This is a genomic window from Olivibacter sp. EAT-5, from assembly GCF_044784325.1.
Classification (GTDB): domain Bacteria; phylum Bacteroidota; class Bacteroidia; order Sphingobacteriales; family Sphingobacteriaceae; genus Olivibacter; species Olivibacter oleidegradans.
In genome coordinates this window covers 2,190,835-2,248,505 of record NZ_CP173028.1, presented here as the reverse complement: position 1 = coordinate 2,248,505, position 57,671 = coordinate 2,190,835, and the positions used below count along the sequence as shown (strand labels likewise).

Genomic DNA, 57,671 nt, shown 5'->3' with positions numbered 1-57,671 from the left:
CCGATAAGGTACGATCTGGAATGGTTTGCACTAACCACTAAATCCCTGGTATCCCAACCATGATCATTGCGTGCATATTCGCCGTAAATCTCGAAATGCGCAGATGGCACCATCCATCTGGCAAAGACGGACAAATTTCGGTCCTGTGCGCCTGCATCGGAAGCATTGGCCGGATCATTCAAGTCGATAGAAGACGAGGAGGAGTTAGAACTAAAAAAAGGTATATAATCGCCCAACCTATTGCCCATATCCTTTTTATTTACGGTGAAAACATTAATGATACCTAACGAAAGCCCTGGAATCCATTTAGGTTGATAGGAGAAGATGATCCCTGAAAAATAGCGCCAATCAGTTGGATCAATAACATCAGGACGAATAAAGTCGGAATACGCTAACCGCCCACTTACCAACTGGCCTTCAAATGATCCGATGCCGGTTCTAACAGGTTTATTAGTACCAATGGTACCATGTAGAAAGCCAGGCGCTGTATTAGACATAAGGAGCGAATTACGCATGCCCGGCCCCCACCAAAGGTTTTCTGTTGAAATGCCCAACGATAAGCCGAACAGGTTCACTTTAACAAAACTTTGGCCGGGAAAAATTTTTGAATAGGAACGTCGCCCAAATCGTTCGGGGTAATCGATCCCCTGACTATAATAAAAAGAGTAAGGAATCCCCGTGTACCCTTCTCCCCAAGCACCATCAAAATCGCTGTTTTGGGCATACACAAACTCTGGACGAAGTTGAATGCTCAGAAACTTGTATTGGGCCTGGATGCCTGCACTTAAATAAGTCTGGTACCCTTTTGCAGGAATTATAGGGCCATCGTTCCATCCGGTAGGAAAGGATGAAACAAATTGATTTTTCCATTCTACCGGCATTACGTGTACAAAACCGTGTTGATTTTTCCACCCGATCTTAGCAGGTTGGTAAGCGTTTTCAATCAATGGATCATAAATATTCTCTTGTTGTAAGGCTTCATTAGTTAATGGACGTACTGAAAAGGATATCGTTGAATCGATTTTACCTAATAGTTGCAAGCGTCGATAATAATCTTCCAATACTGGTGTACCGACGGGCAGAACTTGCCCTAACGCGGGTAAGCTAGCGCAAAGAACCAATATTCCTACTATTATTTCTATCAACTTTTTTCTTTTCATACAAGCAAATACCAAATTAAAAGCGGTACATCACACCTAAATTGCCTTGAAAGTTAAACTTATCCTTTGGAATAAAATTCCAAAAATCGTTACGTGTTGCGTTGGGAACATCTTCCAAATCGTATTGGTAATTCAGTGCTTTTATAAACCATAGATTGCCAAAAAAAACGAACCGCTTGTAGTCCCACGCACCATCGAGTCTTAAAGACACATCCACCCAGTTTTTTCTGAAATCAGAATCATTATATACAGCATCGTAGAAGAAATCTAGCTGATGTTCTTGTCTTTCGAGCTGTATGCCAATTTTTTTTAATCGTTTTACCCACGCCACATTCAAACTCTGCAGGCTTCCTGCCGGACCAATGCCGGCGCCCAGCACTTGCCCTAAATGTGTATAACCGTGCCTAACCATATTGCTGGTATACCATGTAGGACTGCTGCGTACCGTAGAAGTGCGCGTGCCATCTAACTGGGTTAATTCAAGCCCTACATCAATATACTCCTCATCCATCTCGCTAATAGGCACTAACTTACGAAAGCCAAATATATATGCTCTTGTATGATCCATTTCGACAAAACGATCCCGGCTATCCCAACCTGGATCATTTCTACCATATTCTACATAAAACTCTAACTTACCTTGAGGCATTACCCATCGAGCAAAAACCGATTTATACTCATCCCGCTTCTTATACTGTTCACCGGTTCGATCATCTCCAGGTGCATTGACGTTCTTCTTGTTACGTGAACCAAAAAAAGGTAGAACATCCCCTAGACCATTACCCATATCGCTTTTATTGATTACAAAAGTGCGACTAGCACCAACTGAAAGCCCTGTAAGCCATCTGGGTTGATAGCTAATGATGAAACCGGAGAAATATCGCCAGTCATTTGATTTAGGGGCATAGTACTGACCATAACGATTGGGATCGGCAATATCTGTAGGAGGATATCCCGAACCAGACAACCGTCCTGCTACCACTTGGCCTTCAAATGAACCAATCGGACTTTGTAGAGGCGCCGTGGTGTTAAAGGTGAGGTGCGGAAAACCGGGAGCAGTATTACTCATCAACAAGGAATTGCGTCTACCAGGGCCCCACCAGATATTTTCGGTTGAGAGTCCAAAAGAGAGTTTGTTATAATTAAAGCGCACGCTACTCTGTCCAGGCAGTATTCTGGTGTAGTTTCCCGAGCCGAAACGCTCTGGCATATCAATCATATTAGCATAATAATACCAAAGCTCCCACGAAGCTTCAGTATCCCCATGAAACCCTGTATAACCTTTATTAGCCGCCGAAACGAACTCAGGTTGCAATTGCACGCTTATCCATTTATAGTGGGCAAATATACCGGCACTTAAATAACTTTGCGGTCCAACTGTAGGAATCATCGCTCCATCGTTCCAGCCTGACGGAAAGCTACTTGTATACTGCAATTTGGTTATCAGCGGCATCACTTGGACGGTTAACTGATTATCGAAGTGATTCGTAGAATTGATGGACGTCAAATGCTCGTCGGGAAAAAAAGGCGATCGATGCAAACTCTGTTGGGTGAGCGGACGTACCGTAAAGGATAATGATGAATCTATCTTGCCTATCAACTGCAGTCGCCTATAATAATCCTCCATTTCAGGTGTGCCCACCGGTAAAACTTGGGCTGAAAGCATACCCCGCCACCAAATCAACACAAATAAGAAAAATAGTTTAGCTTGGTTAATGCTCATCAAAGTTTTAATAAATTTCGTTACAAGAAAATAATTATATTGAATTATCGTGGTAACTCGAAATTGAATTGGTCTGTTTGCTGCTCTTAATTAATGGTTACGCTGATATACTGATGCACTATTTAAACATGTGTTTCTCCCGCATCACGTTCAAAGAATACTCATACTGGCTTTGATCCAGTAATCGTTGGTCCTTTACCCAATCAGTAAAATGCTGTAGGCCATCTGAAAAAGAAACGCATGGGCTAAACCCAAGTTGCTCTTTCAACTTTGTTATATCAGCAAAATTGTGTCGAATATCGCCCATCCTGTAATTACCTGATATGTTAAGCGGTACCTCAGTGCCATAATTTGCCATCAACATTTTGGCAACTGCAAGCACTGTTGTTCGCTGTCCTGTTCCAACATTATAAACTTGATTGTTGGCTTCCTCCCGCTCAAGCCCTAATATCGTTGCCTCTACAACATCATCTACATATACAAAATCCCTACTTTCCTGTCCGTCCTCAAAAATATTAATTGTTTGTTGATTTCTAATTAAATTAGAAAAAATTGACAAAATTCCAGTATAAGGGTTGTTTAAGGATTGCCCCGGTCCATATACATTCTGATAACGGAACGCAACAGGTTTGATTCCCAATGTTGGGCATATGGTCATAACCATCTGTTCTTGATACTGCTTTGTAATACCATAAACAGACGATGGATGTATAAGCGCAGACTCGTCTGTAGCAACAGGATATAATTGCTCTTGAGTCTCCTCGTTATACAGCTCAAAGTCACCCCTGCTAAGGCGGATATCTAACCGGTGCCCAGGATAGAAATAGTCTCCACCCCCATTTACATATTTTCCTTCGCCATAAATGGCCCGAGAAGAAGCAACAACAACTTTTTCAACTTCATGCCGATCGTTCGCAAGAATATCTAGTAAATTGGCGGTTCCCTGCATATTTACATGACTATATTGACTGATTTGGTACATCGACTGGCCTGTACCTGTTTCGGCCGCAAGATGAATAATTGCTTGCTGTCCCCTCACTGCCGTTTGAAATATAGCGTAATCAGCTACTGAACCTTTAATAAAGTTTACCTTATCTTTAATCGACAAGAATAAACTAGAACATGCCTTAGCATCTTTACCGTGTATTTGTTCGGATAGATTGTCTAGTACGGTAACTTCATAGCCCTTGTTTAACAAAGCAAGGCTCAGAGAACTTCCGACGAAGCCTGCTCCTCCGGTTATTAATATTCTGCTATATTTCATGTGCAATTGGCTCGCTCATAATTTCATTAAACAACTTCTTTGTCAGCAGGAATAATACCGTTAAAAAACCAAATAGGAAACCACCTATAACCATACCTTTCGCTTTCCCAACACGTTCCATCTCCAAAGGTAAAACAGGCCTATCCAGTGCTTGAATCAATGGTTTATCATTCCTAACATTTAGCCTGGCAACCTCCTGTTGGCGCACTAACTCAGTGAGAATCGCGGTATTAGCTTGAACATCTATTTGTTTTTTTTGTGATGGCACCTTAAGGCGTTGAAATGCCGGATTAGGATTCGGGTTTGCTTCACTTGCAATAGCAACTCCACCGATTGCTTCATCTAACTCTCTCCTAACCGAATCTACTTGCTTAGTGAGAATATTGAGATTTTCCGTTGATTTTTTTGTCAGCGTTTGCACATAAAACTCAGTTACATTGTCTATCAAAGTTTCGCAGAAAACTTTCGCAAAGAGTTCATCTTCGCTTTTAATATCCAATTGCATAATCGAAAGTTTCTTATCAGGTTTATCTATTTTGAGCTGGTTTTTGATGATATCTTTATAGTATAATGCGATCAATGAGTCTTGAACAATATAATCATTGGTGTCGGGAACAAAGTGGAATCCCTCTAGCTTTGGGTTTTTCGCCCAACTTTCGCGCAAGCCTTTTATATCAACGTACCGATCAATCAATAACTGCTCCTTCCCGTCAAAATTTACGTTAGTCAATAACGTTTTTTTTATCATCCGTTTTGACTTGATAAACTCCATAATATTCTCATTGGTAAAAAGCCCCGCACCTTCCATGCCGCCCAGATTGATTCCTACTAAAGAGGCCAAACTCGACATTGATCCCATTCCTCCTCCTCCCTTTTGCTCGTCGAGCACGAAGCTTAGAGAAGCTTTATACAGGGTTTTTTTCCAAAGACTGTATCCCAACCCCACAAGGCCGCCTATAATGCCGGCTATTATTATAATTAAGCCTTTAGAGAGCAGGTATCTCCGCCATTCACCTAGTTTTAAAAGTAAATCACGTAAACTAATAGCGTCTTCTTCGTTTTTCGAAACTTGACTTGTATGCTTTATATTATCTGCCATGAATCTGTGGATGACTAGTTTCTTAATAGTGATACAACGATCGCTGCTAATGAGGCTAACCCAGTACCTAAACCAATTAATTGGGTAGCCCCTAGACGCTCTCTAGGCAATCGCTGAGGTACGAATATCTCAGAACCAGGTTTAACTTTCGGATAGTTGTTAAAAAACAGGAATTTCTTCGTACTTCGGGCCGACCCATTAGCATAAACGATGAATGCGCGTCTTTTTAGTGCTTGTTGATTGAATCCTCCTGCACTAAAAATATATTCTTTAAAACTTTTGTTCGCATCATACAATGCCGTGACAGGCGAAAGTACTTCTCCGCTTATTTTAACTGTTTGCAGTTGTTTCGGAACGCGAATGACATCGCCGCCCTCCAACAAAAGATCGTTCGAACCACCAGGGTTTTTCATAATCTCTGGAAGGTTAATTCCAACGTAATTATTATTGATTTTACGTTGTACATCTTCTGATGTGACGTTCGGGTTCAAAGTCGCCATTTGTAAATTCTGTAAACGAGACATTCGTTCAGATTCCAACTGCTGCAAACTTTCCATTTCTTTTCTAGAGCGACGGCTGGTACTATCTACTCGTTCGGTATCAATAGGGATGCGTTTTAATGAAGCGCCTTCTACATAAGCAAACGTGGTAAAACCGCCAGCCCTTTTGATTAAGTCTGACACACGTTCATCCTTCCTACTTAAGGTATACTCTCCCGGGTATAACACCTCCCCCTCCAAGCGCACCGTCCGTTGTAATTCGTAGCCGGCAGCAGGACGTACATTTACCAAATCAAAGGGCTGTAAGACAAACTGCGTTCCGCCACTAGTTAATTCGCGATTCATATCGATTGTGAATATTTCAGCCGTACGACTCATACTGCTGATGTCCTCCCCCTCCGAACTGCGAATTCGTCTTGAAATTTCGATTTGACTTCCACTTGCTGCTTCTGTAAAGCCTCCCGCAGCAATGATAAGATCTTGCACTGTCATGCCTTCTGCGAAATCAAATCTGCCGGGATTTCGGACCTCTCCGTTGATCTGCACCGTATATTCACTTCGTAGATCAAAGATAGAAGGTATAATAACTATATCTTCACGACGTAGCGGTATATCCTCTGCGGTTCCCGCCATAATCTCAGCCACATTAAAACTCAGCTGTTCACGTTGAAAATTGTCTTTTAGTCGGATAATATAACCGTGCTTTAAAAAAGCGTCCTCCTTTAAACCCTCAGCTTTTTTTATGAGCATAGAAAGTGTTAAGCCCGGACTGAGCTCATAGGCGCCTGGGCGAAACACAGCCCCTTCTAACAATATTCTATTGGCAAATCGTTCGAGTGCTTTTTCGACCGTATAACGGTCACCACTTTTAGGTTCAAATTGGCTGAATTGACTCTCTAACAGATCTTCTATACGATATTCCTTGCCAGTCGTGCGAATGACGCTTATACGACCGGTGTAAGCATCTTCGGTAAATCCACCGGCATATTTTAGTAAATCGGAAAAGGTTTCACCTGTCTTCATTTCAAATAATAATGGTCTCTTTACCGCACCAATCATTTCTACCCGACTATTGTAAGGAGATACTTGAATAACGTCTTGATCTTTCAGGTTAATGTTTCCTGTCATACTGCCTGTCTGTAGAAACTCGTATAAATCCAGATCTGCTACTTTCTCTCCTCCACGAATCACCTTGATGCTTCTAAGCGATCCGTTGGAGGTTGGACCTCCTGAACTATATAAAGCATTAAAAACAGAAGCGACTGACGGTAAGGTGTATGTACCTGGCTTAACTACTTCTCCTGTTACGATTACCTTAATACTTCGGATGTTACCTAAACTGACATTGACCTTCGTTGCCCCCGAGCTTATAGCGGAATATATGGTGGCCATTTTGTCCTTAATTCTGGTTGTGGCCTGCTGTATGCTGAAACCAGCAACATTGACAATGCCTACATATGGAATATTAATATTGCCATCAGGTGTCACCTCAAGATCATGGCTTGCTTCTGAATTCCCATATATATCAATACGTAGCTCGTCACCTGCGCCTATGATGTAGTCTAACGGCGTGGCGATACTTAGATTAGGTTCGAAACGAGGGTTCACGTTTAAAAATAATTCCGCTCCGTAAATACGTGCCCTAAGAGAATCTTCACGAAGTTGCTTCGGACTCCGTTTTGACAACGCGATGGAATCTTCCGCCATTAGGGCACTATCTTCATTCAAATAAATTCGTTTGCTCGAGTTTAAAAGGCTATTTTCACGGCTTCCCCTGCCATCCATAGATGCAACACGCTGTTGAAGCTTTTGCATCTCCGTTTTGCTCATACCACGTTGTTGTGCCATTTGTATCAGTTGCGACTCGCTCAAGCCTGCAGATTGCGCTTGCGCCATAAAGCCACGGATTTGATCATCGGTTAATTGATCGATTTTCAACTTGCTCAAATCTTGCATGTTTAAGGCTTGTGCACTGACGGATGCACTAAACCACAAGAATCCGATCACCAACAACAAATAACTATTCTGAACTTTAAGACGCATATCTGTTTATTTTTTTGAAATAATCTGCAAATAAACGCTTTTTTTTATAAAGCGCATAATTATGACTCTATGTATAATTACTTCATAAGAAAACCTTTAAAAATAGCGATTCCAACTGTTTTCCAACCCTTTCGATCGTAATCGCGTCTAGCTACACGTAAGATATCAAATAGACTCAGGCCGAAAGCTCGAATAAAGGAGTAACCCTTATAATTCTTCCTTACAAAAAACAACCGATTCCGTGTCATATAAAAAATGCTAAAATACGAAGCCATACCACCCGTGGACGTACTCTCTTTATGGAAAACTTCGCAGGACGGCAAGTAATAGACTTTATATCCTTTCTTAACCGCTCTAAAAATAAAATCGGTATCATCATAATAAACAAAATATCGAGAATCCATTAAGCCAATTTCCTCAAATAACTTATTGTCTATCAACATAAAGCATGTTGGCGCGTAATCGAAATATTTAGTGATGTTGTATTCGGGGCCGTCAAGCTGCCATCCGCCAACATGATCGGTTGTGCCGCGTTCTACAAGCATCTTACCTCCAGCCATCCATATTTTCCTCGTTCCATGAAATAGAATTTTAGGAATAATTAATACTTCAAGACGTCTTCGTGCACATCTGTACATTTCTTCAAGTACAGTTTCTTGTAAAATTTCTATGTCATTGTTAAGTAGAAGTGTATGAGTGTGTCCAGCTTTAAGCGATTGTTCTATGCCTTGGTTATTCGCAGCCGCAACCCCTAAGTTTTGACTGTTTTTTATGATGGAGAACGATGTTATAGGATAACGACTAAGTAAACTGTGTAGATGATCGTAGTCTGTTTCGGCGGAACTGTTATCGATAATATAGAGATGAAAGTCTTTAAATGTTTGTATGGAAAGGCTTCTAATAAAGTCTTCTAATACGCCATTACTTTTATATAATACAGTGACTAAACCTATCATTGATGCCAAATGTATTTCGTATCTACTAATCTATTCTTCAACGTTGTTTACTTTCCAAACGCAACAACGTATCGCGATTTTTCTCCTTACGCTCTTTGTCAAAGACCCATCCCCATTTGTTAAAGTACTTTATAGCAGAAACAACATGAAACTTTAACATCTTCAGGTTCTTGTATGATGCCTTTTGGTAAGCATGGTAGACGCTGACGCTTGGAAAGAAAACTGTTCGTGCTTCGCGACCGATCCGCCTAACTAGATCTACATCCTCCAAATACATAAAATAACGTTCATCGAATCCTCCCACTTTCTTCAAAACCGCGGTTCGTATGAACATAAAACATCCTGACAAATTAGGTATATCTACTATTTGATTATAATCGAACATTTGTAATTCATATTTGCTGTTTATTAATTTTCTCCATGCTCCCGGGATGCCAAACCTCCTCGCAAAGAGATTCAGAGGATTTGGGAGTAACTTACAAAGTCGCTGCAACTCTCCGTCGGGATACAAAATCTTGGGCATTAAGCTTCCAATATTGGTATACTCTTCCATATAAGAGACCATAACGCTAATAATATGCGGTTCAAATGTTATGTCGGGATTCACGACAATGTGGTAATCGAAATTATTGATACTAGCAGTTATAGCTACATTGTGTGCTGCTCCAAATCCCAGGTTCCGGCCATTGTGAACGTAACAGATTCGCTCGTCAAAGGTATACTCCTGTTGTTTATTCTCTCTCGAATTATCGATTAAATATAATTTACCTATTTCAGTGGCTTGTAGGCAACAGTGTATTACGTGCTCTACCTCTCTTCGATCATTCTCATAAAGCACAATACTCGCGCTAACCTTTAAGTCTATTTTTCCCATCAAAGCTTCTCCCATTTTTTTGTGGTCTGATTGTACCTTTTATAAGCACTAGCTGGATTGCCAATAATTAAAGTGTACGGAGGGAATGGCTTTGTCACCACCGAACTTGCGCCGACAACACAGCCCTCCCCTAATGTGACGCCTGGCAGTATCACGACATTCTCGCCGATCCAACAATTGTCTCCTATACTTACCATCTTTGCGTGTAATCTCCGCGTTATTGGAGGAAGTAGCACCTCCTCGTCTGGTTCATCAAATTGGCCATGATTATGATCTGTAATAAAAACCTTACTGGCTATCAGCACGTTGTTACCGATACAAACGTATTCGATTGCACCGATATGTACGTAATCGTTAAGCTGCACATTATAGCCCAAACGGATACAGGTCTTCCTGGCTCCCCCCTGAGGTAAGGCTTCCAAACGACAGCCGACTCCGGTAGTTAAGCCTTTACCCAGATCGATGTACCGATGGTTACGTAGCTCGAACGGAAACCGGATCAGTCGCGCACTGGAATAAAATAACCGGGTACGCAGGAGATGAAATAGCATACGAATGGAACCACCTAAACCATATTTTCTGAACATATTATTTTCTTAGCTTCACAATGACAATACGGCGAATATACTTGATCAGTGAATAAATTACCAAAAAAAGATATTCGAATAGTCCAACCACTCCTAACTTATAACCTAAGCGCATATTCTTCAATTCACCTTTTTCCATCTCCTTTAGATTAGAGGATAAGCCGGAAAAACCAAAATCAGGTTTGCCATCGCCTGTAATAACCAAACTTTCGTTCAGTAATACGCAATGGTGATCATGACAAACCCGGATCCAGTAATTCCCTTCTTCGGCATAGCGTTGCGACTCATCAAAATAGCCCGTTTCTGTAAGAATGGATCGTTTAAAGATTACGGTAGGCGTTACGAAAAACGTCTTGTATAAGAGTAATCGGGCAGAGATGGGGGTTAAATGCTCGAATTTTTTAAACAACCAGCGCTGCCAATGCTCCCCATTACGGTTCGATCCCAGAAAATCGATATCGGGATGTCCTTGCAACACTTCCAATTGTCGAGCCAACTTTTCGGTCTGCCAACGGTCGTCAGCATCTAGTAATGCAATTAAATCCCCTTGCGCTCGCTTCATGCCTTCATTACGGGCTTTTGAAACACCTGCGTTGGGTTGTTGGTGCAGCACAAATCGGATCGGCCCTTTATAATTCGCAATATAACTTTGGACTAATTGGTATGATCCATCGGTACTCCCATCATCTACAATAACGATTTCCAATGGCTGTACTGTTTGCTTTATAACCGATTCTAAAGTCTTTAGAATGGTTTTTTCGGCATTATACATCGGAATTACTACACTTACTGAAAGGAAATCGCTCATCATACCTTTGTTTTATTGTTAAACTACCAATTCAGCGGATCGGCACCTGTTTCATCAGCTGCTCGGCTACATGCTCAATGCTGTAGTGCAGCTGCAAATCTACGAAAGCTACATCGAAGTGCCGGTGTATTGCCCCGTGATTCTTGATGATTTCGCAAATGCCTTGGTACATCAGCTCAACATCGGGATACAGTTTTCCGGGGAAAGCGGGGGTGATAGACTGTAGCGAATCGAAAACCGGACCAGTTAATGCAAGAATCGGCAATCGATAAGCAATCGCGTCCATTACGGCACCGCTACTGGTAAGGGCATAGTTGGATTCGTCATAGAAAAAAACGGCATAGTGAGCGCGTTCGCAATGCCGCTGATAGTCGACCTGACTCAAAAAGACCTCGTGATTGACATATTGTACCCAAGGGTTTAAATATGGTTTCAACTCGGGAAGCACAGGACCCACTACCTGGAAGACGATGTCACCTCTTGAGATTTCTGTAGCAAAGCGACTGGCTAAATCAAAGAATAGATGGGAGTTTTTTGCTAAACGGGCGATACCGAGATGTGCAAAGATAACAGGCTTATCGATACGAGGTGATATGCTTGCTTGAAATTGATAAGGATGGGCAATCTGAACAATTTCTGCCGGTTGCAGGTGCCGGTTTTTAACAAGATAATCAGCCACCCGTTCTTCCAACACAATATAACGTTTATTCTTGGCAGCGCACGCAAATGCTTTCTTCAGCAGCTTGGCATAGATGCGGTCGACCCGTTTTTGAGATCCTGCCGGATGTAGTATATCTAAACCATGTAAGGTAATGAGTATCTTCTGTCCTTTATAAGCCATGTAGCGTGCATACTTACTAACTAGCCACTGGCCAAGTGGTGAAAGGAAGGAAAAATAAATTAAGTGAATAGATTTTTTTCGGCCTCGGATTAAAACACGGATAATCTGGATAAGCTCATTGAAAAACTTAAGGAGCCATCGCCCAGGGTTACCACTTTTGTTGGAAATGATGTGAACGGGATGATAAAGCACCCCTGTTAAGTCACTTTCTTTTGCGATAAGCTCCTCATAATGGCTTTGTGCAGCAAAAAGCGATATCTTTTCTCTCGGGAAAGCCCTAGCTAATACCTGTAACATGGCCCCGTTAAATGCAGCATGCTGCCCGCCCGTCATAAACAATTCAGCAAAATAGATCATAGCCTTACTCCCTGATAATGTTGGTAGGTGCAAAAATGGTTTCAAATGGTATATATAAGTCCCAATACACGGCAATCAAATTATAAAGTCTAAAGGCTCCGAAAAGTGCCACCAATAAAAAGGCTAACATACGTAACCACTTATTTCGAACGGCAATAACCAAATAACCGAGTATGAAAATTTCAAAGAGTAGAAATCCAGTGGATAAGCGAGCGATAACCGGTAAACTGATCATAAATAAAAGATAAATGATATTACCGAAAATCAGTAAATTTAGATAACCTGTATACCGACTCTGATAAGCGGGAGCAATGAACCGCTGACACCCAATAAATAGGGGAAGAAAGAGTGCCCTTTTTGCGACACCGATAGCGAAAGCTATATAGGGATTACCCTGTACGGTTTCCATTCCATCTTCTCCATAAATTTTGAGTTTTTCGCCTACCCGCGAATCAATGCCGACAATACTCAAAGCGGTATCAACCGCAAAACCGCCTATATCCATAAAACCCAAGATAAGTGCTAATAGCAAAATGCTATATAAAAGTTTTGGAGAATATTCTATATGATAAATCCAATAGGAAAAAATAAAAAAAATAGCCGTAATGTGAATACTGGAAGCGACTAAAACAGTCACAAAAAATGGCATAAAGCGCTTATCGATAATAAACCGTATGCTGTATAAGGTCAAAGAGATGGCCAAGAACTGACGGACCCCAAAGATATCGCCTAGGTAATAACAGTAATATAAAAACAGACTAATCATCATAATCTGCTTATGCTCGAAAATTACTTTGGCCTTAATACCAATCATCAGAATGGCCATAAGACTCAATAATGCGGTGTATCCCAGATGCAAACTAGCAATAGCATAATTGATATAGGTAAAGCCCCGCTCCATCAAATTAGCCTCAGGATGCGCAACATAAACCTGTATATTGCTAAAAAACTCGTGATAAGAGTACCAGTCGGTCCCAACATTCCAACGAATCGAACTGATAAAAATCAACAGGAAAACGCTCGCCCAAAAAACTAAAGGCTTTACTTGATGGCCGTTTTTCAGCAAATCAAGCAAGGCAAAAAGAGCCAAAAGGATATAGAGCGCTATATAAATCACCTATTTGCTTACTGTTTATTAAAAGATCTATTGGTCAATTGATTCCGTTTTTCGCTCTCCATTGAATACGCTTATTTAAAAATCCGCCTTTTAGCCATAAATTGAAAATGAAAGTAAATATTTTTTAACCGCTCGCTATGGAAACCTTTGAAAAAATGCCTTGGCAACCGTCGGAAAATAACTCGAAGTTTCTCTGCCTTTGAAAGCTTAGAACGCGTGACGGAAACCCACAGTATGCGTAAGATACGTTCGCTGCACCACGTTCTTATGGATTGGGCGCATTTATTTTGGGGGTTGTATTTTTCGATAAAGCGATCAGCAAGTTCTTTTAGGTAATTGACTGCGGCGGATAGGTCGTCTAAGGAGTTTATTTTATCAGCCCCCTGTCGTAAGATGCTCAGCAGCCTAACGTCTGCCTGCAGCCTTAAGCTATCAAGAATGTATTGCGTAGCGACCGCTAATCCTCTTGAGAATTGTTCCCTGCTATTGCTTTGGCTTACACCACGATAACTGATACGGTAACGCATCAGTTTCTCCGGAATAATTTCTAAACGATGCCCCGCTTGTATGAGTTGAATCCATAACGCATAATCTTCTATATGGTGCGTTTCCGGATGATCCGGATAACCGATAGCACGCAATAAGTCAGCCTTTATCACAATGCTAGGATGCAAAAAAGGACAATCAAACATGCTGACAAATGCGGCACCCACGGCGTCATAACAACCATGGAAATTTAAGCGCCCCAATACAAAACCTGTTTCACTGATGTAGGATGCACAGGTAGCTACCATATCAACTTCTTCATGTTGTTTAAGGTAGGCTATTTGTGTACTGATTCTGCTTGGCTCACTGATATCATCCGCATCCATCCGCGCAATATATTGCCCCTGAGCTAATTGTATTCCTTTATTAAGTGTTTGGATAAGCTGTAGATTCCGCTCATTTCTTACCGCCCGTATCCGCGAATCTTGAGCTGCTAGGTTTTGAATGATTTCCCAGCTCTTATCACTTGAATAATCATCCAAGACGATAATCTCGAGGTTTTTGTAATCTTGCTGCATAATGGAGCGCAGCGCTTGCGCTATATGACGTTCAGTATTGTAGCAAGGTAGTATTACAGAAACCAATGGCAGCATAAGGTTTGCGCTTAAATCTTCAAAGTTACTCATTATAATAACTCCGGGAAGTTTTTATAAAAATTCTCGAGTGACATCTTTTCGGCTTGACGACGCGCACTGCTCTTCATGGATTGAACCAGAGTTGCATTTTGGGACAAAAATGATAGTGCCTCTGTGAAATCTTTGACACCTGCGCATAAAATACTGTTACTTTTGTCACAATAGTCCCTAATTGAGCCTACGTCTGACACTACTTGTACCAGACCCACAGCCATGGCGGATGTGATGGCGTTGCTGCCAACGGTATCTTCGAGCACAGCAAGATGAACATCACATGTTTGCATAAGTTCCAAAAGTGCATCCTCGGGTAGAAAACCGTATGATATCACCTTATTACGTTGATGACAAGGCTCTAGCAAAATTTTACCTCCTGAACAAATATGAAAAACGACGTCGCCTGTTGTTTCTGCAATAATTTCATTTAATTGTTGAAAATTCCGCTTTAAACTTCCTACAACAATCACATTTAGGCCTTTTTTTTCTTGCCGGATCGCTGCCGGTCGATAAAAATTTGTATCTGCATAATGATGGCAAACGGCAAGCTCTTTATTAAATCCGTGCGCACGCACAAAGGTTGCCAACGTAGATCCGAACACGACCACCTTATCAAGCCACGATAATTTACTGCTTATTATTTGCTCATCGCCGTAAAGATCAACCAAGTGTGAGCCTGCCAAATGGATTAAGCCAATTAATCTACACGATTTACCCGTTTTTTTAAGCCACCTTGCTATGCGATCCTGGAAAGCTACTCCGTAAGTGAGGTATTCCATAAAGAACACTTTGTCGCCCGGCTTTAAGAATAGATATAAATAACAAAATATCAAGATGGATTCGATCTTCAGCCAATACTTGGCGCCTTTTACTTCTTGTGGAGCATGTTTAATCAGCTTAACATCCGGAAATTGAACTTTAAGCTTTTGCGCTAAATAACTCATACCTGCATGGTTGCCGGAAGTACTTGGAAAGTTATAATAAAGTATATAAATCGCCATATTATTTTTTGCTTTCGTACGGAACAAAATACCGTTAACAATCTTATAGTCACAGTCGACAGCCTTTTACTCACCTAGATAGTCGATATTTAGTAAATCTTATCTCCCAACGAGACAAAACAGGCATCTCTTGCCAGCTCCAAACAACGGTTCCGGTGATTAACCATTTACTCAACACCTTCATTTCATTATTCCTATAGTAACGAATTCGCGAATCAGAAAAGGAACTTACAATTTCATCCATAGGCTCAGGTGAAGCGTCGTTAACATTTACGAACTCACAGGCGGTATACCGTTGTTGCAGCACGCTATGAATGCAGGCAGCAAGAAAAGATGCCTTGAAAGCGGGAATAGCACTTGGATATCTCGGATTACCGTTCATGCCCTTATTTTTTTCTCAATAAGCCTATTATTTCCGGAAATAAGTTACTTCGCCATATAAAATATTGAATCAGGATATACGCTGCTCCGCTGGCAATTATAATACTTATTAATTGAAATAAGAGCGGCCAATGCATATTTTCTACCCAATAGCTAATTAGAAAAAAGGGTAAACAAGCTATAACCGCCTTCAGCAGATTGATCCATTGTGGATTGAAGGGGACTTTCTGCAAGGCAACGTAAATAAGCAGCAGCATAACCGTTAATTCTACTGTTAAATTGGTAATCGCGGCACCTGTCTGTTGTATATGGGGAATTAATAGCATATTTAACAACAAACTGATAAGCATTCCAATCATGGTACATCGCAAAAAATAACGCTCATTGCCCGTGGTGTTTATGATTTGTTGGCCAAAAACATAGCTTAATCCAATAATAAGCACGGTAGGTGATAAAATCTTTAAGGAGGTGACGGACGGCAAAAAATTGTCGCCGGAGAATAGCAGAATTAAGGGTTTGGCGATGACGAAGATGCCCATGCTCAAGGGTACGCTGATAAATACTACATAATTAAATGACTTACTCAGAAGTGCTTTGGCATCCGTGTATCGTTGCTCTTTATAGGCCAGTGCCAGCGGCGGAACCAACACCGTGGTGAAGGCAACCAAAATCATGATCAGTATTTTACTAAGCTTAACAGCGGTTGTATAAAATCCAACCTGCTCTGTATTGGTAAGAAACCCTAAAATCACACTGTCCAGCAAAGTATACACACTGGAAACCAACCCGGTGCTAAAAATATAAAAAAGCGGTCTTAGATGTCGCTTGAGGTGAAGACCCTGAAAAGAAAACTTTATAAAACCTTTGGCGAACCAGCAGTTGACGAGGGCGTTAACAGCTACGGAAATACAGTTGATTGCGTAATATAGAAAGGTATCCTCTTTTGTCCGGATAAAAACAAAAATAGCAACGACGGTTAGGAGTCGGATAGCCAAGGTACGTATGGTAATGAAGGGAAATTGCTCCATCCCTTGGAAGAACCATTCCATCACAAATACATTCGAAAGGAGCAGCGTACTTCCCACCCAAAACATGGCTCTATATCCGCTCAATTGCGGCAAGAGGAAGAAGCTTGTTACATAAAGGCTAAAAACAACAAGGCTCACTAAAAAGTGAATACTTAATAGCTCCGAAAAAACCGCCGAGCGCTCTTCATAGTTTCCTTTGGCCTTAGCGATCTCGCGCATACCATAGATAGGAATACCCAAAGCCGCTACCAGCACAAAATATTGCGTATAGCTATCAACAAAAGTATAGGTACCTACGCCGGTCGGCAGCAGGATCCGTGAGATATAGGGGAAGGTTACAAGTGGTAGTAATACTTGGCTTACTGCTAATAAAATATTGTATACCGCATTTTTTTTGACGCTTCCCACTTTGCTTTTTATACTGACTTTTGGAATAATTTTGGCAAATATAGTTTTTTAGAAGCAACCGACAAGATGTTAAAATGCGAGAAATTTTGCTTTAAACAGATAAATTATTGTGCAAAACTAATCAGTAAAAGCTTACCTTTGCTGCGTGACATGCATAATGGATTAATTATCCGCTTATAATTTATAGTAAACATGAAGGTAAAGCTACCCGCTTTAATAGTCGCAATCCTACTTCTTTCGCATTTGAAGTACGCGAACGGACAGTCCTACTACCAACCTTATTCTTACCAATTTTATCAGAAGATGAATCGGGTGCTGTATAGCAAGGATACACGTTTGCATACCAGTATCAAACCAATGATCATTGACTCGGTTATACAACCACTTTATGATTCTTTAATGCAAGTAGGTGTAAAAGACAGACACTCTTGGCTAGGGAGAAAATTATTTAACGAACATTTAATCGATGTGCGGAAGGACGATTACACCTTTTATGCTGATTTTTTACCGGACTTTCAGATAGGAAGATCTTTTGAAGAAAAGAGAAACCCATGGATTAATACCCGAGGCTTTCAAGCCGGTTTAACCATCGGAAAAAATTTCTCGTTCCACACGAGCTTTTTTGAAAACCAAGCACTATTTCCGGATTATGTAACTGATTACATTGAAAAAAACAGGGTTATCCCGGGTCAATTCGGAAAGCTCTATGACCAACGCACGGGTAGAAAACAAGATTGGGCTTATGTAACAGCCAATGTATCGTATACCCCTATTAAATACCTCAACATTGTTTTGGGTTACGACAAAAATTTTATAGGTGATGGATACCGCTCCATGTTGCTCTCTGACGTTTCTTCACCCTACACTTTTCTTAAACTTACCGGAACGCTCGGAAACGTACGCTACATGAGTATGTGGGCTTACATGTTAGATCCCTACGCTTCAAGAGATAGTAGTTATGTAATGGATATCTATAATCGTCAAAATGTTGGAGATTTAGGAAAATGGGGAGCTTTTCAATACTTGGATTGGAACGTGACAAACCGATTAACGGTTGGGGCTTTTCAATCCATTTTATGGGCTCCGCGTAACGCGGGGGGTAGACGCGGCTTTGACGTTAATTACTTAAATCCTATTATATTTTTGCGACCAATTGAAACTGCCAACTCCTCATCTCCAGATAAAGTTCATATCGGCGTAACGGCTAAATACAAAATCTTGCATAACCTGACAACCTACGGGCAGCTATTAATGGGTGAGTTATATACAAAAGAGCTATTTGGTGGCCGAGGTTATATGAATAACAAAGTAGCGGCTCAAATTGGCTTTAAGGGATTTGATATCTTTAAAGTAAGAAACCTGAATTTTTTAACCGAACTAAATACCGCGCGTCCGTACACCTATCAGCACTTTGTGCCGATAACGGCCTATACTAATTACAATCAACCGTTAGCCCATATTTTGGGCGCCAATTTTATTGAATGGGTAAATATATTCAATTATGGCTACAAACGCTTTGATTTTTCTTTCCAAGCTAATTTCTCCCGCTACGGCTTAGATCCGAATGATGCGATTAATTATGGCGGAAATATTTTTAAATCCTACGAGAATTATGTCAAGGAATATGGTAACTTTGTCGGGCAAGGTATTACAACAGATTTGAAATATTTTGACGCAAAAGTATCTTACCTATTTAATCCAAAGTATAATTTACGACTGGAATTAGGAGGTATATTTAGACAAGAGAAAAATAATTTCATAGACAATAAAACGATTGTACTGAATTTAGGACTAAAGGCTTCTTTCAGAAACTGGTATCAGGACTTCTAGGGCAGCTTAACGTGTATGAGGTCTTCAAATGTTAAAATTCCTGATAAAAAAATGGTATTTTGGCAATATTGTTGTAGCATCACAATGGTATCTTGCGTTTAGATTGATAATCCTGCGTAGCATCAGGAATTAAAAGCTGTACAAGAAGATCTACGGCTTTTTAAATTAAAGACAATTATGGTAACAACTCTACTCCCATTTATATTCTCGCTTGTTATTTCGTTAATTACTATACCGGCAATTATAACCATCGCTTACCGTAAGCGCCTTGTAGATGATCCCCGTTCGGAAACGAGAAAAGTGCATCGCTACAGTGTCCCCAATTTAGGAGGCGTTGCCGTTTTCAGCACTTTTGCGCTGATCAGTTGTCTTTTTGTTAATGATCAAATGTTAAGAAATGCTAACTTTATCTTTGCTTCCGGCATTATCATCTTCACGATTGGCTTAAAAGACGATTTAATTGCCTTAGATCCGTATAAAAAATTCGCCGCACAGTTCTTGACAGCTTTTATTGTGGTTTACTTTGCCGATATACGGGTAACTAACTTATATGGTGTCATGGGGATTTACGAAATTGGCAATATACTCAGCTATATTTTAACCTGCTTTGTTTTTGTTTTCATTATAAATGCTTTTAATTTAATCGATGGGATTAACGGATTACTGGGATCAATCACTTCGCTAATCTGCATCACTTATGGAACACTGTTCTATTTAATGAACGATAAAGGATTAAGCGTTTTAAGCTTTAGCATGGCGGGCGCCGTGGCCGGATTTCTGTTTTATAACCTAAGAAGGCGAGCAAGGATCTTTATGGGCGACGCGGGAGCTTATTCCATTGGCTTTATCGTAGCTATCTTAAGTATCCGCTTCATTGAGCTGAATAATATAGGTCGGCTACCAAAAATTGATCCGTTTACACATGCCGCTCCCGGAATTGTAATGGCGCTTTTGATTCTCCCTACCTTTGATACCTTGCGTGTTTTTGCCTTGCGAATTTTACGGGGTAAATCTCCTTTTATGGCTGATAGAAACCACCTACATCACCGGTTACTTGATTTAGGACTTACCCATTTACAGGCGACCTTCACGATGGTGGCACTCAACGCTGCTATTATTGCCCTAGCTTTCACCTTTGAAAACAAAGTTCAGCCTGCGGAATTGGCGGTAATCATTATTTTGGCGATCTTGTTTTGTAATATGTGTCTTTGGGTGTATGAAGTGCGCAATGCTGATGCTATTTCCGCACTTCAACGACAACGCGTAGTCGTTAATGAAACAGCCGACGACGCGGTTAAACATCCGCCGCTACACAGCCAACTTGCAAATACCCCGATAGCAGTCGATTCCAGTCTGGTTGAGATCAATGTGCTGGCGGTAAAAGACAACCAGTCAACACAGGAAGAGGAAGCTGCCAAACGTTTTACTAAAGAGATGCTAGATAATCTTGAACGAAGTAAGAACTAGTCTTTTCAGAGGCTTGATTAAACATTTTCGCTTTGTATATAACGCGGAAAGACCTGCTTATCGAGCGCAATTTCGTCTTCTAAGGATAATTCTATTGAATGTTGAAGTTCCCAGGCTAACCACCCCCAAAGGATGATTAACAAAAAAATAATGCATACTGCTAACGAGGTCATGTCTGTTTAGTTTGATTTGAAATTGTACCTGAACTAATAAAAAATCGGCTCCCCGGAATCCTATACAACGCACCGTTCATTAGCTGTAAGAATCGGTTCAACAAGGTCCTTTTTTAACAAACGTAAAGCTTTAAGCCTGAAAAAACAAAGAAATTTGAAAACTGAATAAAATGAACGAAAGTTGTTCATTTTTACCTATCAAGCACCACATTATTCTACAACTGACTGTGGTAAAGCAACTTTCTAAAGTGAAGTATGGAGGATATAAAATCGTTAAAAAGTTAGCGTACTTATTTGCCAATAAGCACGCTAAACTTTCTTTTATTGATCTAAACGTTGCCCTTCGCCATAGGAAGAAGCCTTTAATTGTTCGTTTAAATAAAGTTCTTCTTCTTCTATGGATATAGTGATTGCATGCTGATACTCATAAGCGATCCAAGCCCAAAGAATGGCAAATAAAAGTACGGTGAAAATAATAACAGAAATCATGTGTTTGGTTTGATTTGAAAAAAAGTTTAATAAATAATTGTTAGCTTAATACGGAGGCAAATCGCTTCAACTCCAAAACCTACATCCGCAAAATCGCTTGTGCTGACTTCTCTCAGTTGGTTATCTTACATTATGTTAGGCAAAAACAAACTTAATTCTTTGTTTTCACTTTTGCAATAGTCAGTTTATTTTTTTTATCTGCTTGTTAAACAAGCTCGTAACCGCCCTTTCCGGATACTCCAGTACCTGTAACGCAAAAAAGGCGGGATTTCCCCGCCTTTCTTGTTACTATTATTATTATAAATTCGGATTCTGCTGGGTCTCTTCCAATGGTATGGCAAAGAGATAATACCTACTATTGGCAACGAAATCACTGCCGTCTGGAAAACGTAAAATACGATGCCCTTGGGCATTGACGGTCTTGCTGGTTCCATCGGGGGTCGTTACATTAACTTTAATGGGGTTCCCTTGCGCATCAACATAGGCTTTTCGCTCTACTTTACCTTGTGTACGTAAGATATCGGACAACGAGAAGCCTTCTCCCCACAGCTCTTTTCGACGTTCAATTAGAATGGCTTGAAGCAAGTCGTCAGCCGAACCGCCCGTGAATAAAACGGCTTGCCTGGCTGCTCGTAAGGTGTTCAAGGCGGTAATCGCTTGTTCTGTTTGACCGGCTCTTGCATAACCTTCGGCTTCAATCAAGTACATTTCCGCTGCACGCATATACACGATGTCGCCAATCAGGTTCGATTTGAACTTGAATTTCTTATAACGGAGAAAGCCTTCTCTACCGGGTAAACCATCCCACTCAAACAAGCCGTTGCGGATATCTTGTTCATCAAAAAAGTTCTTGAAGTATGGATCAGCCATAAAGCTGTAGTAATACGAACCGGATGAGGATACATCCAGAAAATGGAATGTATAACTAGCCGTATTCTGCTCATTGGTTTGCCCGTGTCCCCATATCCACTCAACGTTCTGCATATCATTAAACCCATCGCTATAATTTGCTGCCGGCATCAAACTGTAATCTGCACGTGCTGCTGCTGCGGCCTGCGCCGCCTGCAGCCAGTCGCCTGTGTTTAAATAAGTTCGCGCCAACAAGCCATTGACAACGGCACGATCAATGCGATATTTTTCTGTGCTTGGTCTTGTATATTCAGCCAATAAGCTCAGTGCGTCCTGTAAATCACTTTTGATAAGGGTGTAGATTTCCTCTAACTTGGCCTTTGGTTTTCCTTCGGTTTCAACGGTTGTTGGCTCGGTATAAATAGGCACCGTCAATGCCATTTGATCTTTGAGATAAGAAAACTGGTAGTAGGTAGCCAAATTGAGGTAACAGAAAGCCCTCAAGGCCTTGGCTTGCCCTTTTAATTGCGCCTTTTTCACTTCGTCCCCCGCTGCCGCATCTACTTTAGCGATGACGTTATTGCAATTGTCAATCACTTTATAAAGCAGGGTCCAGAACGATTTAACTCGATTCGTAGTGGCATTATACAGTTCGGTAAAGGCGTAAGCATCTCGATAACCGTATTTGGTGGTGACAGCCACATCACTCCCCATCGCATCACCGGTACGCATAAAAGCGGTGTAACCTGGATTGGCATAGGTAAAATAGGTATCATTTAAATAACTCCAGGTGCCGTTGATAACGGTTTCGATATTATCGACATTTTTATAAATCTCCGAATCGGCAACCGCATCGGTAGGTGCCGTTTCCAAATCCTTGCTGCAGGCGGTCAGTAGTAAGCTGAGCACGCTAAGGATATATATTGTTTTTCGTATCATATTTTTTTCTTTTGATTTTAAGCTATTAGTTTTGGTACTGAATCAACACAAAACCAAAAACTAACAACAAGTAACCAATAACTAATAACCGGTAACTAATAACCAGTAACTAATAACTAATAACTAACAACGAGCACCTAACCCCCACAACTACAAAGTAAGCTGTAATCCAGCGGATACGGTACGCATTGCCGGGTATCTGAAATAAGTTGCTCCGTTAACGGTTTGTTCCGGATCCATCCCTTTATGGCCATAGAAGGTCAATAAGTTCTCCCCTTGTAAAAACACACGTAAGTTGGCAATACCCAACCGTTCGATTAAGTGTTTGGAAAAGTTATACCCTAAGCTTACATTCTTTAAGCGCGCATAAGTAGCGGAATAAAGAAAGCGTGTTGATGCAGATGTCCAAGTTAAATTATCCGTTGTTAAGCGGGGGACATCGGTTTGTGTGTTTTCGGGCGTCCAACGGTTCAGGATTTCGGTACTCCAAGCGCGTCCCGGGCTACTACCATTGTGCATGAGCTGAATATAGTCGTTATCCAATATTTTACCCCCTAAGCTAAAACTAAGCAGCGCGGATAAATCAAAGTTCTTATAGCTAACAGTGTTCGAGAATCCGCCTACTAGATCAGGAAGGGAATTGTCTTGAACAAACAGTCCAGCCTGGCCATACTCGGAAGTCGTTTCGGCTGTTTGGTTGCCATTTGCATCGGCTTTGTACCATAGCGGGCTGCCGGTAGCCGGGTCTACACCGGCCCACGTTGGCAGATAAAAGTCGTAGATAGAACCTCCCACCGCTAAGAGTTTGTTACCATTAGGGATAGGTTTGCCTCCATTGGGCAATTCGGTAATCTTGTTTTTGTAATGTCCCAAATTAAGATCCAGATTCCACCGAAAATTATCGTTCCGAACCGGTACGGTTTGCAGGGTAAGTTCGAAGCCGGTATTTTGAAGTGCACCGATGTTGGCATCATAACCTGGAAAACCGGTAGAAGGTGCCTTTGGCATGGTATACAGCAAATCTTTACTTTTACGGTTAAAATACTCGAAACTGGCGGCTACACGTTGATCTAAGATGGCGATATCGAGACCTGCATTGAAGTTCAGGTTGCTTTCCCATTTCAAAGTTGGCGTGGGCAGACGCTGCGTAACCGTTCCGCCTTGGCCAAGGTTATTGGAAATGCTATATAATCCTTGGTAAGCATAATAGATGGGATTGCCGTTCGATAATAAATTATCATTTCCCTGAGCTCCGTAACTTGCACGAACTGTTAACTGATTAATTAAGCTGTTATTGCGCAGGAACTCTTCTTCGGCAATTTTCCAGGAAGCGCCTACCGACCAGAAGGTTCCCCAACGGTTATCCGGTGAGAAACGGGAAGATCCATCGGTACGCAAGGACCCCGAAAGGAAGTAGCGGTTTTTGTAATCATACTCTACCCTACCTAAAAAGCTCAACATGCTGTAATCTACCGAAAAGCCATTGAAGGAATTGAGCTGAGACGCCGCATCGGGCTCATAGAAACCGGGCAATACAAAGCGTTCCCGGCTGCCATCCATATCGGTATTTTGAAACTTATAGAATTCCTGTCCGGCCAATACATTCAGATGATGCTCGTTAAAGGTTTTTTCGTAGGTTACGATATTATTCCAGGTATAAGAAGTTCTCCGGCGATTGGATTTAGCCACGGATCCTTGGTATTCTGCGCCGTCGCCAAGTACGGGGTTCACATAATCGTGCGTATTACGATTTATATAATCAATACTGTAAGTCGTGCGGAATTTCAATTCAGGCGTGATAACCGCTTCGAGGAATGCTCTACCGGACAGATTTTCGCTGCGGATTTCATTTTTATCCAAAGGGAGAGAAGCTGCGAGGTTATTACGCGGAATAGCTGCGCTTGGACGGTATTCGCCGAAGTCATAGATCTTGTTGCCATCTTCGTCCAAACGATAGGAACCGTCTGCATTGCGTTCGTAATATGGGTAGAACGAAGGTACTAAGCGGGTAAAATTAATGATGTTGGCGGTATTGCTATCTTCTGATTGCGGGTACTTTTGTAAGCTACTGCTAACAGCTACGTTTAAACCGGCATTGAGCCATTTCTTGGCCTGTGTGTTGACGTTGATGCGAGCATTATAGCGTTTAAAGCCTGATTCAATGGCAATACCTTGATCATTGAGGTAGCCACCGGAGAAGTAGTAGCTCGATTTTTCGTTACCGCCGCTAAAGCTTAAATCGGCCTGTGTGCGACGGCCGGTACGCTGCAGTACATCTGCCCAATTGTCATTCCATAGCGGTGTAGCGCCTGGAACGATTTTACCATCTAAACCCACGGGCTGCGGATAATTGCTCCCATAAGGGTTAATATTGAGGTCGGTTAAGAGCTGATTGCTGGCATTCTGTGCTGCTTGTTCAGCAGCAAGTCCGTTGGATAAGTTCTTATTACGCAGGGCTTCCCAATATAACTCGAAATACTGGTTGGTGGAAACTTGCTCATAATCCTTCACTGCCCTGTCGGATATTCCTTGGGTAAAATTGAAATTAATCGTGGTTTTTCCGTCCTTTAAGCCTTCCTTCGTCGTAATGATGATCACACCATTTGCACCGCGTGACCCATAAAGCGCGCTGGCCGCCGCATCTTTGAGGACACTAACGGATTTTATGTCATTGGGATTAATAGCGTTAATATCTCCACTGTAGGGGTTTCCATCTACTACGTAGAGCGGTGCACTTGACGCGTTGATCGATCCGATACCGCGAATGCGTATTTCGGCATCGGTACCCGGTTGTCCGGAAGAAGATACTGATTGTAAACCGGGAACCTGTCCCTGCAGGGCTTTGCTGACGCTCGAAACCTGACGATTGGCGATTTTATCCTGCGAAATAGCCGTTACTGAACCGGTGAAACTGGATCGCTTGGCGGTACCATAGGCTACCACTACTACTTCGTTTAAATCATTACTGGCCGGCTTGAGGGCTACAGAAAGTTGATTGCCGCTCACCGGTAAATCCTGTGGTTCATAGCCCACATAGCTAAAGCGCAAGGTTGTTTTTCCTGCCTGTACTTGCAGGCGGTAAGCTCCGTTGGCATCAGTATGGGTTGATTGGGTTCCTCCTACCACGCTGATATTCACGCCCGGTAGGGGTTCTTGATTAAATGCATCAGTCACGGTACCTTGTACGGTGGTTGTTTCTTGCCCCCAAACACTGCCTGCAAAAAACAGCAGCATAAACAAGAAACTAAGTGGTGCATAACAATTGTTTAGTAGTTTTTTTTCGTTCATATGTAACGTTTTGTTCTACGCATCGCAATACCTACCTATGCCTTTTCAGGCGGTGGTGCGAATGAACCATATCGTTCCGGAATGGATATGATTGTTCGACTTATCAGCTCTGCATATAGCAGAAAGGAATGAGCACCTTGTAACAGAGTTTACAGGTTGCTAAGACTTCTTCGGGCCTTTCCCTCCGTCTTTCTGGATAAGTATGCATCGTTAGCGTTTTGATGCGGCAAATATATCAGATATTACTTAAAGTATATAGAGTTACTAGATTTTTATTACAAAAAGAAGACCGTTCAGATAAAAATTGCTGTTTTAGTCTTCCCAGCCTTCTTTTGCGGGTGGCGGCACATATTTGCCTTCCGCATTTCTATAGGGGTTTTGGAAACCATAGCGGCCGCGTCGGCTACGGAACTGAAAGAGGATATTCAAAAGGGCACCGCTCATTAGCGCAATCATGGGGAAAGAGAGCCCTCTACGGACGATACTATAGAGACCGAACATAAAAAGTAAGGCCCAGGCGATGGTAATGGAATCGGCCAAATGATTACGGGCAGTGGGTATCAGTTTAAAACGTAAAGCTTTCATCATAATGCAGGTATTTCGAGTTAAACAACGACTTATTGCTAAGTTACAAATTATCAGTCATTTAAAAGAAAGAACGCATTATTTTTTTGAAATAGCAATTGCGCCTCTAGTATCAATCGTTTTAGTACTTTGGAATAAGATGTCGATTTTCATCCCCATTTTTCATCAGTATGGATAGATAACTGGAGGTTGGGGTCTTGATGTTATATTCCAAAGCGCCGGCTTCCGGACAAATTCGTTTAATTGTAATTAAGTCGCCGTCTAGCATTTGCAGGGTCATTGAACCTTGTTTTTTGGTCAGTGTATTAATTCTATCGGGTGTATAATGGATTTCCAATATACCACTTTTACTAACGATGGTAATCTCGACGGGCACCAAAGGAGCAGATTCTTTAGTACAACTAAAGCAAACAACAGCTACTAAAGCAAGTAGAAATTTAAACTTCATAAGCTCGATTTAAGTATAAAAAAATAAGTTTAGTGTATCTAGCAATCTCTTTTGAATTGCTAGACAAACTTAAGAGGAATGTGAATAGTGTGCATGCACGAAAGGGGTAGCAAAAACATGGGTATTCATCACGCTTTGTTGTAAAAAAAATGAGATAATAATGTAATGAATAGTATTTGTTGTACTTTAAGCCTGTAGATACGATTATAAATCATACAAAATGGATAACCGTCGGGATTTTCTAAAAAAACTGCTATTATATGCGGGAAGCACCGGTTTGGCAAGCACGATTCCCCCTTCCATTCAACGGGCTTTAGCAATTGCGCCGGCACCGGGAACGACCTTTATGGATGCGGAGCATGTGGTGATATTAATGCAAGAAAATCGCTCTTTTGATCATGCTTTAGGTACGCTTGCCGGGGTGCGTGGTTTTAATGACCCACGTTTTATCCGCCAAGCCAACCATTGTCCCATCTGGTTCCAGTCGGACGCTAAGGGCAATACCTATGCGCCCTTTCATTTCGATCTTCGGGGTAGCAAGGCCACCTGGATGGGGGCTGTACCGCATTCACGCCAATCGCAGGTAGACGCTTACCATGAGGGGCGGCACGACCAATGGATTGAGGCGAAGAAAAAGAAACCCTATGAACACATCCCTTTAACAATGGGATACTATAACCGCCTCGACCTTCCATTCAATTATGCACTCGCAGATGCCTTTACGGTATGTGATCAAAATTTCTGTTCGGGCATGACCAGCACTTGGCCCAATCGTTTATTTTTCTGGACCGGGACCATTCGTGAATCGGCCGATCCGAAAAGTAAAGCTTGGATAAGGAATGAACTGCAACGCGGTGAAGCGAAGTGGAAAACTTTTCCGGAACGACTGGAAGAAGCCGGGGTATCTTGGCGCGCCTATCAGAACGATGTGAGCTTTGGCGGTGGGTTTGAAGGGGAGGAACGCTCGTGGCTGAGTAGTTTTTCCTGTAATCCCCTGGAGTTTTTTGAGCAGTATCATATTCACTTCGCGTCGCGCTATACAAAGAGTTTAAAAAAACAAGTGGAAGAGCTGCCTAAGGAGATACAGGCGCTACAAGAAAAGCTGCAATCCTTAAAGCCGCATGATCAAACTTATCAAAAAACACAGGAAGCGCTGAAAAAAAAAGAAGCGGTATGGCAAGAGGCCAAACAGGCAATAGAGCGGTGGAGCCAAACGCATTTTGAGCAATTGTCGTCTCGAGAGAAAAATCTATTCAAGAAGGCTTTTACCACCAATGCAGCAGATCCTCATTACCATGATCTTGAGCGCTTGTCTTATCGGGATAACCAAGGTGTTGAACGTGAATTATCGGTACCTAAAGGTGATGTGCTTTATCAATTCAGACGGGATGTAGAAAGTGGTCAGCTACCCGCAGTTTCCTGGATGATACCAGCTGAAAAATATTCTGATCATCCGACCTCGCCTTGGTACGGCTCCTGGTATGTATCGGAAATTATGGATATTCTCACCAAAAATCCGGAGGTATGGCAAAAAACGATCCTTATCCTTACCTATGACGAAAATGACGGTTATTTTGATCACATTCCTCCCTTTGTGCCGCCGAACCCTTATAAGAGTAACAGTGGCAAATGCTCGGAGGGGATTGACACAAAAATAGAATACATTACCCTGGAGGAAGAGCTGGCAGATGGTAAATCCACAAAGGAAGCACGCGGAGCGGCTATCGGCCTTGGCTTTCGAGTGCCTCTAATTGTGGCATCGCCTTGGACGCGAGGCGGTAAGGTTTGCTCGCAAGTGTTTGATCATACGTCTACCCTGCAATTTCTGGAAAAATGGGTTTATCATAAGTTTAAGAAAGAATTGCGCGAAGAAAATATCAGTAGCTGGCGGAGAACCATATGTGGTGATTTGACTTCAGTATTTACTGTAGCAAAAGCGTTGCCCGCGAATGACAAGCTTCCCTTTATCCAGCGTAATCCGTATGTTGAAGGGATTCATCAAGCGCAGTATAAAGAAATTCCGTCAGGTTTTGAGGCCCTGAAACCGGATGAACTGCAAAAAGGGATGGATAAACCGCATCAACTGGTCCGAATGCCACGGCAAGAGCCTGGCATCAAGGCAGCGTGTGCGCTGCCTTATGAGCTTTATGCCGAAGGTGAAAGGGTTCAGGATTCTTTTCAATTGAATTTAAGAGTCGGTGATGAGATTTTCGCGGAAAAAAGTGCCGGTGCACCGTTTACCGTCTACACTCCTCATGCCATTCGCTCTTATGCGGTGAAAGCCGGTGATCAGCTTAGCGATCGCTTTGAAATGGAGGAAGAAGCTTTTGACTTACAGGTACACGGACCGAATGGGTTTTATAGAGGTTTCAAAAATCAAGGAAAAATGCCTGCCTGTACCATCAGATTAACGAACGAGCAGGTCGGCGAAGGATTTACCGGCAATGCAATTCTCTTATTCGAAAACAAGGGAAACCAGTCGTTGCGCGTAGCGATCCGGGATATGGCTTATGGAACGGCCCCCGTTCACCTGGAGGTAAGGGCCAATCAGCAGCTGTCGCAACTCATCAACTTAAGCGACAGCCATCAATGGTACGATCTGGAGATTTCCATTGAGGGCTATCCGGGTTTCCGCTGGGCTTACGCCGGTAAAGTTGAAACAGGCAAAGCGGGCTATACGGATCCCCAAATAGGGAATCCGCAGGTCGAGAAAACGCTTTATTCCAATACGCCTTCTAATTTGTATACCCAAGCATAATTACAGGGCGCTGTATTGGGATTAAAGGGAGGTGCTTCGATGGTGAGCTGCTGCTTTTGAAAATCGGATGATATCGCACCTGAATGTCCTAATAAACTGACTCGTACCGGCTTCCGCGGCAAAGGAATATGAAAGGTTCCATTTTGCCATTCGGTACAGATGAGGTAAAGATCTTTCCCTTTGGCGGTAAAATAGCGGTGTGTATCCTTGCTATTATTCGGTCTTGACGCCCAAGCCCGAGTGCCGTAAATTGCTTCACCATTAACCGCTAACCATCTGCCCATGTCCAACAAACGTTCTTGCATGATAACTGGGATCCTACCATCGGCCGTTGGGCCGACGTTGAGCAATAAATTTCCGCCGTTGCTCACCTTATCAATCAAGAGATCAATAAGCTGCTTTGACGTAAAATAGTCTTCGGTTGTTTCAAATCGATTGTAACCATAGGAAGTACCGATACCGCGGCTCTCCTCCCAGGGATGGGAGGCCTGATCACCTATACCTTTTTGATCGTGTACCAAATCATACTCTGTCGTGTAATAACCGCCGTGCTTGCTCCGTGTTTCTTTGCCCCATCGGTCGTTTACCACTACCTGTTGCCTGACGGGCGACTCATTATAAAGCCAGGATAAAAAAGTCGTGCTCTTAAGTGTTTCACTCGGGTAGTCCCACTCACCATCAGCAAAAATCACTTCGGGTTGGTAAGCATTCACGAGTTCTTGCATTTGGGGGATCATGTGACGATCCACCCATTGTTCGATACTTTCCTTTTTATAAAGTGGATGGCTCCACTCGAGCAGCGAATAGTAAAAGCCCATCCGTAAACCGGAGGTCCTTACAGCCTTCGTTAAATCACCGGCCAAGTCGCGATGGGCACCGATATCGACGCTATTCCAATTGGGACTATACTTACTGGGCCATAAGCAAAAACCATCGTGGTGTTTCGATGTCAATACGACATATTTGGCCCCTGCTTTTTTAAACAGTTCAGCCCATTGTTCGGGTTTAAAATGTTCTGCTTTGAATAGCGGTGCAAAATCCTGATAGGTAAAATTGGGTCCATACGTCTTGTTATGGAAATCGAGAAACAGTTTGTTCTTAGTTTTCAATCGATTTTCATAATGTTCGGCATATTTTTCATACACCCCTTCCACTTCTTTTATAGGCGCATAAGCAGGAACGGAATAAGGACCCCAATGAATGAAAATCCCAAATTTGGCATCTTGCCACCACTGTGGAATTTCCCGTTGATCAATGGATTGCCAATTGGCTTGATAGTTTTGGGCTCGTAGGGATTGACTGATCAGAAACATACATAAAAGCAGGTATTTAACGATTTTTTTCATGGATTAGCTTATTGGTTTTTATACTTATTCAACTAAATTACAAATTTTGGGCGTTCTTTGTCTATTTGTTAAGTAGTTAAATAGTTGAGTAGGAAAATAGTTAAGTAGTTTAGTTATTGGTTACTAGTTATTGGTTATTGGTTGTGCCTGCTGGTAGGCAAGGGTTGCCGGTTACCGGATGTGCGTGATGAAATCACACGGGGTTCTAGCGCGCAGGGAACAACGGCCTCATGAAATTGAGTGTCAAAAAGATTTAGGATTATTTTTAGCTACTTTGAGGCACCAAAGTAGCCAAACCGAGGAGTTTACGACGAGCTCATAAAGGCATCTTAAATCAAACACTCCTTTATAACTGCTCGGCTTGTCTATTCCGTTGCAACCCGTTGTCCGATGCCCATCCGTGAATCGGAGCCACCCTTTCGCACAAAGATCCCACCTCACTTAATCCGATAAGCTTCGCTCGATATCCAGTGAAGGGGCATCCGGAACTGCCGGTTGCTGCCTCCACAGACTAGGCCACAGACGCGCTTCGGAACGGCCGTGCTTACACGGGGCTCTAGCGCGCAGGGAACAACGGCCTCATGAAATTGAGCGTCAAAAAGATTTAGGATAGCCGCGGGTAAAAAATCATGTGAAGAAGCGAAGGGTGGCCTAGCGTGCGGGAGCGGCTCCGCAGGATTGAGCTTCGGGCCTAAATCTTTAGCGAAAGTACATGCAGCCTTGACTGTTTGGTTCTTTATGGTCAAGCATAAAGAACATGAAATATGGCTTAGCGCCCATAGCTTATGGCCTTATTATACCTTACACCTTATACCCTAAAAGCCTATCGCTTATAGCTTATAGCTTATCGCCTATAGCCAATATTTAACGAATAAAAGCTATCTTTGAGAAGCCTGACGGCCTAAGGGCTTTGTAGATAAATTGCTAGGAAGATGAGTTTAAAAGTAGAAGGACCGGTCCCTACAGGAGATGTTAAAATATCACGGAAAAAACCTATTTTTCCAGTGAAACCTGCCTTACGTAAATATCTAAGAGAATATCAACGAGAGTCAAAACTACCGCTTAGCTACAGCGAATTACGTAATTTTACAGATAGTGTACCCGTTTACGATAAAGAAGGAAAGGACACCCTTTGGGAAACACCCCTCTATCCGCCCCACGAGGTAGCGCATATCCACGAAGGGCTGAAGCAGATTTATGCCCTTCTAAAAGCTTCCGGAAATAATCGCATAGTGGAGCATAAATTTATTGATCGTATAGATTACTGTACATTCGGCAATACGCACCCATTTCGTATCCGTATTGTGAATCGTTTAAATGATGTATATGATTATTTTTATATTAAACAAGCAGACGCATCCCGTATTTATGGACTAGAACTGGAAGAGATCATGTCGCCTAATCGCGTGAACTTTACCGTTGACGGTGACACGCTGGTGGAAGAACATATTGTAGGTTTACCCGGAGATGTCTTCGCGAAGCGTTTGATGGAGAATCCGGATTATAATCCCATTCGGATTGCAAAAGAGTTCGTGAAGTTCAACGAGCGTTGCCTTATTATGTTGTTAGGTGATATGCGCTCCTATAATTATGTGATGCAGATTACGCCTGACTTTGACGATTTTCAGTTTAGGATTCGTGCGATTGATTTCGATCAGGAGTTTTACGAGGGGAATATGAAAGTATATATGCCCCAGTTCTTCAAAGAGAATTTACCTTATGTAAAACTATCCATGGAACACCTCACCGAAAAAACGGTGTTGCAATACCAACAGGAAGAACGCTCTTCCATTGTACATCGGGTACGCATTGAGCGCCATCGTTTGGCGGCACTTCGAGATGTATCACAAAACGAACAGCTCTCTCCGCCGGAAAATATCGCCATGCTGAAAAATCAACTGGCAGCCCATTACAAAAATCAGGATTACCACTTATGTAAAAGTATGACTGACATTATTGAGCTGAATATCAAGAATGTGATTCGACAGGTGAAATTGTAGCACGCCGTTTCTTCAAAGGAAGTAAATCACATCGGTTAAAAACCAGCCGCAGTAAGGTCATAGACGATTAGCTCAGAGAAGGGATCTATCATTACACTCTTTTCCCCTCAAAAAACCATTCCCGTTAAAAAAATCCGAAGGGAACAACCCTAAATATACTAAAATCAGCCTCATACAAAACGACAGATTAAAATCTGAGGAAGGACCAATCATACGCTCATTTCGGCCTCAAAAAACCATTCCCGTTAAAAAATATCCGAAGGAAACAACCCTAAATATGCTAAAATCAGCCTCATACAAGACGACAGATTAAAATCTGAGGAAGGACCAATCATACGCTCATTTCGGCCTCAAAAAACCACTCCCGTTAAAAAATATCCGAAGGGAACAACCCTAAATAGGCCAAAATCAGCCTCAAAAATCTTTGGCGAGTACAAGCGTTCTAATCCTTGGGACATTCAAAAAGATTTTTAAGCTGTGGCTTTTTTTGTTACTTTTTTTAGCTACAGAAAAAAAGTAAGCGACTTTGGCACGATATTCGATCTAGGATGTTTACAATTTTTAATGTTTAACTGATAAGTCACATATACTATGAAAACATCGATGAAAAGTACGGCTAAAGTTCAAAAGTTATCTGATTTAGCAAAGAAAATTGACAGACAATTAATGGATTTATTGGTGAAAGAATTGGAAAATTTCCGCAGTAATAGCGGTTCAGGTTCAGCAAATGTAAGAATAGCATAAAAAAACCATCTACCTATCACAAATACATTCATCTACCTATGTAAAAACTTCCCCGAGGGCGATTACCTCGGGGATTTTTATTTAGGGCTTTAGGTAATAAGCAATAAGCTTTAGGGTATAAGGCTTAAGCGAGCGTACTGCTACTAATAAGGCCGTAAGCTATAGGCGCTAAGCCATATTTCATGTTCTTTATGCTTGACCATAAAGAACCAAACAGTCAAGGCTGCATGTACTTTCGCTAAAGATTTAGGCCCAAAGCTCAATCCTGCGGAGCCGCTCCCGCACGCTAGGCCACCCTTCGCTTCTTCACATGATTTTTACCCAGAGCTATCCTAAATCTTTTTGACGCTCAATTTCATGAGGCCGTTGTTCCCTGCGCGCTAGAGTCCCGTGTGATTTCATCACGCACATCCGGTAACCGGCAACCCTTGCCTACCAGCAGGCACAACCAATAACAAATAACTAGTAACCAATAACTAAACTACTTAACTATTTTCCTACTCAACTACTCTACTACCCAACAATTCAACTAAATACTCCCAAAATTGGCTAATTTTATCTTCTTTTGCCATAAATTCACTTTAGGCAATGAATATCCAAAAAGACATACTAGTCTACCGCGACGCACAACTCGTTGATCTTCCAACCATTGTATCTATATACAACAGTACGGTGGCCAGCAGGATGGTCACGGCGGATACGGAGGCGGTGACCGTAGAGAGCCGACTACCTTGGTTTAATCAACACAATCCGCTCACGCGCCCGCTTTGGATGGTAGAGACGACGGGCGGCGAAACGATTGGTTGGCTTAGCTTTCAATCCTTCTATGGCCGCCCGGCTTATGATGGCACCGTCGAAATCAGCATTTATATAGATGAAAGCCAACGAAAAAAAGGATATGGAAAAATGATCCTTCGGGAGGCTATCAAACGAGCGCCCGACTTGCAGGTGAGTACCATTTTAGCCTTTATCTTCGCCCACAATATTCCCAGCATCCGGCTTTTCGAGAAAGAAGATTTCCGGGAATGGGGTAATTTTCCGGACATCGCTGTATTGGATGGCATACAACGGAGTCTCGTCATTTTAGGACGGAAGGTTTAAGGATTTGTTTCGGAGTTTTACGTTGTAAGTTCTACGTTTTAAGGTGTAGGCAGGGGCTCGGAGGCAGGCCTATTTGAAGTCTCTTTTACGGAATGCCTGAACTTTAGGGAGAAGACAGGAAGCTTAAAGCTTATAACTTATAGCTTATAACTTACAGCTAAAAGGTTAATGTTTGTTAAAATTTTTGCAAATGCCTTACGATGCTATTACTTTGCGTCAAGCAAAACATTTGCTACATATTTTTAATTAACTTATCTTTGCAGAATGTTTATAAACAAGCGTTTAATGATTTGGGCTTCGGCGCTGCTCTTTTCAATTGGGATGATCGGATGTAAGAGCAAGTTTGAAAAGCTACGCACCGGTAATGATAATGTAGCGAAGTACCGGGAGGCTATCAATTTGTACAACAACAAAAAGTACTCAAAAGCGCTTATTCTATTTGAAGACTTATCCAATAAATACCGGGGAAGGCCGGAAAATGAGGAGTTGATGTATTATTTTGCTTACACCAACTATCGTTTACGAGATTATACATCGGCTCGATTCCACTTTAAAAATTTCACCGACCAATACCCTCAGAGCCAACGAGCGGAAGAATGCCGTTTCATGGGCGCTTACTGCTATTATTTAGAATCGCCGGTATATACGTTGGATCAGGAAAACACGTTGAAGGCGATCGAATCACTTCAATTATTCATCAACTTATATCCAAAGAGCGACCGCGCGGAAGAGGCCGCTAAATTCATTCAGGATCTGCGAGATAAATTAGAGCATAAATCATATGCCAATGCCAAGCTTTACCTGGATGTTGGTGATTATAAAGCCGCGGTTATTGCGTTTCAAAATTCCCTACGGGATTATCCGGACACTAAGTACGCTGAAGAAATGGAGTACCTAGCCATCGAAGCGCAATATCTTTATGCGAAGAACAGCCAACTGCCTAGTCAGGAAGCACGTTATCAAGAGGCCGTTGAATTCTCAAATCGATTCATCGACAATTATCCTGAGAGTAAATACAAAAAGGACGCAGAAAGCTTGAAGAAAAATTCGCAACGCGATATGGAATCGGTTAAAAAACTCATTGCGTCTTTAACACCGAGCCAAAAGAAAAAAGAAAAAGAGAAAGAAGAAGAACTGAATAATCAACCAAGAGGATCGTTACCTCAACAGACATTACAATAAGAAGATATGAGTAATATACAGAAGCATACCATTCCTAACACCACTGTAACCCGCGATTTACGGGAGTTAGATGAAAAAACCGGCAATATTTACGAATCGATCGTTATTATGGGTCGTCGTGCCAATCAGATTGCCACCAACATGAAGGAAGAGCTTCATAGCAAATTAGCAGAATTTGCCACATCCAATGACAATTTGGAAGAGGTATTCGAAAACCGCGAGCAAATCGAAATTTCGAAGCATTACGAGCGTCTTCCTAAACCTACTTTAGTAGCTGTAGACGAATTTTTAAACGATAAGGTTTACTTTAGAAATCCTTCTAAAGAGCAACAAAAGTAAGCGCAACTGATCATTTAGCTTAACATGCTAAAGGGAAAAAAGATTATACTGGGCATATGTGGAAGCATTGCCGCCTACAAAGCCGCGGCTTTAACCAGACTACTGGTTAAAGCCGGCGCTGAAGTACAAGTAGTCATGACACCTGATGCTGTTGAGTTTATTACCCCGCTTACCCTTTCTACCTTATCAAACAAGCCAGTGTTAACGGCTTATTTTGAGAAGAAAACCGGAACCTGGAACCATCATGTGCAGTTGGGCTTATGGGCCGATTTAGTGTTAATTGCTCCGGCAAGCGCAAACACCTTAGCGAAATTGGCCAATGGCTTGTGTGACAATTTGCTTTGCGCAGTTTACTTATCTGCAAAATGCCCCGTCTACCTTGCCCCTGCGATGGACCTGGATATGTGGGCCCATCCAAGTACCCAAAGCAATATTAAGAAATTACAGGAATACGGGAATACGTTAATACCTCCCGGAACGGGCGAGCTTGCCAGCGGATTAGTGGGGGAAGGCCGTTTAGCCGAGCCTGAAGAGATCCTTCGTTTCTTAGAAAAAACACTTGCAGACGCAGCTTCTGAACGGAAAGGCCCTTTAAATGGGAAAAAGGCCTTAGTGAGCGCCGGACCTACACACGAGGCAATTGATCCCGTACGCTTTATTGGGAACCACAGCAGCGGTAAAATGGGTTATGCCATTGCTGAAGCGTTACATCAATTGGGAGCAGACGTGACCTTAGTAAGCGGCCCTACCAGCCTTCCTACTCCGAATGGTGTCAAACGTATTGATGTGGTATCAGCGAAAGATATGCTAGATGCCTGTTCATTGGCATTTGCGGAAGCTGACATTACCGTGATGAGCGCCGCCGTAGCAGACTATACCCCCGAAACTGTCGCAGATCGGAAAATCAAGAAAAAAGACACGCATTTTACGATCGCCCTAAAAAAGACAACTGATATTTTAGCTACTTTGGGAGCCAGAAAGCAAGCCCATCAGCTCCTAGTAGGTTTTGCACTGGAAACCGACAATGAGCTCGCTAACGCCGTCGGCAAATTGGAGAAAAAGAACCTGGATTTTATTGTCCTCAATTCCATGCAAGACAAAGAAGCCGGCTTTGCGGGCGACCGGAACAAGATTACCATTATAGACCGCAACCACCAACAAGTAACTTTCCCCCTCAAAACCAAGAAAGAAGTAGCCACTGATATTTGTGATTTTATCATTAAGGCTTTAGGCTTTAGGCAATAGACTGTCGATGTTTTCTCAATTACGCAACCCCTTCATCATACATTATCTTGATTGGCTAATTTACTAATTGGCTAATTGTCTGATTGGCTAATTGGCTAATTAACAAATTTGCTACTCAACTAATTCTCCTCTAACCCTTGCTACTTACTATCCGAATAACTACCTTTGATAAACGTACTTTAAACACTAAGTACATATAGCTAATTAAATTAACAACTTATTTACAGCGATGCTTAAAAATCAATTACTTATAGCAGCCCTATTATTGGGAACCGCAGCGTCATCCTTAGCTCAAGAAAAAATGAAACCTGAAGACACCGAAGTATGGGAACCCGTACCACATGTTGTAGCAACGCCTGTTGGGCAGGCTCCTTCGGACGCCATTGTATTGTTTGATGGCAAGGATCTGAGTGCCTGGGAATCACAAAAGAATCCAGGTCAACCGGCCGATTGGCCCGTGGCAGGCGGTGTATTTACGGTTAATAAAAAAGCCGGTAATATTTGGACAAAGCAAAAATTCGGAAGTTATCAGCTCCACCTCGAGTACTATATCCCACAGGATATTGATGGAGAAGGACAAGGGAGAGGAAATAGTGGTTTGTTTTTAGCAGCTATAGGAAATGGTGATGAAGGCTACGAGTTGCAGATCCTGGACTCTTATAACAACAAAACATATGTAAACGGACAGTTAGGTTCCGTTTATAAGCAACGTATTCCCCTAGCAAATCCGGCAAGAAAACCAGGTGAATGGCAAACCTACGATGTGGTTTGGACAGCGCCTACCTTTAAATCCGATGGCTCGGTGGAAACGCCTGCTCGAGTAACGGCATTTGTTAATGGGGTGCTGGTACAAAATAATGTAGAGCTCATAGGCGGTACTCAATATATCGGACGGCCAAGTTACAAGCAACATGGCCCTGCACCGATCATGTTGCAAGCTCACGGCGATCCAAGTAAACCGATCAGCTTCAAAAATATCTGGGTAAGACCATTGTAGTTTAAGGACACAAGTAGCAGGACATAAGACATAAAGTCCTGCTATTTTTACTCTTTCTACTTAACTACTCCCCTACTCAACCACTCAACAATCACCTAAAACCCCGCTGCAGCCGGTTGCTTGTTCTTAACATTAATAATCGTTTTATTGATAATGGGCATGAGCAGTATCAGTACTATGGTAATAACACATATAATCGCCATCAACTGATAATAATCCATGCAGAAACGTAGAAAATCTTGCTTGTGCATACTTTTCGCCAATAAAGCATGTGCTGCGCGCCCAGCCTGATCATGCGGCATCCCGCTGGCTGACAGTGCCTGCTGATATAAAGAAAGTCGTTGTGCTAGCAAGGAATTGCTTTGGTTGAGCCCTTCAGCAAGCTGGTTACTATGTATCTTTTCAAAGTATAACTGGTAAAAATTGAGCGAAGCCAAACTCAATGAGAAGGTACTGAAACGGACAAAGACTCCAATCGCAGAGGCCGATTTGCTTAATACCGTTGGGACCGAGGAAATGATAAACAGCACAATGGGCCCCATTAATAAACCCGCACCAACTCCCTGCAATATTAGCAATAAGATATAGTGGCTTGGATTAGCTTCGGTAGAAAAAAAATGAACCATCACTGCATGATAAATAGCCAACAGCGCAAAACCGGTACACCAAAGTGCCTGAAGTGATTTCTTTAAAATAACCAATCGGGTCGATATTGTACAACCGATGACAACTCCCAGCATGTTCCACAATAGAAAGCGATAGGTATGAATGGGATCCATGCCCAGAACCTGTGCAAAGTATTGGCTAGTTAGATTAAAGCTACCACGTACAAGATAGAGAATCACTAATAAGAGAAGGCCTATCCAAATATTTTTATAACGAAATATCTCAACATACACATAGGGTCGTTTAAGTGATTTCTGTCGCCAATAATTCATCAATAGCAGGAATGGCACTAAAAAAGCACCATATCGAACCATCGGGTCATCAAACCAGTTCAGCTGCTGTCCGTATACGAGCACATAAGCAAGCAGTACTAAGGCTCCTGCGTATAATACAAAGCTGACCCAGTCCAGCTGATAAAGCGGTGTCTTACGACTGAGACGCACATTGTGCATAATGCTTAATAACATAATCGCACCGGGTATAATACAAAAGGTAATTGCTTTATAGATCACTTTATAATCATATTGATCAATGAGCGGAGCGGCCATTAAGGAAGTTAAGGGAGCCACACATAAGATCAAACCATAAAAAATGGAGTAGCCAATTTCTCGGGCATGGTCTGATTTGAGCTGTCGGAAAAGTAAGTTTAAGCAGATACTGGTGGTACCGCAATTCACAATCCCCTGTAAGAACCGTATGGGTAGGATTACGCCTAGGTGATGACTATGGTATACGCCATAGGCAAAAACAAGCTGCAAACTCAAGCAGATTAGCAAGTACTCTTTCGTGGCGATCCGATTGAAGAAACGGGTTTCCAGGGGTGTGAAAGCCGCAATGGCGGCATAGAAAACTAACAAAGAGAATTGAACGTCAGCTGGCTCAATACCATAGTAGCCAACCGCCGCGGATACATTGGCTGTTGACATGGCAAAAAGCAATAAAGTAGGCAATAAGAGCAGCAGTGTAGTCAGGAAGATTAACCAACGTGGCACCCATGCTTTAAATAATTGTTTATCAGCCATATCATCCTCCTTTTCCTACGCGCACGGTGGCGTTCATGCCAGCATTCAAAAGCTCAATATCTTCTCCTTCGAGGCGGATACGCACCGGTATCCTTTGTGCAATCTTCACAAAATTACCGGTCGAGTTATCCGGTGGTAACAGCGAATAACGCGAGCCTGTGGCTCCGGAAAGTGATTCTATTTTCCCATGAAAGATTTTATCGGGATAGGCATCTACCGAGATAGACACTTCTTTGCCTACTCGCATATGCTGGATTTGCGTTTCTTTAAAATTAGCCACAACCCATTTGCCTGAGCTTCGATCGATAATGAAAGCTAAGGTTTGGCCGGGTTGCACCAGCTGTCCGGGTTGGATGCTTCGTCTTCCCATTTTGCCATCGTAAGGGGCACGAATAACGGTATAGTCCGTATTCAAAGCGCTCCGTTGCAACACGGCTTCCCGTCGCTTAATTTCGGCATGCAATACATCGGCCTGTACCCGGATGTCGTTCGCTTTTGATAAAGAAGCTGCATAGGCATCGGTTGCAGCAAGATAATCGGCCTTTGCAACCTCCAAAGCGCTTTGCACAGCTTCTAACTGCTGTTTAGTGGCCGATTCGACCTCGTAAAGCTTCTGATACCGGTTATACTCTTGTTCTTGTTTTACCAATCTCGCCTTAGCGGCACGAATATGTGATTCGTCTACGGCGGCGCCTTTATTAGCCGTTTGAATGTTACTTTGTAAAACGGCAACCTGTGCCCGGGCGTTCATTAAGGAAGCTGCGGCCTCCTCTTGCTGCGCAGCGTATTCGCTATTATCGATGATAACCAGGGTATCTCCTTTGTGGACATTTTGATTTTCCTCGAAGCGAACTTCCTTTATATAACCATTCACCCGAGAGGTTATGGGATTAATATATTCATCTACTTGTGCGTCATTCGTTTCCTCAAAACGATAATAGGAAACGAGCGTACGAAAACCCCAAATGAGCAGGGCAATCACGAGGATCAGGGCGACTACCGTGGTGATTCGTGTAATTATTTTATCAGATGATGATTGCTTTTGTATTGTCATTGTATTATAAATTGCCAATCGTTCTTTGTAATTTGTAAAATTGTACCCGTGCATTTGCTTGGGCGGTTGATAATTCGAACCGTGATTGCAGTAATTGCGTTTCTGCATCAAGAAAATCTGTTAGTAGTGAAAGCTGATTGAAATAGGTGTTACGCATAATGCGGTAACTTTCTGCCGCCTGCTTGATATTTTCTTTAGCAACTTCAATTTTTTTCATAGCCTCCGTACATCGTAAGTAGGCCTCCTCTACCGCTTGTCTTATTTCGTCATGGGCATTTTCATAGGCTATTTCCTGCTGTTTAAGCGCCAAAGATGCTTCTTGTACCTTGTGTTTGTTAGTGTATAAGCCGGAGATAGGAATACTAAGTTTTATGCCGGCCATTCCGGAGCCGTACAGCGCTAAACTGTAAGGATAAAATTGTATCTGGGGATAGCCATAACCATATTCAGCAAAGAAACCTACCTTAGGGGAGGTATTCGATTTGACTTGTTGCAGGTTGAGGGCACGCAGCTCCTTGGCTTTTCCAGACAATAATCCGTTGAAAGCGTGTGCATGGGCTTCGTCTAAGTACGTTTGCAAAGACTGTAATTGAAATGCCGCATGGCCACCGGTGTCAACATCAAGTTGCACCGGCGTGTCGTCAGGTTTACCTATCAAAACATTAAGTCGCTGCCCCGCGATTTTAATACTGTTATTGATTTCTACCAATAACATACGCTGTTTGGACAAACGTAGCTCTGCCCGTAAAACATCGCTTTTAAGGACTGTTCCATTGGCGTAAAGCTGTTTAATTTCCTCCAACTGCTTTTCGCGCTCTTTAATGTCGTGTAATAAAAGTGTTCGATAGGCCTGATTTCTATAAACATCATAATAATGCACAGCTACGCTGAAATGAATATCTGCCGCTGTCCGGTGATGTTCCACCTCAACAATCTCCTGTTCTTTTTTTGCGTACATAATTTCCCGACCGGTTTTACCGCCATTGTAAAGATTGAGATAGGCTTCAGCACCCGCCTTATAGTACTTTCGATCGACCGGAAATTGCTTGGGGGTATGGAAAAGACCATCTTCATAAATCGGCATATTAAACACGTATGCATATTGTCCATGAATTGACACTTCGGGTAAGCGCCCATCCTTTGCGATCTGTAAACGAGCGGCGCTTACCTGCACATCCATTTCACTTATTTGGATTTTTTTGCTGTTAAGGTCAGCCAATTGCCAGGCCTTTTCCAGGCTCAAGGGCTCAGTCCTCATTTGCTGTGTTCTTCCACATACGGGAGACAATAGTGTTATCACCAAGCACAGGCCCAGTTGTATGTTATACTTTAGAAAGTTCATGATTTATCTAATGACACCACAAAGGTCGGGATATTTGGTTTTCTTATTTTTCTCTAAAATGACATACTTTTGCTTAAACACGCCAAATGAAAAGAGTAACGATCAGCGAATATTTATCGGCGCTGGACCAGCACCCGGACAGCACCTATCTGTGGTACAGCCAATATGGTGATCAGCTGGAATTGCACAGTCATCATAAAGGGCAACTCACTTACGTGGAAGGAGGTGTGATCTTTTTACATACGGAAGATCGGTCTTATTTTTTACCGGCAAGACATTATGCCTGGATTCCGGCAGGAGTACGACATCGCTTTTACCATCGATATCCTTCGGTTAAAGTACGTACCATCCACTTTGACCCTAAGCGAACCGATGATGCTTTTTTTAAGAAAATGGGTATCTATCCTGTGAACAACTTGCTGCTTGAAATGCTTCTGTTTTCTGAAAGATGGCATGGTGATATTTTTCCGGGTTCCAAAGCCTATGATTTTCTGAATACAATGAAAAATATCCTGCCGTTAATCAGTTTGCATCCATTACCCATTGCATTGCCTACCACCGATAACATCCGTTTGCGACCTGTATTGATCTATATCCATCAACATATCGCGGATGATCTGACCTTGGAAGTTTTAGGAAAGGCATTCGGGTTTAGCGAAAGAACCTTATCACGACTATTCAAGACGATTTTGAACATGCCTTTTTTTCAATATCTCAAATTAACCCGAATTATTAAGGCGATGGAACACCTGATTAAAGACGATCTCTCGATTAGCGAAATTGCTTATCGTGTAGGCTACAATAGCATCTCGGCTTTCAGTAATACGTTCTATAGCATCATGGGGCAACGCCCTACCGACTTCCAGCAGCTGAATATCGCCGTTGCTGACGAAGGCACTTAAATCTGCCCGGAAAAAGTGCAGATCACAAAAATTACGCATGCGTAACAATAGCCATACGTTCAGGGCAACTATTACGTTCTAGTAGAGTAAAATGATATCTTTGCCAATCACGATGCTCGCTAGCTTTCGTTAGTTGATGGATTCCGCTGGTTCAGGCTCCTCAATTAGGCGGGCAATAGGCTACTAAAACAAACATACATGAATGCAATAGATCGCTATCTATATAGTCTTATCTTTCTTATAAGCACCGCTTTGCCTCTTGCTGCACAACAGCGGGATTGGGAAAATGAAAAGGTGTTTGAAACCAATAAACTACCCAGTCATGCAACGGCTATTCCCTTCGATAATGAGCAGCAGGCTATCGCTAATATCGATTCCAATTCTTCACTCTATAAAAGTTTAAACGGCTTGTGGAAATTTAACTGGGTAAAAAGCCCGAATGAGCGTCCCAAAGATTTCTATAAAAAGGGTTTTAATGATCGTCAATGGAAGGAGCTTAGGGTACCGTCCACATGGGAGGTTAACGGATATGGCACACCTATCTATACCAACATCACTTATCCATTTAAAGTGGAACCGCCCAAAATCATGAAACCTGTTGATACGTCATGGACTAAACACAAGGAACCCAACCCCGTGGGATCGTACAGACGTAAGGTGGAAATCCCTTCTAATTGGGCTGATAAACAGATCTTCCTGAATTTTGATGGCGTGCAAAGCGCCTTCTATGTATGGGTTAATGGCGAAAAAATTGGCTATAGTGAAGGGAGCATGACAGGCGCTTCTTTTGATATTACGGAATATGTTCAAACGGGTCAGAGCAATTTAATTACCGTTGAAGTGTATAAATGGAGCGACGGCAGTTACCTGGAGGATCAAGATATGTTCCGACTGGGTGGGATTCATCGAAATGTATACTTGAGCGCCGCTCCGAAATTACATATACGCGATTTTTTTCTGAAATCAATACTATCGGATGATCTTTCTTCGGCAACTTTTATAGCCGACACTTGGTTAAGAAATTCCGGAAAAGGTGGCGACGCGGTTGGAAGTTTAAGCGTGAAGATCTTGGACGCGGAAGGAAAGGAAGTGGTACTCTCTTCCAAAATGGAAGAACGGATCAATCGAAAGATTGGATTTGGAAGCCTCTTTGGGAAAAAGGAAGAGGATGCTGCCTATCAATTGAAAAGCACCATCCAAAATCCCAAGTTATGGACGGCAGAAACGCCTTACCTTTATACGGTAATCCTTACCCTGAAAGACAAACAGGATCAGGTCACTGAAGTTTTATCGAGCAAGTTCGGTTTTAGAAAAATTGAAATTAAGAATAGCCGCTTGTATGTAAACAATAAGCCGATCTTATTAAAGGGCGTGAATCGACATGAAACACATCCCGTTTTCGGCAAGGCCGTACCTTATGAAAGTATGTTGGAAGACATCCAATTGATGAAGCAAAATAACATCAATACGGTACGTACTTCTCATTATCCCAACGACCCACGTTGGTACAAGTTATGCGATGAATATGGCCTCTATGTAATTGATGAAGCGGATTTGGAAACCCATGGAGCGAAGGCAGATTTAGGAAATAGCATCAGTTGGAAACCGGCCTACATCGATCGGCACAGGCGGATGGTACAGCGCGATAAAAACCATCCTTCGATCATTATTTGGTCTTTAGGCAATGAGTCTTGGGGCCATGAGAACTTCAAGGCCGCCCATGAAGCGGTACTGGCGATTGATACGACCAGACCGCTTCATTTTGAAAGTTACAACGAAGTGGCAGACATTGAATCAACCATGTACCCTTCAGTCGCCAGTCTATTAAAGAGCGGACAAACGGCTAGCACCAAACCTTTTTTGATGTGTGAGTATGGTCATGCTATGGGAAATGCCATCGGTAATCTGAAAGAATATTGGGATGTCATCGAAAGTCATCCGCGCCTTATTGGTGGCTGTATTTGGGAGTGGGTGGACCATGGTTTGAGCAAACAGATACCGGGAGCCGCGAAGGGGCAAACCTTTTTTGCTTATGGCGGCGACTTTGGTGATAAGCCGAATGACGGAAACTTTTGCATGGATGGTATATTGACACCGGATAGAAAACCGACGGCCAAGTTGGAAGAAGTGAAAAAAGTGTATCAATATGTAAGCTTCACGGCAGCAAATCTTGTGGAAGGAAATGTCCGTGTAAAGAATAAATATGCTTTTCTGGACTTGAACAATTTTACATTGGATTGGGTACTAACAGAGGATGGCAAGGAGGTTCAGCAAGGCGTACTCCCGCCGCTGAATCTGGCACCGGGCGATAGCAGCATTTTACGTGTGCCCATCAAGCAACCGCTCTTAGCTCCGGGGGCATCTTATCATTTGCAACTTTCTGTTAAATCAACTAAGGATGAGCGATGGGCTCCGAAAGGGACCGTGGTAGCAACGGAACAGTTTGAAATGCCCTACCGAGCGCCGGTACAAGTTGCCTACTTGGATACGGTGACCACCCTGCCTGATATTATTGTACTCCAAAAAGAAGATGAGGTTACCTTAATCGGCAAAGAGTTCCATGTAGGATTCAATCGCAATAATGGCATGATTTCATCCTTGGCTTATCGAAATAATCAGCTGATCGAAGGTCTCGGAAATGGCTTGAAATTGAACATCTATCGGGCTACGCTTGATAACGACCGCGATAAAGATTGGGGACAGGCGATTCCGTGGGAAAAGGAGGGATATGACTCCCTGTCGTTTAAGGTAAATGATTTCAACATCAATCAAAGCAGCCGTAAGTCGGTCCAGGTTACCGCATCGGTAATCGCAAGTACCAAGTCCGGGTATGAAATTCCGCTCAATCTTGTATACACCGTGTACGGAAACGGCATTATACATGTCTCGGCCTTTATCAACCCCAACAAAGATGGACTACCCCTGGCAAGGATTGGTTTTAGCACAACCGTCAATGGGCGACATAATACTGTTGAATGGCTGGGGCGAGGGCCGCATGAGAATTATATCGACCGTAAGCAGGCTGCCTTTTTTGGTCGTTACCAAAGTACCGTGGAACAGTTAGGAAGCAATTATATGCGACCCCAAAGTATGGCGAACCGAGAAGATACGAAATGGGTAAAGCTTACGAATACGAATAACCAGGGAATGATCGTTGTTGCAGACAACAAACTCGGCTTTAGTGCTTCTCATTATACCGAAAGGGATTTGCATAAGGCCAAGCATCCTTATGAGTTAAAGGCAAGGCCGGAAGTTATATTACATATTGATTATGCGCAACGGGGGTTAGGTAATGGTAGTTGTGGACCGATTACGCTGCCGCAATACCAAATTGCCAAAGAACCCATCAACTTCAGCTTTAGCTTGCTCCCTTATAGTATGATGGACGGGGATGCAGCAGACTATATTAGAAGACACTAGAGGCGTAGGGGGTGAAGGTATAAGGTTTAGAAGGTTGTGCAGGTCGTACACCTTAAACCTTATACCTAAAATACCCCGCTACTCAAAGTAATTCATCGTTTTAAAGCCGCCCTTTTTAAGGTATTCCTCTTTACGCATGAGGTGTAGATCAGACTCCATCATGTCAGCTACCAAGCTTTCGAGATTGTATTTTGGCTTCCATCCAAGTTTAGTCTGCGCTTTTGTGGCATCGCCGATAAGTAAATCGACTTCCGTTGGTCTAAAATAAGTAGGGTCTACTTTAACAACCGTTTGACCGAATTTGATGTTAGCCGGGTCTATTCCGAGCGCCGTCAATCTTTGCTCATCTGCATCTATAACAACACCCTTCTCCTGCTCATCCTTTCCACTGAATTCAATTTCGATACCTACATGGGCAAAACTCATTCGCACAAAATCACGTACGGTAGTCGTAACACCTGTCGCAATTACATAATCCTCCGCCTGCTCCTGCTGGAGAATCAGCCACATGGCTTCAATATAATCTTTAGCATGCCCCCAATCGCGTTGCGCAGAGAGATTCCCTAAATATAACCGGTCTTGCAACCCTAGTGCAATCTTGGATACTGCGCGGGTAATCTTTCTCGTCACAAAAGTTTCGCCCCTTATTGGGCTTTCATGATTAAATAGAATACCATTACATGCGTACATTTTATAGGCTTCACGGTAATTGACCGTTATCCAATAGGCATACAATTTTGCTACCGCGTAAGGAGATCGGGGATAGAACGGAGTTGTTTCACTTTGAGGTACCGCTTGTACGAGCCCATAGAGTTCAGAAGTGGAAGCTTGGTAGATACGGCATTTCGCTGTCATTCCTAACAATCTGACTGCTTCCAATAAGCGGAGCATACCTAAACCATCGGCATTGGCTGTATATTCGGGGGTATCAAAACTGACCTTTACATGGCTTTGGGCTGCAAGGTTGTAAATTTCATCCGGTTGGGTTTCCTGCACTAAACGAATCAGATTCGTTGAATCGGTCAAGTCGCCGTAGTGCAAAGTAAATTTCGGATTCGCTTCATGGGGATCCTGATAGAGATGGTCGATCCGATCTGTATTAAAAAGCGAGCTTCTCCGCTTCACCCCATGGACACGGTAACCCTTTTTTAGCAGAAATTCGGCTAAATATGCACCGTCCTGTCCGGTAATTCCTGTTATTAATGCTGTTTTCATTTTTATAGCAATCAGCTGTCAGCTATCGACCGCCAGCCTTTTTTTGTTAGTCTTTTGAATCCTTCCCTCCAGCCGGTTTCACGTGATAGAAATAATTGAATTTGCGATCCAACCGCTCACTGGCTAGCCGTACCGGAAAACGTAAAACACCTCTTAACGTAAATCATCACATTAGCTAGTCATAAAATTGGCTATTTATCGATTCACCTACTTCCCTCCCACCAGTCGCAATAGGTATTCCCCATAACCACTCTTTACCAAAGGTTCAGCGATGGTCCGTAATTGATCGGCGTTAATATATTTCATACGATAGGCTACTTCTTCGATGCACCCTATTTTCAAGCCCTGACGCTCCTCAATAACTTGCACGAATTGACCTGCCTGCATTAAAGAAGGAATGGTACCCGTGTCCAACCAGGCCGTGCCACGACTGAAAACCCCTACTTTTAAACGACCCGCTTCTAAATATTTTTTATTCACGTCAGTGATCTCATACTCACCCCTTGCAGACGGCTCGATATTCTTGGCAATCGATACGACCGAGTTATCGTAGAAATAAATACCCGGAACGGCATAATTTGATTTGGGTTCTTTTGGCTTTTCTTCGATCGATAGCACATTCTTGTCCTCATCGAACTCAACAACACCATAACGTTCGGGATCGGACACGGGATAAGCGAAAACGACGCCGCCTTCCGGATTAACACTCTGTTGCAACAACTTAGACAAGCCATCACCATAAAAAATATTATCTCCCAAAATCAGCGCCACCTTATCCTCACCGATAAATTCTTCTCCTATAACAAAGGCTTGCGCTAAGCCATTGGGTTCCGCCTGAACGGCATAAGAAAACTTGCAACCAATCTGCGAGCCATCGCCTAACAATTTTTCAAAGTTGGGCAAATCGTGTGGCGTGGATATAATCAAAATCTCATTTATACCCGCTAGCATCAGTGTTGATAAAGGGTAGTAAATCATCGGTTTGTCATACACAGGCATCAGTTGCTTGCTTACCGCCAGTGTTAAGGGATGTAAACGGGTACCTGATCCTCCTGCTAAAATAATACCTTTCATGAATTATATTTTTTCTTATTTAGATGATTGTTCTATTCTTTTTTCCAATTATTTTATCGTAAAAGTATTGATTTTTTGCCATATCAAAGAACGATGGATAAACAAGCCCGGATTTCCCGTTCAACTTACATTGGTCCTTGCAATTAAAAGAACGTATTTACACATATGGCACTTCGTTCTTAACGGCGAATACTCAGTTTTTTATATCTCATGTTAGGTATTTCGGGCAATTATTGGCATATTGCAGCTATTTTTAATCACCTAATATAATTGGTTCACGATCGACCATTTTAACAGTATTTTAATTAAAATAATATACATGAAGAAAACACTACTTAGCCTCTTAATTTTTGCTGCTACTATATCCGCCCGAGCGCAGGAGCAAAAGGGTTATCAAAGCCCACCCGCCAGTATTCAAGAGCTCTTGAACGCACCGAATACACCGGTCGTCCGGTTTAATAAGAGTGGTACCAAGTTATTGCTTTTACGCGTGCCTGATTATCCATCCATTGAAGATGTTTCCCAGCCCATTCTTGGCCTCGCCGGTTTACGTATTAATCCATTGAATAATTCTTCAGCCGTATCTACTACTTATACATCGATGGCGATCCAAGAAGTAAATTCAACCAATGAAAAACTGGTGGAAGGTTTACCAAAGTCGGCAAAGATTGGCAATATTACTTGGAGTCCGAATGAACAGTATCTTGCTTTCACAAATGCAACAAAAGAAGGAGTAGAGCTGTGGCTCGTCGATATCGAAAAGTTACAGGCCAAAAGAATATCCGAAAGATATGTAAATGATGCCTATGGGCGAACCTTACAATGGGCTCCTGAGGGTAATCAATTATTGGTACAGCTGCTTGTAGATGCAAGAGGTACGCAACCCCGGGAGAGCCTGGTCCCCAGTGGACCGATTATTCAGGAGAACATTGGCTTGGCGGCTCCATCCAGAACTTATCAGAATCTGCTAAAGAATCCTTACGACGAGACGCTTATGGATTACTTCTTAACTTCTCAACCCGCCTTGGTAAGTCTAAACGGTGAAGTGGAAAAGATCTTAGCTCCAGGAATTTACCGTGACCTAGCTTATGCTCCCAACGGTAAATATATACTTGCTCAAAAGGTGATACGTCCGTATTCTTATTTAGTGCCTATTTATTCCTTCCCATTTGAAAATATTATTTATACCGCTTGGGGAAAGGAAGTGAAAAAATTGGCGACATCTCCTTTAGCTGAAAATCTTCCAACCGGCTTTGATGCTGTCATTAGTGGCGCTAGGGAGTTTGGATGGCGGACCGATGCACCTGCCACTTTATACTGGGTAGAAGCACAGGATGGAGGTGACCCAAACAAAGAACAAGCCATCCGCGATGTAGTCTTTACCTTGAAAGCACCTTTTAATCGAGAGGCCGTTAAATTGACGTCAACCACTTTGCGATATCAAGGGATTGAATGGGGCAATAAGCAGTATGCTGTTTTAAAAGAAGAGTGGCGGAAAGATAGAAAAGAAAAGATGACGCTGATCCATCCGGAAACGGGAAAGATCGTTAAAGTCATTGCCGACCGCTCGTCTGAGGACAGTTATACCGATCCAGGCCAGTTCGTCCATGCTGACGGACCTTACGACAGACCTGTCCTGTTATTCGAAAAAGAAGCAGAGCCTATGGCTTTCAGTATAGGAGTCGGATCTTCTCCGGAGGGCGATCGTCCCTTTTTGATGAAGTGGGGTTTGTTAAGCGATCGAAAGGACACCCTCTTTAAGTCTAAAGCCCCCTATTATGAAGAGCCCTTATTTTTTAACAATAAAGGCGTTGTATATGTTTCCCGCGAGTCCGTAGAACAAGCACCTAACATTTATCGGATAGATTTGAAAAATGGCAATGGTATGTCGTTGACTACCTTTCCCGATCCTTATCCAAGTCTCAAAGGAGTTAGTAAACAGCAGTTATCTTATCCGCGTAAGGATGGCATTAAACTAACAGCAACCTTGTATTTACCCAAGGGTTATACCAAGGAACAAGGCCCGCTACCGGTTTTGATATGGGCTTACCCTAAAGAGTTTAAAAGTTTAAAGGCAGCAGGACAGGTAAAAGGCTCTCCATACCGTTTTACACGGCTTGCTTTTCGATCGCCCGTCTATTGGGTAACCCGTGGCTATGCGATTTTGGATCAAACCGACATGCCTATTGTGGGTGAAGGCAAAGAAGAGCCCAATGATACCTTTATCCAGCAAATTCAAGATAATGCGCAAGCCGTAATTGATCATGTTGTGGATATGGGTATTGCCGATCGAAACAGAATTGCTGTTGGAGGGCACTCTTATGGAGCTTTTATGACGGCAAATCTGTTAGCCCATACCAATCTTTTTGCTGCGGGAATAGCTCGAAGTGGTGCGTATAATAGAACCCTTACACCTTTCGGCTTTCAGTATGAATCGAGGACCTATTGGGAGGCTCCCGAGGTGTATTACCAAATGTCGCCTTTCAGCTATGCAAATAAAATAAAAACACCTTTATTGATGACCCATGGCTTGGATGACGAAAATTCCGGGACTTTCCCTATACAAAGTGAAAGACTTTACAACGCCATTAAAGGCCATGGAGGAACGGTCCGTTTAGTACTGCTCCCGAAGGAATTTCATGGTTATCGAGCAAAGGAATCCATTATGCATACATTCTGGGAAATGGATTGTTGGCTTGAAAAATATGTCAAGAATAGAAAAGTAACCGATAAACAAACGGAATAATAATTGCAAAGGCGAAATTGCCAATTTTGTAAGCAATAAAAATTGTGTAATTTGCATCGGCTTAAATTATTAAATATGGCTGATATCGACCAGTTTATTGCAAAAATAACCGCTTCCTATCAACCGAAGGGCGAATTTATCTATCTTGGGGCCGGGATACTGGATGGAAACATTGTAGCACAAGCAGAGGTAAATCTTGCTTTAAAGATGATGAATCGGCATGGCCTGATTGCGGGCGCGACCGGTACCGGAAAGACACGTACACTTCAGCTCATCGCTGAGCAATTATCGGATGCCAATGTGCCTGTTTTTATGCTCGATGTAAAAGGCGATTTATCGGGTTTACATGAACCCGGAAAAACGAATGCGGCATTGGAAGAGCGGGGACAAGCGCTCGGGAGGCCTTTTGTGCCGTCGGGTTTTCCTATTGCGCTTTATTCGCTTTCGGGAGAACTTGGTGCACCGATGCGCGTCAAGATCAGTGATTTTGGACCCATCTTATTGGGACGGATTCTCGAGTTGAATGATACACAGACAGGCGTTCTTTCCGTTTTATTTAAGTATGCGGCGGACAAATCCTACCCTGTAATAGATCTGGAAGATTTAAAGAAATTATTAAATTACTTAACGTCAGAAGATGGTGCGCTCGAAATAAAGGAGAGCTACGGAAAAATCAGCAGTGCTACCTCTACTACCATTTTACGCAAAATCGTGGCTATAGAGCAACAAGGGCTTGGCCACATTTTTGGAGAGCCTGCATTGGACCTAAACGATTTGTTTGAACGCGTAGATGGGAAGGGGGTCGTCAGTCTGCTGAATATTTCGGATATTCAAAATCAACCGCTTTTATTTTCTACTTTTCTGTTAAGCTTACTATCCCAATTGTTTGAACAGATGCCGGAAGTAGGCGACTTAGATAAACCTAAGCTTATCTTCTTTTTTGATGAGGCGCACCTTCTCTTCAATGGAGCTTCGAAAGCGTTTTTGGGTAAAATAGAGCAAATTATCCGCCTCATACGATCAAAAGGAATAGGTGTATTTTTTTGCACGCAAGCAGCTACTGATGTGCCTGACACCGTATTGGGCCAACTGGGAAATCGCGTTCAGCATGCCTTACGAGCGTTCACACCGAATGATGCGGAAGCATTGCGCAAAACAGCAAAAACCTATCCGCATTCCGACTTTTACGAAATAGACAAAACCCTAACCGGTTTAGGTACCGGACAGGCCATCATTACGGTCTTAAATGACAAAGGAATCCCCACAGAAGTGGTAGCGACTCACCTTATTCCGCCGAGAGCGATCATGGGGCCTTTGGATAAAGCTAGCTACGATGCCCTGGTAAATGAGTCGGCCATTTATGGCAAATACAAGGAGGCTGTTAACACACGAAGTGCAGCTGATATATTGGAGGAAAATGAAAAGGAAACAATCGTAGCGGAAGAGGAAAAACCGATACAAAAAAAAGGGGCAGGTAGTAGCTCGAGAGAAACACCTATGGAGGCCATGGCTAAGAGCGCATCACGGACACTCGGACGTGAGGGCATCAAGTTTTTAACCAAACTCGGAACTGCAATTATAGCATCGCTTATTGGCGGAAAAAAAAGAAAAAACTAAAGAAAAACAACAACGTTAACTAATAATAAATTAAAGAAAAGAATGAAACCCACCTTATTGATTTTAGCAGCAGGTATGGCTAGCCGTTACGGAAGTATGAAACAAATCGATGCCTTTGGTCCCAATGGGGAAACGATCATTGATTATTCGATTTATGATGCGATCAAGGCGGGATTTGGAAAGGTAAGCTTTATTATCCGTGAAGAGTTTGCCGAACCATTTAAAGCTATTTTTGAACCTAAACTAAAGGGAAAAATAGAAACTGACTATGTTTATCAAGGCACGGATCTTCGAAAATATGGCATTGATAAAGATATTGAAAGAGCAAAACCTTGGGGAACGGCACATGCTGTTTTAGAGGCCCACAATCAGATACACGAGCCTTTTTGTGTGATTAATGCGGATGATTTTTACGGTTATGATGCTTTCGAAAAAATGGCGAAATTTTTGACTACGGAGGTGTCGGACGAAACATTCTCGTTGATGGGCTATCAGGTTGATAAAACCTTATCAGACCATGGTACTGTTTCACGCGGTGTATGTGCGGTGAACAGTCAAGGAAATATGACGGCCATTAATGAACGCACGCAAGTGTACTTCAAAGAGGTTAACGGCGAAAAGAAAGTTTTTTATGAGGAAAATGGTGTAGAGACTGAAATCCCCAACGATACACGTGTATCTATGAACTTTTGGGGCTTTACACCGGCTGTATTTGAAGAAACGAAAAAGCTTTTTATCGATTTTGTAGAAGCCAATCAGCACAATCCGAAAGCAGAATTTTTTATTCCTTTAGTAGCTGATAGTCTAATCCAATCCGGCAAAGCGGCTTTTAAAGTAATTCCAACGGCTGAAGAGTGGTTCGGTGTTACTTATAAAGAAGATAAACCGATTGTTCAAAAGTGTATTTCTACGCTCGTTGAAAAAGGAGTTTATCCTGCTAAGTTATTTTAGTGGAGGTGTAAGGTATAGGGCATAAGGCATAAGCTTAATTGTACCTTTATAACCCTATACCTTTGGCCTTTCGTTCCTTCAACCTCTTAAAGCGTTTCCTTCAACCAAGTGAAGAATTCACGTTGCCATACAATGGCATTCTGAGGTTGCAATACCCAATGGTTCTCTTCGGGGAAATAAAGCAATCTGCTTTTTATTCCTTTTAGCTGCGCCAACTGGAAAGCTCCTAAACCTTGTTCGATGCCCACACGAAAATCCTTCCCGCCCTGTACAATTAATATAGGCGTGTCCCATTTATCTGCGTAGCTTATCGGATTAAATTGTGTATAAGCTTTCGGTGTGGGTTGCTGCCAATAGTTGCCTCCCAGTTCCTTGTTGGCAAAGAAAAGTTCTTCCGTAGTGCCATACCAACTGCGTGTATCGAAGAGGCCATCATGTGCAATAAAGGTTTTGAATCTATTTTCGTGTACTCCTGCAAGCATAAATACCGAATAGCCTCCGTAGCTTGCACCTACAGCACCCAATCGATTTTTGTCGACATAAGGCTCTTTGGCTACATCATCAATCGCACTTAAATAATCGCGAATAGGCTGTCCTCCCCAATCGCCGCTAATAGAGCGATTCCATTCCACACCGTGTCCGGGCATTCCTCTCCTGTTGGGTGCTACCACAATATAGCCTTGTGCGGCGATTAACTGCATATTCCATCGGAAAGAGTAGAATTGCGATAAAGCTGCCTGTGGCCCGCCTTGACAATACAACAAAGTCGGATATTTCTTATTGGCGTCAAAATCAGGTGGGTAAATGACCCACGAAAAGAGATCTTTTCCGTCTGTTGCTTTGGTGGTACGACCTGCCACCTTGCTCTGGGCGATCGAAGCGTTCAATTCATCGTTTACATGGCTCAATTGCTTCAGTTCTTTAGATTTACGGTTAAATGTGTAGAGTTCGGCTGCATGGTTCATATCGGTCCGACTCACAAGCAATAGGTCACCGCTTTCACCATTTACCGAAGTGATATCATAGTCGCCCTTGGTTAATTGTTTCACCTGTTTAGCGCCAACTTTGCTTAAATCTTTTGAAAGTGCGATTTCAAAAAGTTGAATCGTTCCTGCGGTGGGCGCTGTAAACCAAATTTTGGAGCCGTCTGCACTCCAAAGGAAACCACCTACCGTCTCATCCCAATCCTTGGTTAAGTTATAGGTTGTTGACGTTTTCAGATCGCGGACAATTAGATCATTTTTATCCGATTCATAACCATCTTCTTTCATGCTCAACCAAGCCAGGTAGTTAGCATCCTTACTAAAAGCCGGCGCTACATCGTAACCCATCATTCCGTCGCTTAGATTTTTGGTTTGTTTGCGCTCGATATCGTAAGCATAGAGATCGGTATTCGTGCTTTGTGCATAGTCTGTTCCGAATTTCTTTTTGCAAACATAGATGATTTGTTTACTGTCGGGGCTCCAAACCATATCTTCCGCACCTCCGAATGGTTGTTGCGGGGTGAAGTAAGGCTCATCAGCCATGATGTCAACCGGCTCGCCAATTATGCCGTTTTGATAGCTTGCATAAAAAACGTGGGAAAACTTCCCATTAAACCAAGTGTCCCAATGGCGATTATTCAAGGAATTGAAAATGTAGGCATCGGATTTCTTAAGATCCTCATACTTATCGGCGCTTTGCACTTTTTGCAAGGCTACTTCCTGAGAGAATAAGATATACTGTCCATTGGGTGAAATTTTAACATTACTCAATTCCCCATCAAATTTCGTCAGCTGTTTAGGTTCTTCTTTACCCGATTCCAGAAGCCACAATTGGCCCTTACTTAAGTAAAGTATATTGCCGTTTTGTTCCAAATGGACGAGTGTTTCACCTCCTTGGCTTTTAGTCAGTTGCAAGGCCTTGCCACCATTTAACGGAATTTTATAAAGATTACGTTCACTATTATTTTCCGCCAGATTGTAGTGTGTAACGCCATAAATGGCATATTTCTTATCGGGCGTTACCGCCTCTGCGCTAACCCGTCCCAATTTCCATAATAGTTCGGGCGTGAGCGGTTGCTGTGCTTTTACAGATCCTGCTGCCAAAATAGTCGCTAAAATTAAGGTTTTGTTCATGTGTGTGAAAAGTTCAAAAGTCAAAATTAAAAATTCAAAAGGAAAAAAGCTACCGATCGCATCTGCTCATTGGCTGGCTTTCACTATAACTAAGCTATAAACACCGTACTTTACGGGTGTGCCCGAGCTCCGCTTGCCGGACACCCTTAAAATATCTTTCCCGGATTCAGGATGCCTTTCGGGTCAAACACCTTTTTGATACCGCGCATGAGGTCTAAATGGAGGGCGGAATACTTTAAGGGCATATATTCTTTTTGAACCAAACCGATACCATGTTCGCCGGAAATAGTTCCGCCCAGCTCGATGGTTAAGTCGAATATTTCTTTGATTCCTTCCTTCAGCTTATGGTGCCAGTCGTGCTCAGTCATTTCTCCCTTGATAATATTAACATGCAGATTGCCATCGCCCGCATGACCGTAACAGATCGATTCAAAGCCATAGCG

At 42.5% G+C, this 57,671-nt stretch carries 43 protein-coding genes and 1 riboswitch (2 of these 44 only partly in view); of the genes, 15 read left to right on the top strand and 28 right to left on the bottom strand.

The annotated features are described in order from the left end of the window. The 15 genes from ACH11B_RS09250 to ACH11B_RS09180 form a co-directional block, all read right to left on the bottom strand. On the bottom strand, window positions 1-1,160 hold the 5' portion of the coding sequence (locus ACH11B_RS09250; protein WP_377613313.1) for a capsule assembly Wzi family protein. The gene continues 511 nt to the left of window position 1, outside the view; the window shows 1,160 of its 1,671 coding nt (coding positions 1-1,160); it begins with the start codon at window positions 1,158-1,160; its stop codon lies off the left edge, out of view. A gap of 16 nt (window positions 1,161-1,176) precedes the next feature. Next, window positions 1,177-2,883, bottom strand: a complete 1,707-nt coding sequence (locus tag ACH11B_RS09245) for a capsule assembly Wzi family protein (RefSeq protein WP_377613312.1) — start codon at window positions 2,881-2,883, stop codon at window positions 1,177-1,179. Between the two features lie 118 nt (window positions 2,884-3,001). Further along, on the bottom strand, window positions 3,002-4,147 hold the full coding sequence (locus ACH11B_RS09240) for an NAD-dependent epimerase/dehydratase family protein (RefSeq protein ID WP_377613311.1): 1,146 nt from the start codon (window positions 4,145-4,147) through the stop codon (window positions 3,002-3,004). Next, complete coding sequence (locus ACH11B_RS09235) at window positions 4,137-5,246, bottom strand: lipopolysaccharide biosynthesis protein (protein WP_377613310.1); 1,110 nt, start codon at window positions 5,244-5,246, stop codon at window positions 4,137-4,139. Before ACH11B_RS09235 ends, ACH11B_RS09240 begins: the two co-directional genes overlap by 11 nt. A gap of 14 nt (window positions 5,247-5,260) precedes the next feature. Further along, window positions 5,261-7,789 (bottom strand): SLBB domain-containing protein, encoded by a 2,529-nt coding sequence (locus ACH11B_RS09230; protein WP_377613309.1) that lies wholly within the window; start codon window positions 7,787-7,789, stop codon window positions 5,261-5,263. 77 nt (window positions 7,790-7,866) lie between these two features. Further along, entirely contained in the window at window positions 7,867-8,745 is an 879-nt protein-coding gene (locus ACH11B_RS09225; RefSeq protein ID WP_377613308.1) for a glycosyltransferase family 2 protein, read from the bottom strand. Window positions 8,746-8,782: 37 nt separating this feature from the next. Then, window positions 8,783-9,634 (bottom strand): glycosyltransferase, encoded by an 852-nt coding sequence (locus tag ACH11B_RS09220; RefSeq protein WP_377613307.1) that lies wholly within the window; start codon window positions 9,632-9,634, stop codon window positions 8,783-8,785. Then, complete coding sequence (locus tag ACH11B_RS09215) at window positions 9,619-10,206, bottom strand: DapH/DapD/GlmU-related protein (RefSeq protein ID WP_377613306.1); 588 nt, start codon at window positions 10,204-10,206, stop codon at window positions 9,619-9,621. The genes ACH11B_RS09220 and ACH11B_RS09215 overlap by 16 nt, the downstream gene beginning before the upstream one ends. Window position 10,207: 1 nt before the next feature. Continuing rightward, window positions 10,208-11,017 (bottom strand): glycosyltransferase family 2 protein, encoded by an 810-nt coding sequence (locus ACH11B_RS09210; RefSeq protein ID WP_377613305.1) that lies wholly within the window; start codon window positions 11,015-11,017, stop codon window positions 10,208-10,210. A 28-nt stretch (window positions 11,018-11,045) separates the two neighbouring features. After that, window positions 11,046-12,212, bottom strand: a complete 1,167-nt coding sequence (locus ACH11B_RS09205; RefSeq protein ID WP_377613304.1) for a hypothetical protein — start codon at window positions 12,210-12,212, stop codon at window positions 11,046-11,048. 4 nt (window positions 12,213-12,216) lie between these two features. Beyond that, a complete protein-coding gene (locus tag ACH11B_RS09200) occupies window positions 12,217-13,329 on the bottom strand; it encodes an EpsG family protein (RefSeq protein ID WP_377613303.1) in 1,113 nt (370 codons plus the stop codon). Between the two features lie 71 nt (window positions 13,330-13,400). Continuing rightward, complete coding sequence (locus ACH11B_RS09195; protein WP_377613302.1) at window positions 13,401-14,501, bottom strand: glycosyltransferase family 2 protein; 1,101 nt, start codon at window positions 14,499-14,501, stop codon at window positions 13,401-13,403. Beyond that, window positions 14,501-15,505: a glycosyltransferase gene (locus tag ACH11B_RS09190; RefSeq protein WP_377613301.1), complete on the bottom strand. Its 1,005-nt coding sequence runs from the start codon at window positions 15,503-15,505 to the stop codon at window positions 14,501-14,503. Before ACH11B_RS09190 ends, ACH11B_RS09195 begins: the two co-directional genes overlap by 1 nt. Window positions 15,506-15,575: 70 nt before the next feature. Continuing rightward, window positions 15,576-15,887 carry a glycosyltransferase gene (locus ACH11B_RS09185; protein ID WP_377613300.1) on the bottom strand — a complete coding sequence of 104 codons (312 nt, stop codon included), beginning with the start codon at window positions 15,885-15,887 and terminating at the stop codon, window positions 15,576-15,578. 4 nt (window positions 15,888-15,891) lie between these two features. Then, window positions 15,892-17,322, bottom strand: coding sequence for a flippase (locus tag ACH11B_RS09180; protein ID WP_377613299.1), 1,431 nt, complete (start codon window positions 17,320-17,322; stop codon window positions 15,892-15,894). 192 nt (window positions 17,323-17,514) lie between these two features. Between ACH11B_RS09180 and ACH11B_RS09175 the strand changes: the two genes are divergently transcribed. Both ACH11B_RS09175 and ACH11B_RS09170 read left to right on the top strand, forming a co-directional pair. Then, complete coding sequence (locus ACH11B_RS09175) at window positions 17,515-19,152, top strand: gliding motility protein RemB (protein ID WP_377613298.1); 1,638 nt, start codon at window positions 17,515-17,517, stop codon at window positions 19,150-19,152. Between the two features lie 177 nt (window positions 19,153-19,329). Further along, window positions 19,330-20,619: an MraY family glycosyltransferase gene (locus ACH11B_RS09170; protein ID WP_377613297.1), complete on the top strand. Its 1,290-nt coding sequence runs from the start codon at window positions 19,330-19,332 to the stop codon at window positions 20,617-20,619. 494 nt (window positions 20,620-21,113) lie between these two features. On the opposite strand, the gene ACH11B_RS09165 is transcribed toward ACH11B_RS09170, so the two are convergent. The 5 genes from ACH11B_RS09165 to ACH11B_RS09145 form a co-directional block, all read right to left on the bottom strand. Beyond that, window positions 21,114-21,281, bottom strand: coding sequence for a hypothetical protein (locus ACH11B_RS09165; protein WP_377613295.1), 168 nt, complete (start codon window positions 21,279-21,281; stop codon window positions 21,114-21,116). Between the two features lie 297 nt (window positions 21,282-21,578). Then, window positions 21,579-23,069: a RagB/SusD family nutrient uptake outer membrane protein gene (locus tag ACH11B_RS09160; RefSeq protein ID WP_377613294.1), complete on the bottom strand. Its 1,491-nt coding sequence runs from the start codon at window positions 23,067-23,069 to the stop codon at window positions 21,579-21,581. A gap of 150 nt (window positions 23,070-23,219) precedes the next feature. Next, window positions 23,220-26,357, bottom strand: a complete 3,138-nt coding sequence (locus ACH11B_RS09155) for a SusC/RagA family TonB-linked outer membrane protein (RefSeq protein WP_377613293.1) — start codon at window positions 26,355-26,357, stop codon at window positions 23,220-23,222. A gap of 97 nt (window positions 26,358-26,454) precedes the next feature. After that, window positions 26,455-26,560: riboswitch (SAM riboswitch) on the bottom strand. 109 nt (window positions 26,561-26,669) lie between these two features. Then, window positions 26,670-26,945: a hypothetical protein gene (locus tag ACH11B_RS09150; protein ID WP_377613292.1), complete on the bottom strand. Its 276-nt coding sequence runs from the start codon at window positions 26,943-26,945 to the stop codon at window positions 26,670-26,672. A 118-nt stretch (window positions 26,946-27,063) separates the two neighbouring features. Beyond that, entirely contained in the window at window positions 27,064-27,390 is a 327-nt protein-coding gene (locus ACH11B_RS09145) for a hypothetical protein (RefSeq protein WP_377613291.1), read from the bottom strand. 220 nt (window positions 27,391-27,610) lie between these two features. Between ACH11B_RS09145 and ACH11B_RS09140 the strand changes: the two genes are divergently transcribed. Then, window positions 27,611-30,148, top strand: a complete 2,538-nt coding sequence (locus ACH11B_RS09140) for a phosphocholine-specific phospholipase C (RefSeq protein WP_377613290.1) — start codon at window positions 27,611-27,613, stop codon at window positions 30,146-30,148. On the opposite strand, the gene ACH11B_RS09135 is transcribed toward ACH11B_RS09140, so the two are convergent. Then, window positions 30,109-31,494, bottom strand: a complete 1,386-nt coding sequence (locus ACH11B_RS09135; protein ID WP_377613289.1) for an alpha-L-fucosidase — start codon at window positions 31,492-31,494, stop codon at window positions 30,109-30,111. The two genes, ACH11B_RS09140 and ACH11B_RS09135, sit on opposite strands and share 40 nt — an antisense overlap. 932 nt (window positions 31,495-32,426) lie before the next feature. On the opposite strand from ACH11B_RS09135, the gene ACH11B_RS09130 reads away from it, so the two are divergent. From ACH11B_RS09130 to ACH11B_RS09100, 7 genes are all read left to right on the top strand, one after another. After that, complete coding sequence (locus tag ACH11B_RS09130; RefSeq protein WP_377613287.1) at window positions 32,427-33,494, top strand: hypothetical protein; 1,068 nt, start codon at window positions 32,427-32,429, stop codon at window positions 33,492-33,494. A 591-nt stretch (window positions 33,495-34,085) separates the two neighbouring features. Next, a complete protein-coding gene (locus tag ACH11B_RS09125; RefSeq protein WP_013665052.1) occupies window positions 34,086-34,238 on the top strand; it encodes a hypothetical protein in 153 nt (50 codons plus the stop codon). Between the two features lie 588 nt (window positions 34,239-34,826). Continuing rightward, window positions 34,827-35,339 (top strand): GNAT family N-acetyltransferase, encoded by a 513-nt coding sequence (locus ACH11B_RS09120; RefSeq protein ID WP_013665051.1) that lies wholly within the window; start codon window positions 34,827-34,829, stop codon window positions 35,337-35,339. A 285-nt stretch (window positions 35,340-35,624) separates the two neighbouring features. Further along, window positions 35,625-36,521 (top strand): outer membrane protein assembly factor BamD, encoded by an 897-nt coding sequence (locus ACH11B_RS09115; protein ID WP_013665050.1) that lies wholly within the window; start codon window positions 35,625-35,627, stop codon window positions 36,519-36,521. A 6-nt stretch (window positions 36,522-36,527) separates the two neighbouring features. Continuing rightward, window positions 36,528-36,860 (top strand): DNA-directed RNA polymerase subunit omega, encoded by a 333-nt coding sequence (locus ACH11B_RS09110; protein WP_013665049.1) that lies wholly within the window; start codon window positions 36,528-36,530, stop codon window positions 36,858-36,860. A gap of 24 nt (window positions 36,861-36,884) precedes the next feature. After that, complete coding sequence (gene coaBC / locus ACH11B_RS09105; protein WP_377613286.1) at window positions 36,885-38,105, top strand: bifunctional phosphopantothenoylcysteine decarboxylase/phosphopantothenate--cysteine ligase CoaBC; 1,221 nt, start codon at window positions 36,885-36,887, stop codon at window positions 38,103-38,105. Between the two features lie 229 nt (window positions 38,106-38,334). Next, on the top strand, window positions 38,335-39,102 hold the full coding sequence (locus ACH11B_RS09100; protein ID WP_013665047.1) for a DUF1080 domain-containing protein: 768 nt from the start codon (window positions 38,335-38,337) through the stop codon (window positions 39,100-39,102). Between the two features lie 95 nt (window positions 39,103-39,197). Here ACH11B_RS09100 and ACH11B_RS09095 read toward each other — a convergent pair whose 3' ends face one another. From ACH11B_RS09095 to ACH11B_RS09085, 3 genes are read right to left on the bottom strand one after another with little or no spacing between them, the layout of a single operon-like run. After that, entirely contained in the window at window positions 39,198-40,790 is a 1,593-nt protein-coding gene (locus ACH11B_RS09095) for an MFS transporter (protein WP_377613285.1), read from the bottom strand. 1 nt (window position 40,791) lies between these two features. Further along, the gene (locus ACH11B_RS09090) at window positions 40,792-41,844 is read right to left on the bottom strand and encodes an HlyD family secretion protein (protein WP_377613284.1); all 1,053 of its coding nucleotides are present in this window, start codon (window positions 41,842-41,844) and stop codon (window positions 40,792-40,794) included. Window positions 41,845-41,848: 4 nt separating this feature from the next. Next, window positions 41,849-43,186 carry a TolC family protein gene (locus ACH11B_RS09085; protein WP_377613283.1) on the bottom strand — a complete coding sequence of 446 codons (1,338 nt, stop codon included), beginning with the start codon at window positions 43,184-43,186 and terminating at the stop codon, window positions 41,849-41,851. Between the two features lie 86 nt (window positions 43,187-43,272). Between ACH11B_RS09085 and ACH11B_RS09080 the strand changes: the two genes are divergently transcribed. After that, on the top strand, window positions 43,273-44,088 hold the full coding sequence (locus tag ACH11B_RS09080; protein WP_149105195.1) for an AraC family transcriptional regulator: 816 nt from the start codon (window positions 43,273-43,275) through the stop codon (window positions 44,086-44,088). 198 nt (window positions 44,089-44,286) lie between these two features. Continuing rightward, the gene (locus ACH11B_RS09075; RefSeq protein WP_377613282.1) at window positions 44,287-47,508 is read left to right on the top strand and encodes a glycoside hydrolase family 2 TIM barrel-domain containing protein; all 3,222 of its coding nucleotides are present in this window, start codon (window positions 44,287-44,289) and stop codon (window positions 47,506-47,508) included. A gap of 78 nt (window positions 47,509-47,586) precedes the next feature. Here ACH11B_RS09075 and gmd read toward each other — a convergent pair whose 3' ends face one another. Continuing rightward, window positions 47,587-48,723, bottom strand: coding sequence for a GDP-mannose 4,6-dehydratase (gmd, locus tag ACH11B_RS09070; RefSeq protein WP_377613281.1), 1,137 nt, complete (start codon window positions 48,721-48,723; stop codon window positions 47,587-47,589). A 207-nt stretch (window positions 48,724-48,930) separates the two neighbouring features. Then, on the bottom strand, window positions 48,931-49,797 hold the full coding sequence (rfbA, locus tag ACH11B_RS09065; protein ID WP_149105192.1) for a glucose-1-phosphate thymidylyltransferase RfbA: 867 nt from the start codon (window positions 49,795-49,797) through the stop codon (window positions 48,931-48,933). A gap of 319 nt (window positions 49,798-50,116) precedes the next feature. Here rfbA and ACH11B_RS09060 point away from each other — a divergent pair, with 319 nt between their 5' ends. The 3 genes from ACH11B_RS09060 to ACH11B_RS09050 all read left to right on the top strand — a co-directional run bounded on the left by ACH11B_RS09060 (window position 50,117) and on the right by ACH11B_RS09050 (window position 55,111). Next, window positions 50,117-52,543 carry a prolyl oligopeptidase family serine peptidase gene (locus ACH11B_RS09060; RefSeq protein WP_377613280.1) on the top strand — a complete coding sequence of 809 codons (2,427 nt, stop codon included), beginning with the start codon at window positions 50,117-50,119 and terminating at the stop codon, window positions 52,541-52,543. A 75-nt stretch (window positions 52,544-52,618) separates the two neighbouring features. After that, complete coding sequence (locus ACH11B_RS09055) at window positions 52,619-54,160, top strand: helicase HerA-like domain-containing protein (protein WP_377613279.1); 1,542 nt, start codon at window positions 52,619-52,621, stop codon at window positions 54,158-54,160. 42 nt (window positions 54,161-54,202) lie between these two features. Then, entirely contained in the window at window positions 54,203-55,111 is a 909-nt protein-coding gene (locus ACH11B_RS09050; RefSeq protein ID WP_377613278.1) for an NDP-sugar synthase, read from the top strand. Window positions 55,112-55,197: 86 nt separating this feature from the next. On the opposite strand, the gene ACH11B_RS09045 is transcribed toward ACH11B_RS09050, so the two are convergent. Then, window positions 55,198-57,228, bottom strand: a complete 2,031-nt coding sequence (locus ACH11B_RS09045) for a S9 family peptidase (protein ID WP_377613277.1) — start codon at window positions 57,226-57,228, stop codon at window positions 55,198-55,200. Window positions 57,229-57,374: 146 nt separating this feature from the next. Next, a protein-coding gene (locus tag ACH11B_RS09040) for an FAD-binding oxidoreductase (RefSeq protein ID WP_377613276.1) crosses the window boundary here: on the bottom strand, window positions 57,375-57,671 show its final stretch. It continues 1,098 nt past the right edge of the window; the window shows 297 of its 1,395 coding nt (coding positions 1,099-1,395); its start codon lies off the right edge, out of view — the gene reads right to left on this strand; its stop codon occupies window positions 57,375-57,377.

Coding starts and splice junctions, on each gene's coding strand:
- ACH11B_RS09245 (WP_377613312.1), bottom strand. CDS start 2,883: ATGAGCATTAACCAAGCTAAACTATTTTTCTTATTTGTGTTGATTTGG.
- ACH11B_RS09240 (WP_377613311.1), bottom strand. CDS start 4,147: ATGAAATATAGCAGAATATTAATAACCGGAGGAGCAGGCTTCGTCGGA.
- ACH11B_RS09235 (WP_377613310.1), bottom strand. CDS start 5,246: ATGGCAGATAATATAAAGCATACAAGTCAAGTTTCGAAAAACGAAGAA.
- ACH11B_RS09230 (WP_377613309.1), bottom strand. CDS start 7,789: ATGCGTCTTAAAGTTCAGAATAGTTATTTGTTGTTGGTGATCGGATTC.
- ACH11B_RS09225 (WP_377613308.1), bottom strand. CDS start 8,745: ATGATAGGTTTAGTCACTGTATTATATAAAAGTAATGGCGTATTAGAA.
- ACH11B_RS09220 (WP_377613307.1), bottom strand. CDS start 9,634: ATGGGAGAAGCTTTGATGGGAAAAATAGACTTAAAGGTTAGCGCGAGT.
- ACH11B_RS09215 (WP_377613306.1), bottom strand. CDS start 10,206: ATGTTCAGAAAATATGGTTTAGGTGGTTCCATTCGTATGCTATTTCAT.
- ACH11B_RS09210 (WP_377613305.1), bottom strand. CDS start 11,017: ATGATGAGCGATTTCCTTTCAGTAAGTGTAGTAATTCCGATGTATAAT.
- ACH11B_RS09205 (WP_377613304.1), bottom strand. CDS start 12,212: ATGATCTATTTTGCTGAATTGTTTATGACGGGCGGGCAGCATGCTGCA.
- ACH11B_RS09195 (WP_377613302.1), bottom strand. CDS start 14,501: ATGAGTAACTTTGAAGATTTAAGCGCAAACCTTATGCTGCCATTGGTT.
- ACH11B_RS09190 (WP_377613301.1), bottom strand. CDS start 15,505: ATGGCGATTTATATACTTTATTATAACTTTCCAAGTACTTCCGGCAAC.
- ACH11B_RS09185 (WP_377613300.1), bottom strand. CDS start 15,887: ATGAACGGTAATCCGAGATATCCAAGTGCTATTCCCGCTTTCAAGGCA.
- ACH11B_RS09175 (WP_377613298.1), top strand. CDS start 17,515: ATGAAGGTAAAGCTACCCGCTTTAATAGTCGCAATCCTACTTCTTTCG.
- ACH11B_RS09170 (WP_377613297.1), top strand. CDS start 19,330: ATGGTAACAACTCTACTCCCATTTATATTCTCGCTTGTTATTTCGTTA.
- ACH11B_RS09165 (WP_377613295.1), bottom strand. CDS start 21,281: ATGATTTCTGTTATTATTTTCACCGTACTTTTATTTGCCATTCTTTGG.
- ACH11B_RS09160 (WP_377613294.1), bottom strand. CDS start 23,069: ATGATACGAAAAACAATATATATCCTTAGCGTGCTCAGCTTACTACTG.
- ACH11B_RS09155 (WP_377613293.1), bottom strand. CDS start 26,357: ATGAACGAAAAAAAACTACTAAACAATTGTTATGCACCACTTAGTTTC.
- ACH11B_RS09150 (WP_377613292.1), bottom strand. CDS start 26,945: ATGATGAAAGCTTTACGTTTTAAACTGATACCCACTGCCCGTAATCAT.
- ACH11B_RS09145 (WP_377613291.1), bottom strand. CDS start 27,390: ATGAAGTTTAAATTTCTACTTGCTTTAGTAGCTGTTGTTTGCTTTAGT.
- ACH11B_RS09140 (WP_377613290.1), top strand. CDS start 27,611: ATGGATAACCGTCGGGATTTTCTAAAAAAACTGCTATTATATGCGGGA.
- ACH11B_RS09135 (WP_377613289.1), bottom strand. CDS start 31,494: ATGAAAAAAATCGTTAAATACCTGCTTTTATGTATGTTTCTGATCAGT.
- ACH11B_RS09130 (WP_377613287.1), top strand. CDS start 32,427: ATGAGTTTAAAAGTAGAAGGACCGGTCCCTACAGGAGATGTTAAAATA.
- ACH11B_RS09125 (WP_013665052.1), top strand. CDS start 34,086: ATGAAAACATCGATGAAAAGTACGGCTAAAGTTCAAAAGTTATCTGAT.
- ACH11B_RS09120 (WP_013665051.1), top strand. CDS start 34,827: ATGAATATCCAAAAAGACATACTAGTCTACCGCGACGCACAACTCGTT.
- ACH11B_RS09115 (WP_013665050.1), top strand. CDS start 35,625: ATGATTTGGGCTTCGGCGCTGCTCTTTTCAATTGGGATGATCGGATGT.
- ACH11B_RS09110 (WP_013665049.1), top strand. CDS start 36,528: ATGAGTAATATACAGAAGCATACCATTCCTAACACCACTGTAACCCGC.
- coaBC (WP_377613286.1), top strand. CDS start 36,885: ATGCTAAAGGGAAAAAAGATTATACTGGGCATATGTGGAAGCATTGCC.
- ACH11B_RS09100 (WP_013665047.1), top strand. CDS start 38,335: ATGCTTAAAAATCAATTACTTATAGCAGCCCTATTATTGGGAACCGCA.
- ACH11B_RS09095 (WP_377613285.1), bottom strand. CDS start 40,790: ATGGCTGATAAACAATTATTTAAAGCATGGGTGCCACGTTGGTTAATC.
- ACH11B_RS09090 (WP_377613284.1), bottom strand. CDS start 41,844: ATGACAATACAAAAGCAATCATCATCTGATAAAATAATTACACGAATC.
- ACH11B_RS09085 (WP_377613283.1), bottom strand. CDS start 43,186: ATGAACTTTCTAAAGTATAACATACAACTGGGCCTGTGCTTGGTGATA.
- ACH11B_RS09080 (WP_149105195.1), top strand. CDS start 43,273: ATGAAAAGAGTAACGATCAGCGAATATTTATCGGCGCTGGACCAGCAC.
- ACH11B_RS09075 (WP_377613282.1), top strand. CDS start 44,287: ATGAATGCAATAGATCGCTATCTATATAGTCTTATCTTTCTTATAAGC.
- gmd (WP_377613281.1), bottom strand. CDS start 48,723: ATGAAAACAGCATTAATAACAGGAATTACCGGACAGGACGGTGCATAT.
- rfbA (WP_149105192.1), bottom strand. CDS start 49,797: ATGAAAGGTATTATTTTAGCAGGAGGATCAGGTACCCGTTTACATCCC.
- ACH11B_RS09060 (WP_377613280.1), top strand. CDS start 50,117: ATGAAGAAAACACTACTTAGCCTCTTAATTTTTGCTGCTACTATATCC.
- ACH11B_RS09055 (WP_377613279.1), top strand. CDS start 52,619: ATGGCTGATATCGACCAGTTTATTGCAAAAATAACCGCTTCCTATCAA.
- ACH11B_RS09050 (WP_377613278.1), top strand. CDS start 54,203: ATGAAACCCACCTTATTGATTTTAGCAGCAGGTATGGCTAGCCGTTAC.
- ACH11B_RS09045 (WP_377613277.1), bottom strand. CDS start 57,228: ATGAACAAAACCTTAATTTTAGCGACTATTTTGGCAGCAGGATCTGTA.